This is a genomic window from Enterobacter sp. HSTU-ASh6 (genome assembly GCF_026319105.1).
In the GTDB taxonomy this organism is placed as follows: Bacteria; Pseudomonadota; Gammaproteobacteria; order Enterobacterales; family Enterobacteriaceae; genus Enterobacter; species Enterobacter sichuanensis.
The window spans coordinates 346,030-401,570 of record NZ_WSPD01000001.1 but is presented as its reverse complement, the minus strand read 5'-3'; the positions used below and the strand labels follow the sequence as shown (position 1 = coordinate 401,570).

The 55,541-nt window shown below is 55.1% G+C and carries 62 protein-coding genes and 1 pseudogene (2 of these 63 only partly in view); 44 read left to right on the top strand and 19 right to left on the bottom strand.

Features of this window, described 5'->3' with window-relative positions; all coding sequences use genetic code 11:
- Window positions 1-135: the final stretch of a hypothetical protein gene (locus GM298_RS01945; protein WP_025756405.1), read on the top strand. The gene continues 228 nt to the left of window position 1, outside the view; only the last 135 of its 363 coding nucleotides appear in the window; its start codon lies beyond the left edge, outside the window; its stop codon occupies window positions 133-135.
- Between the two features lie 167 nt (window positions 136-302).
- On the opposite strand, the gene GM298_RS01940 is transcribed toward GM298_RS01945, so the two are convergent.
- Entirely contained in the window at window positions 303-839 is a 537-nt protein-coding gene (locus tag GM298_RS01940) for a dihydrofolate reductase family protein (protein WP_266153466.1), read from the bottom strand.
- Between the two features lie 47 nt (window positions 840-886).
- Window positions 887-1,894 carry a transcriptional regulator FtrA gene (gene ftrA / locus GM298_RS01935; RefSeq protein WP_025756407.1) on the bottom strand — a complete coding sequence of 336 codons (1,008 nt, stop codon included), beginning with the start codon at window positions 1,892-1,894 and terminating at the stop codon, window positions 887-889.
- Between the two features lie 73 nt (window positions 1,895-1,967).
- Between ftrA and GM298_RS01930 the strand changes: the two genes are divergently transcribed.
- The 8 genes from GM298_RS01930 to zinT all read left to right on the top strand — a co-directional run bounded on the left by GM298_RS01930 (window position 1,968) and on the right by zinT (window position 9,984).
- Window positions 1,968-2,381 (top strand): rhodanese-like domain-containing protein, encoded by a 414-nt coding sequence (locus tag GM298_RS01930; protein ID WP_045284372.1) that lies wholly within the window; start codon window positions 1,968-1,970, stop codon window positions 2,379-2,381.
- Between the two features lie 156 nt (window positions 2,382-2,537).
- Window positions 2,538-3,641 (top strand): cobalamin-independent methionine synthase II family protein, encoded by a 1,104-nt coding sequence (locus GM298_RS01925; RefSeq protein ID WP_025756409.1) that lies wholly within the window; start codon window positions 2,538-2,540, stop codon window positions 3,639-3,641.
- Window positions 3,642-3,842: 201 nt separating this feature from the next.
- On the top strand, window positions 3,843-5,114 hold the full coding sequence (gene urtA, locus GM298_RS01920; protein ID WP_266153465.1) for an urea ABC transporter substrate-binding protein: 1,272 nt from the start codon (window positions 3,843-3,845) through the stop codon (window positions 5,112-5,114).
- A gap of 23 nt (window positions 5,115-5,137) precedes the next feature.
- Window positions 5,138-6,712 (top strand): urea ABC transporter permease subunit UrtB, encoded by a 1,575-nt coding sequence (urtB, locus tag GM298_RS01915; RefSeq protein ID WP_266153464.1) that lies wholly within the window; start codon window positions 5,138-5,140, stop codon window positions 6,710-6,712.
- Window positions 6,712-7,785, top strand: coding sequence for an urea ABC transporter permease subunit UrtC (gene urtC, locus GM298_RS01910; RefSeq protein WP_088244199.1), 1,074 nt, complete (start codon window positions 6,712-6,714; stop codon window positions 7,783-7,785). Before urtB ends, urtC begins: the two co-directional genes overlap by 1 nt.
- Window positions 7,785-8,582: an urea ABC transporter ATP-binding protein UrtD gene (gene urtD / locus GM298_RS01905; protein ID WP_047958576.1), complete on the top strand. Its 798-nt coding sequence runs from the start codon at window positions 7,785-7,787 to the stop codon at window positions 8,580-8,582. Before urtC ends, urtD begins: the two co-directional genes overlap by 1 nt.
- 9 nt (window positions 8,583-8,591) lie before the next feature.
- Window positions 8,592-9,290: an urea ABC transporter ATP-binding subunit UrtE gene (urtE, locus tag GM298_RS01900; RefSeq protein WP_266153463.1), complete on the top strand. Its 699-nt coding sequence runs from the start codon at window positions 8,592-8,594 to the stop codon at window positions 9,288-9,290.
- Between the two features lie 52 nt (window positions 9,291-9,342).
- The gene (gene zinT / locus GM298_RS01895; protein WP_025756414.1) at window positions 9,343-9,984 is read left to right on the top strand and encodes a metal-binding protein ZinT; all 642 of its coding nucleotides are present in this window, start codon (window positions 9,343-9,345) and stop codon (window positions 9,982-9,984) included.
- Between the two features lie 55 nt (window positions 9,985-10,039).
- Here zinT and ydeE read toward each other — a convergent pair whose 3' ends face one another.
- A complete protein-coding gene (gene ydeE / locus GM298_RS01890) occupies window positions 10,040-11,233 on the bottom strand; it encodes an efflux MFS transporter YdeE (protein WP_045284378.1) in 1,194 nt (397 codons plus the stop codon).
- A gap of 193 nt (window positions 11,234-11,426) precedes the next feature.
- Here ydeE and eamA point away from each other — a divergent pair, with 193 nt between their 5' ends.
- Complete coding sequence (eamA, locus tag GM298_RS01885; protein WP_045284379.1) at window positions 11,427-12,326, top strand: O-acetylserine/cysteine exporter; 900 nt, start codon at window positions 11,427-11,429, stop codon at window positions 12,324-12,326.
- A 38-nt stretch (window positions 12,327-12,364) separates the two neighbouring features.
- Here the strand turns inward: eamA and marB are convergent, their stop codons facing one another.
- Genes marB through marR form a run of 3 tightly spaced genes read right to left on the bottom strand, consistent with a single transcriptional unit; the run spans window position 12,365 to window position 13,454 of the window.
- Window positions 12,365-12,583, bottom strand: coding sequence for a multiple antibiotic resistance protein MarB (gene marB / locus GM298_RS01880; protein WP_025756417.1), 219 nt, complete (start codon window positions 12,581-12,583; stop codon window positions 12,365-12,367).
- 33 nt (window positions 12,584-12,616) lie between these two features.
- Window positions 12,617-12,997: an MDR efflux pump AcrAB transcriptional activator MarA gene (gene marA / locus GM298_RS01875; protein WP_008502237.1), complete on the bottom strand. Its 381-nt coding sequence runs from the start codon at window positions 12,995-12,997 to the stop codon at window positions 12,617-12,619.
- Window positions 12,998-13,019: 22 nt separating this feature from the next.
- Window positions 13,020-13,454 carry a multiple antibiotic resistance transcriptional regulator MarR gene (gene marR / locus GM298_RS01870; protein ID WP_025756418.1) on the bottom strand — a complete coding sequence of 145 codons (435 nt, stop codon included), beginning with the start codon at window positions 13,452-13,454 and terminating at the stop codon, window positions 13,020-13,022.
- A gap of 255 nt (window positions 13,455-13,709) precedes the next feature.
- Between marR and GM298_RS01865 the strand changes: the two genes are divergently transcribed.
- Window positions 13,710-14,375, top strand: coding sequence for a MarC family NAAT transporter (locus tag GM298_RS01865; RefSeq protein ID WP_025756419.1), 666 nt, complete (start codon window positions 13,710-13,712; stop codon window positions 14,373-14,375).
- A gap of 84 nt (window positions 14,376-14,459) precedes the next feature.
- Here GM298_RS01865 and GM298_RS01860 read toward each other — a convergent pair whose 3' ends face one another.
- The gene (locus tag GM298_RS01860; protein ID WP_059386556.1) at window positions 14,460-15,656 is read right to left on the bottom strand and encodes a sugar transporter; all 1,197 of its coding nucleotides are present in this window, start codon (window positions 15,654-15,656) and stop codon (window positions 14,460-14,462) included.
- A 177-nt stretch (window positions 15,657-15,833) separates the two neighbouring features.
- Between GM298_RS01860 and GM298_RS01855 the strand changes: the two genes are divergently transcribed.
- From GM298_RS01855 to GM298_RS01845, 3 genes are all read left to right on the top strand, one after another.
- On the top strand, window positions 15,834-16,622 hold the full coding sequence (locus tag GM298_RS01855; protein ID WP_266153462.1) for a PhzF family phenazine biosynthesis protein: 789 nt from the start codon (window positions 15,834-15,836) through the stop codon (window positions 16,620-16,622).
- Between the two features lie 27 nt (window positions 16,623-16,649).
- A complete protein-coding gene (locus GM298_RS01850) occupies window positions 16,650-17,441 on the top strand; it encodes a PhzF family phenazine biosynthesis protein (RefSeq protein WP_266153461.1) in 792 nt (263 codons plus the stop codon).
- 95 nt (window positions 17,442-17,536) lie between these two features.
- Window positions 17,537-18,019: a GNAT family N-acetyltransferase gene (locus GM298_RS01845; protein ID WP_025756423.1), complete on the top strand. Its 483-nt coding sequence runs from the start codon at window positions 17,537-17,539 to the stop codon at window positions 18,017-18,019.
- Here GM298_RS01845 and ptrR read toward each other — a convergent pair.
- Window positions 17,973-18,851, bottom strand: a complete 879-nt coding sequence (gene ptrR, locus GM298_RS01840) for a putrescine utilization regulator PtrR (RefSeq protein ID WP_025756424.1) — start codon at window positions 18,849-18,851, stop codon at window positions 17,973-17,975. The genes GM298_RS01845 and ptrR overlap by 47 nt on opposite strands.
- A gap of 98 nt (window positions 18,852-18,949) precedes the next feature.
- On the opposite strand from ptrR, the gene sad reads away from it, so the two are divergent.
- The 9 genes from sad (at window position 18,950) to GM298_RS01795 (ending at window position 29,298) form a co-directional block, all read left to right on the top strand.
- Complete coding sequence (gene sad / locus GM298_RS01835) at window positions 18,950-20,338, top strand: succinate-semialdehyde dehydrogenase (protein WP_126800702.1); 1,389 nt, start codon at window positions 18,950-18,952, stop codon at window positions 20,336-20,338.
- Between the two features lie 106 nt (window positions 20,339-20,444).
- Window positions 20,445-22,034: a methyl-accepting chemotaxis protein gene (locus GM298_RS01830; RefSeq protein ID WP_266153460.1), complete on the top strand. Its 1,590-nt coding sequence runs from the start codon at window positions 20,445-20,447 to the stop codon at window positions 22,032-22,034.
- Window positions 22,035-22,096: 62 nt separating this feature from the next.
- Window positions 22,097-23,023 carry a glutaminase B gene (gene glsB / locus GM298_RS01825; protein ID WP_045284388.1) on the top strand — a complete coding sequence of 309 codons (927 nt, stop codon included), beginning with the start codon at window positions 22,097-22,099 and terminating at the stop codon, window positions 23,021-23,023.
- Window positions 23,023-23,385, top strand: a complete 363-nt coding sequence (locus tag GM298_RS01820) for a DUF4186 domain-containing protein (RefSeq protein WP_045284389.1) — start codon at window positions 23,023-23,025, stop codon at window positions 23,383-23,385. The genes glsB and GM298_RS01820 overlap by 1 nt, the downstream gene beginning before the upstream one ends.
- 107 nt (window positions 23,386-23,492) lie before the next feature.
- The gene (locus GM298_RS01815) at window positions 23,493-24,938 is read left to right on the top strand and encodes a GGDEF domain-containing protein (RefSeq protein ID WP_266153453.1); all 1,446 of its coding nucleotides are present in this window, start codon (window positions 23,493-23,495) and stop codon (window positions 24,936-24,938) included.
- Window positions 24,939-25,038: 100 nt separating this feature from the next.
- Window positions 25,039-26,004 carry a sensor domain-containing diguanylate cyclase gene (locus GM298_RS01810; protein ID WP_025756429.1) on the top strand — a complete coding sequence of 322 codons (966 nt, stop codon included), beginning with the start codon at window positions 25,039-25,041 and terminating at the stop codon, window positions 26,002-26,004.
- Between the two features lie 81 nt (window positions 26,005-26,085).
- On the top strand, window positions 26,086-26,613 hold the full coding sequence (locus GM298_RS01805; protein WP_126800706.1) for a GNAT family N-acetyltransferase: 528 nt from the start codon (window positions 26,086-26,088) through the stop codon (window positions 26,611-26,613).
- Between the two features lie 117 nt (window positions 26,614-26,730).
- The gene (locus tag GM298_RS01800; RefSeq protein WP_266153452.1) at window positions 26,731-28,182 is read left to right on the top strand and encodes a tagaturonate reductase; all 1,452 of its coding nucleotides are present in this window, start codon (window positions 26,731-26,733) and stop codon (window positions 28,180-28,182) included.
- A 201-nt stretch (window positions 28,183-28,383) separates the two neighbouring features.
- Window positions 28,384-29,298: a bestrophin family protein gene (locus GM298_RS01795; RefSeq protein WP_025756432.1), complete on the top strand. Its 915-nt coding sequence runs from the start codon at window positions 28,384-28,386 to the stop codon at window positions 29,296-29,298.
- Here GM298_RS01795 and GM298_RS01790 read toward each other — a convergent pair.
- Window positions 29,286-29,834: a GNAT family N-acetyltransferase gene (locus tag GM298_RS01790; protein ID WP_025756433.1), complete on the bottom strand. Its 549-nt coding sequence runs from the start codon at window positions 29,832-29,834 to the stop codon at window positions 29,286-29,288. The two genes, GM298_RS01795 and GM298_RS01790, sit on opposite strands and share 13 nt — an antisense overlap.
- A gap of 117 nt (window positions 29,835-29,951) precedes the next feature.
- On the opposite strand from GM298_RS01790, the gene GM298_RS01785 reads away from it, so the two are divergent.
- From GM298_RS01785 to GM298_RS01755, 7 genes are all read left to right on the top strand, one after another.
- Window positions 29,952-30,479: a hypothetical protein gene (locus tag GM298_RS01785; protein WP_262784131.1), complete on the top strand. Its 528-nt coding sequence runs from the start codon at window positions 29,952-29,954 to the stop codon at window positions 30,477-30,479.
- 9 nt (window positions 30,480-30,488) lie between these two features.
- Window positions 30,489-30,959 carry a GNAT family N-acetyltransferase gene (locus GM298_RS01780; RefSeq protein ID WP_266153451.1) on the top strand — a complete coding sequence of 157 codons (471 nt, stop codon included), beginning with the start codon at window positions 30,489-30,491 and terminating at the stop codon, window positions 30,957-30,959.
- A 12-nt stretch (window positions 30,960-30,971) separates the two neighbouring features.
- Window positions 30,972-31,412 (top strand): GNAT family N-acetyltransferase, encoded by a 441-nt coding sequence (locus tag GM298_RS01775; RefSeq protein ID WP_095451311.1) that lies wholly within the window; start codon window positions 30,972-30,974, stop codon window positions 31,410-31,412.
- Between the two features lie 145 nt (window positions 31,413-31,557).
- Window positions 31,558-32,553, top strand: a complete 996-nt coding sequence (locus tag GM298_RS01770) for an alpha/beta fold hydrolase (protein ID WP_047958596.1) — start codon at window positions 31,558-31,560, stop codon at window positions 32,551-32,553.
- A gap of 44 nt (window positions 32,554-32,597) precedes the next feature.
- Window positions 32,598-33,338, top strand: a complete 741-nt coding sequence (locus GM298_RS01765; RefSeq protein ID WP_025756438.1) for a response regulator — start codon at window positions 32,598-32,600, stop codon at window positions 33,336-33,338.
- Window positions 33,335-34,633, top strand: a complete 1,299-nt coding sequence (locus GM298_RS01760; protein ID WP_266153447.1) for an ATP-binding protein — start codon at window positions 33,335-33,337, stop codon at window positions 34,631-34,633. Before GM298_RS01765 ends, GM298_RS01760 begins: the two co-directional genes overlap by 4 nt.
- Window positions 34,634-34,767: 134 nt before the next feature.
- On the top strand, window positions 34,768-35,958 hold the full coding sequence (locus GM298_RS01755) for a cytochrome c biogenesis protein/redoxin (RefSeq protein WP_266153445.1): 1,191 nt from the start codon (window positions 34,768-34,770) through the stop codon (window positions 35,956-35,958).
- 5 nt (window positions 35,959-35,963) lie between these two features.
- Here GM298_RS01755 and tam read toward each other — a convergent pair whose 3' ends face one another.
- Entirely contained in the window at window positions 35,964-36,722 is a 759-nt protein-coding gene (gene tam, locus GM298_RS01750) for a trans-aconitate 2-methyltransferase (RefSeq protein ID WP_025756441.1), read from the bottom strand.
- A gap of 83 nt (window positions 36,723-36,805) precedes the next feature.
- Complete coding sequence (locus tag GM298_RS01745) at window positions 36,806-37,390, bottom strand: NUDIX domain-containing protein (protein WP_266153442.1); 585 nt, start codon at window positions 37,388-37,390, stop codon at window positions 36,806-36,808.
- Window positions 37,391-37,476: 86 nt separating this feature from the next.
- Between GM298_RS01745 and GM298_RS01740 the strand changes: the two genes are divergently transcribed.
- Complete coding sequence (locus tag GM298_RS01740) at window positions 37,477-38,244, top strand: DeoR/GlpR family DNA-binding transcription regulator (protein ID WP_266153495.1); 768 nt, start codon at window positions 37,477-37,479, stop codon at window positions 38,242-38,244.
- A 12-nt stretch (window positions 38,245-38,256) separates the two neighbouring features.
- Here GM298_RS01740 and GM298_RS01735 read toward each other — a convergent pair whose 3' ends face one another.
- The 4 genes and pseudogenes from GM298_RS01735 to GM298_RS01720 form a co-directional block, all read right to left on the bottom strand.
- On the bottom strand, window positions 38,257-38,628 hold the full coding sequence (locus GM298_RS01735) for a VOC family protein (protein WP_266153441.1): 372 nt from the start codon (window positions 38,626-38,628) through the stop codon (window positions 38,257-38,259).
- A gap of 94 nt (window positions 38,629-38,722) precedes the next feature.
- Window positions 38,723-39,166 (bottom strand): PACE efflux transporter, encoded by a 444-nt coding sequence (locus tag GM298_RS01730; protein ID WP_025756445.1) that lies wholly within the window; start codon window positions 39,164-39,166, stop codon window positions 38,723-38,725.
- Window positions 39,167-39,247: 81 nt separating this feature from the next.
- Window positions 39,248-39,562 (bottom strand): annotated as a pseudogene (locus GM298_RS01725) (NAD-dependent epimerase); the annotation flags it as partial.
- Between the two features lie 37 nt (window positions 39,563-39,599).
- Window positions 39,600-40,289 (bottom strand): hypothetical protein, encoded by a 690-nt coding sequence (locus GM298_RS01720; protein WP_025756448.1) that lies wholly within the window; start codon window positions 40,287-40,289, stop codon window positions 39,600-39,602.
- A 927-nt stretch (window positions 40,290-41,216) separates the two neighbouring features.
- Between GM298_RS01720 and GM298_RS01715 the strand changes: the two genes are divergently transcribed.
- On the top strand, window positions 41,217-42,254 hold the full coding sequence (locus tag GM298_RS01715; RefSeq protein ID WP_266153438.1) for an aldo/keto reductase: 1,038 nt from the start codon (window positions 41,217-41,219) through the stop codon (window positions 42,252-42,254).
- Between the two features lie 51 nt (window positions 42,255-42,305).
- On the opposite strand, the gene GM298_RS01710 is transcribed toward GM298_RS01715, so the two are convergent.
- The 3 genes from GM298_RS01710 to GM298_RS01700 form a co-directional block, all read right to left on the bottom strand.
- Window positions 42,306-43,250: an SMP-30/gluconolactonase/LRE family protein gene (locus GM298_RS01710; protein ID WP_025756451.1), complete on the bottom strand. Its 945-nt coding sequence runs from the start codon at window positions 43,248-43,250 to the stop codon at window positions 42,306-42,308.
- Window positions 43,251-43,315: 65 nt separating this feature from the next.
- The gene (locus tag GM298_RS01705) at window positions 43,316-44,497 is read right to left on the bottom strand and encodes an aldo/keto reductase (protein WP_266153437.1); all 1,182 of its coding nucleotides are present in this window, start codon (window positions 44,495-44,497) and stop codon (window positions 43,316-43,318) included.
- A 46-nt stretch (window positions 44,498-44,543) separates the two neighbouring features.
- Window positions 44,544-45,530: an aldo/keto reductase gene (locus GM298_RS01700; protein ID WP_266153436.1), complete on the bottom strand. Its 987-nt coding sequence runs from the start codon at window positions 45,528-45,530 to the stop codon at window positions 44,544-44,546.
- A 212-nt stretch (window positions 45,531-45,742) separates the two neighbouring features.
- Here GM298_RS01700 and GM298_RS01695 point away from each other — a divergent pair, with 212 nt between their 5' ends.
- Window positions 45,743-46,651: a LysR family transcriptional regulator gene (locus GM298_RS01695; RefSeq protein ID WP_262746803.1), complete on the top strand. Its 909-nt coding sequence runs from the start codon at window positions 45,743-45,745 to the stop codon at window positions 46,649-46,651.
- Between the two features lie 36 nt (window positions 46,652-46,687).
- Here GM298_RS01695 and GM298_RS01690 read toward each other — a convergent pair whose 3' ends face one another.
- Window positions 46,688-47,587, bottom strand: coding sequence for a LysR family transcriptional regulator (locus GM298_RS01690; protein WP_266153435.1), 900 nt, complete (start codon window positions 47,585-47,587; stop codon window positions 46,688-46,690).
- Window positions 47,588-47,726: 139 nt separating this feature from the next.
- Between GM298_RS01690 and GM298_RS01685 the strand changes: the two genes are divergently transcribed.
- The 11 genes from GM298_RS01685 to GM298_RS01635 form a co-directional block, all read left to right on the top strand.
- Window positions 47,727-48,032, top strand: coding sequence for a hypothetical protein (locus GM298_RS01685; RefSeq protein WP_045910563.1), 306 nt, complete (start codon window positions 47,727-47,729; stop codon window positions 48,030-48,032).
- An 11-nt stretch (window positions 48,033-48,043) separates the two neighbouring features.
- Window positions 48,044-48,733: a type 1 glutamine amidotransferase domain-containing protein gene (locus GM298_RS01680; protein WP_136343276.1), complete on the top strand. Its 690-nt coding sequence runs from the start codon at window positions 48,044-48,046 to the stop codon at window positions 48,731-48,733.
- Window positions 48,734-48,817: 84 nt separating this feature from the next.
- A complete protein-coding gene (locus GM298_RS01675; RefSeq protein WP_266153434.1) occupies window positions 48,818-49,765 on the top strand; it encodes an aldo/keto reductase in 948 nt (315 codons plus the stop codon).
- Between the two features lie 102 nt (window positions 49,766-49,867).
- A complete protein-coding gene (locus tag GM298_RS01670; protein ID WP_266153433.1) occupies window positions 49,868-50,902 on the top strand; it encodes an amidohydrolase family protein in 1,035 nt (344 codons plus the stop codon).
- Window positions 50,903-51,052: 150 nt separating this feature from the next.
- Window positions 51,053-51,625 carry an NAD(P)H-dependent oxidoreductase gene (locus GM298_RS01665; RefSeq protein ID WP_262784120.1) on the top strand — a complete coding sequence of 191 codons (573 nt, stop codon included), beginning with the start codon at window positions 51,053-51,055 and terminating at the stop codon, window positions 51,623-51,625.
- Window positions 51,626-51,627: 2 nt separating this feature from the next.
- Entirely contained in the window at window positions 51,628-52,647 is a 1,020-nt protein-coding gene (locus GM298_RS01660; RefSeq protein ID WP_266153432.1) for an aldo/keto reductase, read from the top strand.
- Window positions 52,648-52,685: 38 nt separating this feature from the next.
- The gene (locus tag GM298_RS01655; protein ID WP_023292403.1) at window positions 52,686-53,063 is read left to right on the top strand and encodes a DUF1330 domain-containing protein; all 378 of its coding nucleotides are present in this window, start codon (window positions 52,686-52,688) and stop codon (window positions 53,061-53,063) included.
- 36 nt (window positions 53,064-53,099) lie between these two features.
- On the top strand, window positions 53,100-53,705 hold the full coding sequence (locus GM298_RS01650) for an NAD(P)H-dependent oxidoreductase (RefSeq protein WP_416347186.1): 606 nt from the start codon (window positions 53,100-53,102) through the stop codon (window positions 53,703-53,705).
- Window positions 53,706-53,745: 40 nt separating this feature from the next.
- Window positions 53,746-54,441, top strand: coding sequence for a putative quinol monooxygenase (locus GM298_RS01645; protein ID WP_262784165.1), 696 nt, complete (start codon window positions 53,746-53,748; stop codon window positions 54,439-54,441).
- Between the two features lie 14 nt (window positions 54,442-54,455).
- Window positions 54,456-55,259, top strand: a complete 804-nt coding sequence (locus tag GM298_RS01640) for a carboxymuconolactone decarboxylase family protein (protein ID WP_262784118.1) — start codon at window positions 54,456-54,458, stop codon at window positions 55,257-55,259.
- Window positions 55,260-55,524: 265 nt separating this feature from the next.
- Window positions 55,525-55,541 carry the 5' portion of a hypothetical protein gene (locus GM298_RS01635; protein ID WP_262784117.1) on the top strand. The gene runs 571 nt beyond the window's last position, so only the first 17 of its 588 coding nucleotides appear in the window; the start codon lies at window positions 55,525-55,527; its stop codon lies beyond the right edge, outside the window.

Below are 55,541 nucleotides of genomic sequence, written 5' to 3'. Positions count from 1 at the left end.
GCGGTCTATCCGTCCGAAAAAGCGCCATATGGCGTGTCGCGTTCGTTTTATCTTGAGGCCATCAATGATGATGCCAGACAAAGCGCTGAGCAGGGCCTGATGCGTTATTTGCAAATCAATACCCAGGCGGGTTAACAGGGCTGTTTAAGGTTCGTTGAGATATAAAGTGATAGGTTGTATGGGATCCGCTGCCCGGCCATGACGTGTCGGGACGTAGAGACCAAAATACAAATCTATCCATGCAAGCATTTACCGCCAGATAATGGCGGTTTTTTTTTTTGCCAGCAGTGGCGCTACCAGCGTTATGTTGTGACCCGATAGTGCGACTGTACCAGGCCTGAAGGGAAGCTGCGGCTGGATACCAGTGTCAAATCGATATCCCGTGGAAGGGCGCCAAACAGCGGTTTTCCCGAGCCAAGCAGGACAGGAACGGTAGTAATCACCATATCGGCCACCAGTCCTTCGCGCAGGAACGACTGTATGACCCGCCCACCATCGAGATAGACGCGATGGACATTTTGCGCCGCCAGATCGTCCAGTACCTCTTTTGGCGCACGGCGGGAGAACTGCACTTTGCCCTTCAGCGCCTCCGGCACGGGCGTGTCGGCCAGCTGTCGGGAGAGCACCAGCACCGGCCTGTCATACGGCCAGGTGTCAAAGGTCACCACCTTCTCATAGCTTCCGCGCCCCATGACGATCCACTCTTTGTCCGCAATAAACGCCGTATAGCCATGGTCTTCGCTCGGATCGTCGCGCTGCAACAGCCAGTCAATATCGTCATTCTCCCGGGCGATGTAACCATCAAGACTGACGGCGATAAAAACGTGGGTGGTGACCATCAGGTGCTCCCTTGTTAATCGTAAATGCCGATGTCCGGACTGGCTCTTTAGCGGACCGCATCCGGACGTGAAAATTGTTTGCGATACTGGGCCGGGGAAAGCGCGAACTGCTGACGAAAATGATGACGCAGCGTCGATGCCTGACCAAACCCGGTCTGTTCAGCAATGCTGTCGATGCTTAACCGACTGCTTTCCAGATAATCTTTCGCCCGCAACAGGCGCTCATGGAGTAACCAGCGGGCTGGCGTGGTTCCCGTCGCCGCCTCGAAGCGACGCAGAAAGGTGCGCTGGCTCATCCCAACCCGACGCGCCAGCGAGTCGACACTGTGCGCTTCATTAAGATGCTGGTGCAAAAAGTCAAACAGCTGACCAAGTCGCTGGCTTTCCCGCAACTGCGCCACCGGGCGGCTCAGCTGCTGCGGCTGTGAACCATCCCTGTGTGGCGGAATAACCAGCCGGCGCGCCACGCTGTTGGCGGTTTCCATGCCATAATCCCGTCGCACGACATGCAGACAGAGATCGATGCCCGCTGCACTGCCTGCGGAGGTCAGAATATCGCCTTCGTCCTGGTAGAGCACATCCTCAACCACCTCGATCTCAGGGTAACGGGCTTTAAGTGCGTCAATATAACGCCAGTGCGTTGTGGCTTTACGTCCGTTCAGCAGCCCTGACGCGGCCAGCACAAACACGCCGGAACAGATCGACAGCAGCTGACAGCCCCGCGCGCTGGCCTGGCGTAACGCGTGGCAGAGCGGCTCCGGAACCGGTGACTCCAGCCCCCGCCATCCCGGCACCACGATCAGATCGGCAGATTCAAGCAGGGAGAGATCGCCATCGGTAATGATACGGATCCCGCCCGTCGCCCGCAGTTCACCGCTATCCACGCTCGCCACCGCAAAGCGGTACCAGTTGTCGCCGAGCTCGGGGCGCGGCAGGCCGAAGATCTCCACCGCCACGCCGAATTCGAAGGTACACAGACCGTCATAGGCCAGCACCACCACCTTCGGGCGGGGATGCTGTCTTAAGTTTGTCATCTTTTTGCTGTTTTCTGGCATACGTGAGCGCATTCACCGGCTGAATTTGTGGATAGAGTAGTGTTAACACAAACGCCAAAGATGAGGAAGGATCATGAGCTATGTTACTGAATTTCCGGCTGCTGAGCCGCAGGAAGCCGTCACCCATTTTCTGCGCCGTCTGAGCGTCGAAACCGATTGTGCCGATGTGCATCATGCCATCGTCAACCAGGAGCAGGACTTCGTGCTGCTTCATGTGGTGGGCGGCCCGGAGCAGTTTGCCCGCCGTCACGTCCCCGGCGCAGTGCACATGCCGTGGAGTCAGATTACCGCCGGGCGCATGGCCCAGTGGCCTGAAGGCACGCTGTTTGTCGTCTACTGCGCCGGACCACACTGTAACGGTGCGGACAGAGCCGCGCTGAAGCTGGCGCGTCTTGGGCTGCCGGTCAAAATTATGCTCGGCGGGATCACCGGCTGGGAAGATGAAAAGTACGCCTTTGCCAGCAGCGAAACCGCTGCCGCGCTGTGAAGATGAATTTTTTTCATCACCCGTGAAATTTTCTCGTTTGCCGGGATAAAGCAGGTATGACATCTTTTTTGGACATTTAGACATCCAGAAGTCTAAAGCTTCAAAAGATGAATTATCACTGCGGGCAATTATCACCGGCAGACTGAGGAGATTTCCATGCAACGACACCACGCCCCGTTCCGCGCCGATGTAGTCGGCAGCTTTTTACGCCCGGATGCCATCAAACAGGCTCGCCAGAAATTTGCCAGCGGCGAAATTGACGCCGGGCAGCTTCGCGCCATTGAAAACGACGCTATCCGCCATGTCGTTGAGCAGCAGTGTGCGTGCGGGCTGAATGTGGTCACCGACGGTGAGTTTCGCCGCGCCTGGTGGCACTTTGATTTCTTCGACGGTCTGCAGGGCGTAGAGCGTTACGATGCGCAGCAGGGCATTCAGTTTAACGGTGTGCAAACCAAAGCCCACGGCGTGCGCGTTACCGGCAAGCTGGGCTTTGGCGAGCATCCGATGCTGGAGGACTTTCGTTATCTGAAAAGCATCAGCGGGAGCGCCGAGCCGAAAATGACCATTCCGAGCCCGAGCGTGCTGCATTTTCGCGGCGGTCGTAAAGACATAGACGCGACGGTGTATCCGGACCTGAACGTCTATTTCGACGATCTGGCGACCACCTGGCGCGACGCCATTCGGGCTTTCTATGACGCGGGCTGCCGTTATCTGCAACTGGATGACACCGTCTGGGCCTATCTCTGCTCGGATGACCAGCGTCGTCAGATCCGCGAGCGCGGTGATGACCCCGACGAGCTGGCGCGTATCTATGCCCGCGTGCTGAACAAGGCCCTGGAGGGCAAACCGGACGATTTGACCATCGGGCTGCACGTCTGCCGCGGTAACTTCCGCTCAACCTGGATTTCAGAAGGCGGCTATGAGCCGGTGGCGGAAGTGCTGTTCGGGACGGTTAACGTTGACGCGTTCTTCCTGGAATATGATAACGACCGCAGCGGGGATTTCGCGCCGCTGCGCTTTGTCCGCCCCGGCAAACAGCAGGTGGTGTTGGGGCTTATCACCACCAAAAATGGCGAGCTGGAGAACCCGGAAGGGGTGAAGGCGCGTCTGGAAGAAGCGGCGAAATACGTGGCGAAAGAGCAAATTTGCCTCAGCCCGCAGTGTGGCTTTGCTTCTACCGAAGAGGGTAACAGCCTGAGCGAAGCCCAGCAGTGGGACAAAATCCGCCTGGTGACGCAGATCGCCAGTGAAGTCTGGTAAACCCGCTTTTCAGCGCTGCATTATTAAAGTGCAGCGCTGTGCCATTCTGAGACGTTCTCTTTACATCCTGCGCTTCAGCCCCTGCATTCACGCTTTCTCCATTCTGGCATCCTTTTTGCTCCTGCTTCGCTGAGACATTTATTTCCGCGTCCACGCCGTAACGGACGTCTTCGCACAGCGTTCTTTTTCAGGAGTGAAAATATGCACCGTCGTACTTTATTAAAAGCCTTTGCATTGTCTGCGTCTGTCGTTGCTATGGGAATGAGTTTTGGCGTGCAGGCGGCCGATACCATCAAAGTGGGGATCATGCACTCCCTCTCCGGCACGATGGCCATCTCCGAAACCCCGCTGAAAGATGTCGCCCTGATGACCATCGATGAGATCAACGCGAAAGGCGGCGTGCTGGGTAAGAAGCTGGAGCCGGTGGTGGTGGATCCGGCCTCAAACTGGCCGCTGTTTGCCGAGAAAGCGCGCCAGCTGTTAAGTCAGGATAAGGTGGCGGTGGTGTTCGGCTGCTGGACGTCGGTCTCGCGAAAGTCCGTTCTGCCCGTCTTTGAAGAGCTGAACGGTTTGCTGTTCTATCCGGTGCAATATGAAGGCGAGGAGATGTCACCGAACGTCTTCTATACCGGCGCGGCGCCGAACCAGCAGGCTATCCCGGCGGTGGAATACCTGATGAGTGAAGACGGTGGCGCGGCGAAACGCTTCTTCCTGCTGGGCACGGACTACGTCTACCCGCGCACCACCAACAAGATCCTGCGCGCGTTCCTGCATTCCAAAGGGGTGGAGGATAAAGACATCGAAGAGGTTTACACCCCGTTTGGTCATAGCGACTACCAGACCATTGTCGCCAACATCAAGAAATTCTCTGCGGGCGGTAAAACTGCCGTGGTCTCAACCATCAACGGCGACTCCAACGTTCCGTTTTACAAAGAGCTGGCGAACCAGGGGCTGAAAGCGACCGACGTGCCGGTCGTGGCGTTCTCCGTGGGTGAAGAAGAGCTGCGCGGCATTGACACCAAACCGCTGGTGGGCAACCTGGCGGCGTGGAACTACTTTGAATCCGTTGATAATCCAACCAACCAGACCTTCGTGGCGGACTATAAAGCCTATGCCAAAGCGCACAAGCTGCCGAACGCCGATACCGTGGTGACCAACGACCCGATGGAAGCCACTTACGTGGGCATCCATATGTGGGCGCAGGCGGTGGAGAAAGCGGGCACCACCGATGTGGATAAAGTGCGTGCGGCGATGGCCGGTCAGTCCTTTAAGGCGCCGTCTGGCTTTACGCTCACGATGGATGCCACCAACCATCACCTGCACAAGCCGGTCATGATCGGCGAAATCGAAGGCAACGGTCAGTTTAACGTGGTGTGGCAGACGGAACAGCCGGTACGTGCCCAGCCGTGGAGCCCGTTCATCGCCGGGAATGACAAAAAGCCCGATCAGCCGATGAAAACCGCCAGCAACTAAGCCATTCCCGCAGGGAGAAAGCCATGAACTTCATACGCACGATCGTCGCGCTTGTATGGCTTACCGGACTGCTGCCAGGGATGGCGCAGGCATCGGATGCCGATCGTTTTGTTGCTGCCAGCCGCAGCCAGCAGGCGGAACTGCTGACGCAGTGGGCCGCCTCGCCGGAGGCGGCAAGGTTGCCGCTGCTGCAGGCGCTGCAACAGGAAAACCTCTTTGTTGATACGCAAAAGCACGCCTTTGCACAACGCAATGGCGACATCATCCCGCTGGGCGAAAGCCAGGCAGCAGCGGGGCCAACCAAAGCCGTTCGTCTGACGAACCGGCTGCGGGTGCTCGCTGCGACGGCCATCGCCACCCATCAGCTTGTGAGTGACAGTGTCACCGAAAGGCGTGCAGCGGCGCGCCAGCTCCAGCGCGATGCCCAGCCAGGCATGCTCGCCTTTCTGGAAAAACGGTTGACGGATGAAACGGACGCGGTGGCGCGTCAGGCGCTGTTGCTGGCGGTGGCGAATCTCCAGCTGACCAGCCCGCAGGCTGAGGTCCGCCGCACGGCAGTTGAACGGCTCGGGCAGTCCGCCGATCCGGACGTGGCGTCCAGGCTGACTCCGTTTACCCAGACACAGACCGAGCCTGACGCCGGGGTCCGCGCAGCCGCGCAGGAGAGCCTTCGCCAGATCCAGCACCGTCTGATGTGGGGCGATCTGCTGGGCCAGGCGTTTATGGGGCTGTCGCTGGGGTCGGTGCTGCTGCTGGCGGCGCTGGGGCTTGCCATCACCTACGGCCTGCTGGGCGTGATTAATATGGCCCACGGCGAGATGCTGATGCTGGGCGCGTATGCCACGTGGATGGTGCAGCAGACGATGGCCGGGCTTGCTCCTCAGTGGCTGGCGCTCTATCCCGTTATCGCGCTGCCGGTCGCCTTCTGCCTGACGGCGGGCATCGGGATGGTGCTGGAGCGCACCGTGATCCGTCATTTGTACGGTCGTCCGCTGGAAACGCTGCTGGCGACGTGGGGGATCAGCCTGATGCTTATCCAGCTGGTGCGCATGACGTTTGGCGCGCAGAACCTGGAGGTGGCTAACCCGGCATGGCTTTCCGGCGGGGTGCAGGTTTTTGCCAACCTGACCCTGCCGTGGAACCGCATTGTGGTGCTGGGCTTCGTGCTGCTGGTGCTGTTCTTCACCTGGCTCATTCTGAATAAAACCCGTCTGGGGCTGAACGTGAGGGCGGTGACGCAAAACCGCAGCATGGCCGCCTGCTGCGGCGTGCCGACCGGGCGGGTCGACATGCTGGCGTTCGGGCTGGGCTCAGGCATTGCCGGTCTGGGCGGCGTGGCGCTTTCCCAGCTTGGGAACGTCGGGCCGGAGCTCGGTCAGGGGTACATTATCGACTCGTTCCTCGTGGTCGTTCTCGGTGGCGTAGGCCAGCTGGCAGGCAGCGTGGCCGCGGCGTTTGGTCTGGGGATCTTTAATAAAATCCTTGAACCGCAGATGGGGGCGGTGCTGGGTAAAATTTTGATTCTGGTGGCGATCGTGCTGTTTATTCAGAAACGCCCTCAGGGACTGTTTGCGCTGAAAGGGAGGGTGATTGACTGATGAGCCAGCCGCTGACCTTAACGCTGGCGCGCAAAGCGCCACGCACAACGCAGATTGCCGGCAGCCTGCTGGTGATGTGCCTGCTGATACTGCCGTTTTTCGCCTTACTGCCTGCGACGCATCCGCTGGCGCTGTCAACCTGGATGCTGACGCTGATTGGCAAGATCCTCTGCTATGCCATTGTGGCGGTGGCGCTGGATCTGGTGTGGGGCTACGCCGGTATGTTGTCCCTGGGGCATGGCATCTTCTTCGCCCTGGGCGGCTACGCGATGGGCATGTACCTGATGCGCCAGGCGGCGGGGGACGGTTTGCCGGCGTTTATGTCGTTTCTCTCCTGGAGTGAACTGCCGTGGTTCTGGTGGGGTACCCAGCATTTTGCCTGGGCGCTGGTGCTGATTGTGATGGTCCCGGGGCTGCTGGCGCTGGTGTTTGGCTGGTTTGCCTTCCGCTCCAGGATCAAAGGGGTCTATTTCTCGATCATGACTCAGGCGCTGACCTATGCCGGGATGCTGCTGTTCTTTCGCAACGAAACCGGTTTTGGCGGTAATAACGGCTTTACCGGCTTCACCACGCTGCTGGGTTTTGCGGTAACGGAGACGACCACGCGTATTGCGCTGTTTCTGGCCACCGTGCTGTTGCTGCTCCTGGCGCTGGGCATCGGGTTTGCGCTGGCGAAGAGCAAGTTTGGCCGCATTCTGACTGCCGTTCGCGACGCCGAAAACCGCCTGACGTTTTGCGGATACGATCCGCGCGGGTTCAAGCTGCTGGTGTGGACGCTCTCCGCGGTGCTGTGCGGCCTGGCCGGCGCGCTGTATGTCCCGCAGGTGGGCATTATTAACCCCGGCGAAATGTCGCCGACGAACTCGATCGAAGCCGCGATCTGGGTCGCGCTGGGTGGGCGCGGCACGCTGGTGGGGCCGGTCATTGGCGCGGCGCTGGTCAACGGGGCGAAGAGCTTCTTCACCGTCGCGATGCCGGAATACTGGCAGCTGTTTCTGGGATTGATTTTTATCGCCGTCACGCTGTTTTTGCCGCGCGGCGTCTACGGCCTGTTTCGTAAGGGAGAGAAATAATGCAGCCAGCCGAAGGGTTATTCACCCGCCAGTTGCCCGGCGATCGTTACCGCGAACAGACCGACCCGGTACTGCAGCTTGAATCCATCAACGTCAGTTTTGATGGTTTTCAGGCGCTGACCGATCTCTCGCTTAATATCGGCGTGGGCGAACTGCGCTGCGTGATTGGCCCCAACGGGGCCGGTAAAACCACGCTGATGGACGTCATCACCGGCAAGACGCGACCCAAAAGCGGACGCGCCATTTACGATCAGTCGATCGACCTCACCACGCTGGAGCCTGCGGCGATTGCCCGCCAGGGAATAGGCCGAAAATTCCAGAAACCCACGGTCTTTGAAGCGCTGACGGTGTGGGAAAACCTGGAGATCGCCATGAAAACCGATAAATCCGTCTGGGCCAGCCTGCGGGCAACGCTCAACGGTGAGCAGCGCGATCGCATTGATGAGATGCTGGCTTTATTGCGGCTCAGCAACGAGCGGGACCGCCGGGCCGGACTGCTTTCCCACGGACAAAAACAGTTCCTGGAAATTGGTATGCTGCTGGTGCAGGACCCGCATCTGTTGCTGCTGGACGAGCCCGCCGCCGGGATGACCGATGCGGAAACGGAGTATACCGCGGAGTTGTTCAGGACGCTGGCGGGCAAGCACTCCCTGATGGTGGTGGAGCACGACATGGGCTTTGTGGAAACCATTGCTGACCACGTAACGGTGCTGCATCAGGGGCGCGTGCTGGCGGAAGGTTCGCTTCGTGAGGTGCAGGCCAACGAGCAGGTGATTGAGGTCTATCTGGGACGTTAAGGAGAGGGAATGTTACAGGTCAACGAACTGAATCAGTATTACGGCGGCAGCCATATCCTGCGCGGCGTGAGCTTTGAGGCGGTCACCGGGGAAGTTACCTGCCTGCTGGGGCGCAACGGTGTAGGGAAAACCACGCTACTGAAGTGCCTGATGGGGCTGATCCCGGCGAAAACCGGGGAGGTCATCTGGCAGGGGAAAACGATCACCCACAGCAAGCCGCACCAGCGGGTGCAGTCGGGCGTGGCGTACGTCCCCCAGGGCCGGGAGATTTTTCCGCGTCTGACCGTGGAGGAGAATCTGCTGCTGGGGCTGTCGCGCTTTCCCGCCCGCGAGGCGAAGCAGGTGCCGGAGGAGATCTGGCAGCTGTTCCCGGTACTCAAAGAGATGAAACACCGGCGCGGGGGCGATCTCTCCGGTGGTCAACAGCAGCAGCTGGCGATTGGTCGCGCGCTGGCGAGCCGTCCGCAGTTGCTGATCCTCGATGAACCCACCGAAGGCATACAGCCTTCGGTGATTAAGGAGATTGGCCAGGTGATCCGCAAGCTGGCAGACAGAGGGGATATGGCGATCCTGCTGGTTGAGCAGTTTTATGACTTTGCCGCCGACCTGGCGGACAGCTACCTGCTGATGTCACGCGGCACCATCATTCAGCGCGGACGGGGTGAAAACATGGAGCAGGATGGCGTTCGCGGGCTGGTTGCGATTTGAAATGTTATATTATAACATTCTCGCTCTGATAAAACGGAATGAGGGTGTTATGTTGGCTGCACATATTGGGAAATTTGCCATGACGCTGGGGGCGCTGCTGGTCAGCGGCCAGCTGTTTGCCCACTCGCACGGTCACGCGATGAGCGAAGCGGAACAGAAGGCGGCGAATGGCGTCTTTGAGGACAACGATGTTAAGGACAGAAAACTGTCCGACTGGGACGGCACCTGGCAGTCCGTCTATCCCTTCCTGCTGGACGGCTCGCTGGATCCGGTCTTCAGGAAGAAAGCGCAGCAGGATAAAAGCAAAACCTTTGATGAGGTGAAAGCCTACTACCGCACGGGGTATGCAACCGATGTGGATGCCATCGGCATCGAGAATAACGTGATGGAATTCCATAAAGGCAAAACGGTCAGCAGCTGTCGTTATGACTACAGCGGCTACAAAATTTTGACCTACGCGTCCGGCAAAAAGGGCGTTCGCTATCTTTTTGAGTGTCAGGACGCCAGCAGCAAGGCGCCGAAGTTTGTGCAGTTCAGCGACCACACCATCGCGCCGAAGGCCTCTTCACACTTTCATATTTTCATGGGCAACACTTCCCACGAGGCGCTGCTCAAGGAGATGGATAACTGGCCGACCTATTATCCGAACGAGATGTACAAACAGCAGGTGGTGGAGGAGATGTTGCACCACTAGGCCGTTGATGTTGCTTTTGCCGGGTGGCGGCTTTGCCTTACCCGGCCTATATTCGCTATGCCGCTTTGGGTGACTCGCACCATGCCTTGACGCTCATCCCGCGCAAAATCATCAGCCACGCCACAATAATCGCGGCCATCATTATCACAAACAACGACCAGTGCGGCAGGTTAGTCAGGATAATACCGGTGATCATCGGGTTGGCCGCCGCGCCGAGCCAGCCAAGCGCCTGGGCGGAGAAGTAGCTGGCTTTCATCCCAGGCGGGGCGATATTGTCGATCAGCATGTATTCACCCGGCGCATAGATAATTTCACCCAGCGTAAAGATGGCGGCAGCAATGCCCCAGTAAATCAGGTTTTCCCCGGAGAGCATAAAGCCAGCCAGACCCACGATAAAAAACAGCGTGGCGGCGGTCATCAACGGACGGATATTGCTGGCTGAGATCTTACGACCGAGTGCGTACTGCAGCGTCACCACCACGGCGGCGTTGACGGGCAGCACCACCGCGACCACCTTTTCGGCGAAATCACTGTCCGCATGTGCGGCCAGAACATACTGCGAAATGCAGCTCGCGAACGATCCGCCGACGTATGACGCGAGCAGGCCGGAGAGCGTGTACCAGAACAGCGCGCGATCTTTCAGCAGGACCGACGGTTGCCACGCCGTCTGCTCTTCGGCGGTGTCTAACGCCACGCTTTTTTGCACAAAGAAATGGATAAACCCCAGCGGCAGCGCGGCGCAGAAAGCGGCCAGCCAGAACGGCAGCTGCAGGCTGTACATGACCAGCAGGGTGCCAATGGGCGGCCCAATCGTCCAGCCAATATTCAGGAAACTGTAGTTCAGTGAAAAAACGCGGGCTTTTTCACTGGAGGTCAGCACGTCTGAGAACCAGGCTTTCAACACTGTCGAAAAGACCGAATAGGCGCAGTTGATCAGCGCAAAGAACAGCACCACCAGCGTGACGTTATTCACCAGCGGGATCGCCACAAAGCCGGCGATAAACGCCACGATGGCGATCAGCATGTAGCGTTTTTTATCAAACTTATCGGCCAGAATGCCGAACCCCAGGCTGAATACTACGCCAATGGTCAGCGCCACGGTCAGGGCGTAACCAATATTCTCGACGCTCATGCTATAGACGCGCGTGAGATAAATGGTCATAAACGGCAGCGTTGCCCCACGACCAATGGTTAATAACAATGACGATGCCAGCAGCGCTGCGGTTGAGCGCCGGAGAGATGGTTTCATATTCCTGCCCGACAAATGCTTATGCTTTTTATGTTGTGTCCTGAAAGGAGTATCACGACATAAGGGCCTTGTATAGCACCCAATTTATCCGTAAGTGCTTCGCCTGACTGCCAGAATTAATGATCTTCTCGTGGCACGCTTTTTTCTGTTACTTTGAACTGTTAACAAATTATTAATAATTCAGGGGCAGGGTATGACGCGTAAAGACGGACTGCTGGCGTTGCTGGTGGTCATCGTGTGGGGACTCAATTTTGTGGTCATCAAGCTGGGCTTGCACAACATGCCGCCGCTGATGCTGGCCGGTTTGCGTTTTATGCTGGTGGCGTTCCCGGCTCTGCTGTTTGTCGCCCGTCCCAGGATCCCCTTTAAACTGCTGCTGGGCTACGGCCTGACCATCAGTTTTGGCCAGTTTGCGTTTCTGTTCTGCGCCATTAAATTTGGTATGCCCGCCGGGCTTGCTTCGCTGGTGTTACAGGCGCAGGCGTTCTTTACCATCATTCTGGGGGCGTTTGTGTTTGGCGAGCGTCTGCAGGGTAAACAGCTGGCGGGTATTACGCTGGCGGTGTTTGGCGTGCTGGTGCTGATTGAGTCCAGCCTGAATGGTCAGCACGTGGCGCTGCTCGGCTTTATGCTGACGCTGGCCGCGGGCCTGAGCTGGGCCTGCGGGAATATTTTCAACAAACTGATCATGCAGCACGAGGCGCGTCCGCAGGTGATGTCTCTGGTCGTGTGGAGCGCACTGATCCCGGTGGTACCGTTTATGGTCGCGTCCCTGATATTCGACGGCCCGGCAGTGATGCTGACGAGCCTGGTTGAAATCGACCTCACCACCATTTTGTCGCTGGTCTATCTGGCGTTTGTCGCCACGATTATCGGGTACGGTATCTGGGGATCGCTGCTCGGGCGATACGAAACCTGGCGCGTGGCGCCGTTGTCGCTGCTGGTGCCGGTCGTTGGGCTGGCCAGTGCCGCTATTTTACTGGACGAAAAGCTGAGCGCACTGCAGCTGCTTGGCGCGGTGCTGATCATGGCCGGGCTGTACATCAACGTGTTTGGCCTGCGCGTGCGCCGGACGGCGCGGGTGCGGGGATAAGAAAGAAAAAAGCCCCGCATCGGCGGGGCAAAAACGAATCAGAGGCGGTGCTGATTATAGTAAGGCACGCCTAATTCGTCGGATTTGTCGCTACCAGCACCCATATGGTTGAAATCATAAGGCGACTGGTCATGTGCTGACGGCAAAATCATCGTATCAGGATTATTTTGCTGCGTTGCACGAGGGGTTTGCTCCGCGAAGGTCTGGCTGGAGAAGAGCACCAGCAAGGCGAGGGCGGCGGAGGCGGTAACGTTCATGATTTCCTCGGTTACGTCTGTTACAGGCGATGATTAACTACAGTGTTTTAACGGATACAGGTATCGGGATTCACCGGGCACGCTGGTGATGCGGTACTTATGAGGCGGCACGTCAAAATAGTTCTTGAACGTACGCGTCAGAGTTTGTTGCGATTCAAATCCATAACGCTCCGCCAGATAAAGGATCGGCTCATTGCTTTCTTTCAGCTTCTGGGCAATTTCCGTCAGCTTGCGGCTGCGAATGTATTGACCTAATGAATGGCCGGTCTCTTTTTTGAACATCCGTTGCAGGTGCCATTTGGAGTAACCTGAACGCTCTGACACTTTTTCAAGGGAGAGCGGCGATTCCAGGTTGTCCTCGATCCAGTCCAAAATGCTATGAATGGTGATAGCGTCAGTATTGCGTCTGGACATCGTCATACCTCTTTTTTTCTGATTACGGCAGAATTTTCTTGAGCAGAAGCTCAAGCGTTGCCACTTCATCTGCCGTTAGGTTTTTTGTTAGTTCCTGATGCAGTGTTTGTCCTACTAATTGATGACATTGCTCGCACATGGCCGCGCCATCGCTGGTCAGCTTTACCAGTACGCCGCGTTTGTCATTCGGGTTAGGGCTTCGTTCTACCCATCCTTTGCAGACGAGACGATCGAGCATGCGGGTGAGCGCACCCAGATCGACAGAGAGCACCTTTTTCAGCTCAACCGGTGTGATACACACTTCGCAGCGAATGGAACACAGCACTTTGAACTGTGTCGCGGTGATATCCAGCGGTGACAGATAGTCGTTGAGCAGGCGATCTTTCTTCTGATTTACCATATGAATAAGACGACCCAGCGGAACAACGTCGTTAAAGATATCACTGGTGCTTTTCACAATGGTTGCCCTGGCAAGTAGTTAGTCACGGCAGATATTATTGCTCAGGCAAGTATAAGTCAACTGAATGAATCAGCCGATGCCACGAATTGCTAAAACGTTTCATGAACTTTTTTTGTGGTCTTTCAAATCAGATAGATAACTGAGGATTATCATTTCAGGCAGGAAATAATCGTCACGCTGCAACGATGGCTGAATGTCATCTTTTCACCCTATAATTGCGGTGTTAACTATGGATAAGGACAACAACACACTATGCTGGATTTACTTAAAGCAATCAGCCTTGGGCTGGTGGTCTTGCTGCCGTTGGCAAACCCGTTAACGACGGTGGCGCTTTTCCTCGGACTGGCAGGGAACATGAACAGCGCCGAGCGCAATCATCAGTCGTTGATGGCCTCCGTGTATGTTTTCGCCATCATGATGGTGGCGTATTACGCCGGTCAGGTGGTGATGAACACCTTCGGGATTTCTATTCCCGGCCTGCGTATTGCCGGGGGGCTGATTGTCGCCTTTATCGGTTTCCGCATGCTGTTCCCGGCGCAAAAAGCCCATGAGTCACCGGAAGCGGCCAGCAAATCTGAAGAGCTGGAAACCGAACCGAGTGCGAATATCGCCTTCGTGCCGATTGCCATGCCGAGCACGGCGGGGCCGGGGACCATCGCGATGATTATCAGCTCCGCGTCGACGGTGCGTGACAGTTCAACCTTCCCGGACTGGGTGCTGACGGTAGCGCCACCGCTGATTTTTGCGATTATTGGGGCGATCGTGTGGATCTCTCTGCGCAGCTCCGGCGCGATTATGCGCTGGGTAGGCAAGGGCGGTATCGAGGCGATTTCCCGTCTGATGGGCTTCCTGCTGGTCTGTATGGGCGTGCAGTTTATTATTAACGGCGTGCTGGAGATTATTAAGACCTATCATTGATGTCTTGCCCGGCGGCGCTTCGCTTGCACGGGCCTACGGGTTTTGTAGGCCGGGTAAGGCGAAGCCGCCACCCGGCAAGAAGGTTCACCCGTGCTGCCCCTGTTCTTCCAGCGCCACCGGCCACTTACGGAAAATCAGCACCGACCAGACAAGCGCCACCAGGGCCGGAATGGCACCCAGATAGCCAATCGCCGACATCGACACGTGCAGGATGACCTGATTTCCCACCAGTGCACCCGCGCCAATCCCCAAATTGAAGATCCCCGAAAACAGCGACATGGCGACATCCGTCGCGTCCGGCGCCAGAGCCAGCACCTTCACCTGCATGCCCAGACCAATAATCATGATCGCCACGCCCCAGAACAGGCTGAGGATAGCCAACTGGATCTCACTGCCCGCGGCGGGCATCAGCAACAGCAGGCAGGCCAGCAGCAGGCCGATGGCGCTGCTCACCAGTGTGGAGGCATGTCGGTTACCCAGCTTACCGAACAGCACGCTGCCGATAATGCCCGCGCCGCCGAGGATCAACAGTAAAACAGTGGCAAAGTTGGCACTAAAGCCCGCCACCACCTGCACAAAGGGCTCGATGTAGCTGTAAGCCGTGTAGTGGGCGGTGACCACAATGACGGTAAGCAGATAAATACTCAGCAGTGCCGGACGACGCATCAGCAGCGGCAGGCTTTTCAGCGAGCCGGAATGTTCGCTGGGTAGCGCGGGCAGCAGTTTTATCAGGCATACCAGCGTTATCAGCGCACCCATGCCGATGGCGAAGAAGGTGGTACGCCAGCCGAAGTACTGCCCGACGATGCGGCCAATCGGCAGGCCGAGCACCATCGCCAGCGCGGTACCGGTGGCTATCAGGCTCAGCGCCTGAGCACGTTTACCCGCCGGCGCCAGGCGAATTGCCAGCGACGCGGTGATCGACCAGAACACCGCATGGGCAAAGGCGATGCCGATGCGACTGATGACCAGTACCGTAAAATTCCACGCCATAAACGACAGCACATGGCTGGCAATGAACAGCACGAACAGGCCGATCAGCAGCCTGCGCCGCTCGATCTGGCTGGTCAGCAGCATAAACGGCAAGGACATCAGCGCCACCACCCAGGCGTAGATGGTCAACATAATGCCCACCTGCGCGGTTTCCATCTGGAAACTTTCAGCGATGTCAGACAGCAGCCCAACAGGCACGAATTCGGTGGTGTTAAAAATAAACGCGGCAATGGCCAGCGTGACCACGCGTAGCCACGCAACCCTGCGGGAAACTGTGTTCGTTGTCATAGGGATGTCGGAGATTCGTTGCTGAAAAGAAGAGGAGACGATCTTAAAACGTCAAAAGGCGAAAACTCAACCATTATGTGATGCAGATCTCAATATTTACCTTATGAAAGCGGTAGCCGCAAGCGTGCTTTTCATTGAATATAAAAGAACAACACAATAAAAACAGGCGGTAAGACAATGCAGGAGATTGATTTTTATCTGGTCGATGCGTTCAGCGAGACCTCGTTTGGCGGCAACCCGGCCGCCGTTTGCCCGCTCAGGGAATGGTTGCCCGATGAAACCTTGCTGAAAATGGCGCAGCAGCACAATCAGTCTGAAACGGCCTTTTTTGTCTGCAGCAAAGGGGGCATTGAGCTGCGCTGGTTTACCACGCTTACCGAAGTCAATCTCTGCGGCCACGCTACGCTTGCGGCGGCGCACGTTCTGTTTACCGAGCTGGACTACCCTGATTCACGGATCCACTTCGATACCGCCTCCGGTCGCCTGACGGTCAGCCGGGAGGGCGACTGGCTGACGCTGGACTTCCCGGCATGCCCAACCCATGAAGAGACACCGCCGCCGGAGATGCTCTCGGCGCTGGGTATTACGCACTATGTTGAAGCCCGTAAAGGACGAGCCTGGCTTATCGTGCTGGACAATCGCCAGCAGGTCGAAGCGCTCATGCCAGACTTTTCGGCGATGACGCCAGGTGAGCATAAGGTGAGCGTGACGGCGCGCGGGGAAGGGGAATATGATTTTGTCAGCCGCTTTTTCTCCCCGGGCGTCTCCGTCCCGGAAGACCCGGTCACCGGCTCCGCCCACACCATGCTGATCCCTTACTGGAGCGAAAAGCTGGGTAAAACCAGGCTGTTTGCCCGTCAGGTATCAGCCCGGGGCGGTGATGTGCGCTGTGAGCTGAAAGGCTCCCGCGTGCTGATGAGTGGTCAGGCCACGCTTTATCTGAAAGGCACAGTTTTTCTGCGCTAAATAGCCATAACAAGAGAGGAAGAGACAATGCAGGAAATTGATTTTTATCTGGTGGATGCCTTCAGCGATAAAACCTTTGGCGGTAACGCCGCAGCGGTATGTCCTCTGGAAGAGTGGCTTCCGGACGAGACGCTGCTCAAAATGGCGCAGCAGCACAACCAGTCTGAGACCGCCTTTTTCGTGCGCACCGACGGCGGGTTTGAGCTGCGATGGTTCACCACGCTGGATGAAATTAACCTGTGCGGACACGCAACGCTTGCCGCCTCACACGTTATTTTCGAATACCTGGATTATCCGCATACCGAAATCACCTTCAGCACGCGCTTTGTCGGCGAGCTGACCGTCAAGCGCAGCGGCGACTGGCTGACGCTGAACTTCCCGGCGTGGTCGACTGAGGTTGTGGAGAACCCACCTGCGGCGCTGTTTAGCGCGCTGGGCATTACAGCGGCGAAAGAGGTGCGCGTCGGACGCGATTACATGGTGGTGCTGGAGAGCCAGCAGCAGGTAGAAGCGTTAACACCGGATATTGGCGCGCTGCTTCCGCTGGATAAAATGGTTTGCGTGACGGCACCGGGAGACCAGTATGACTTTGTCAGCCGCTTCTTCTGTCCGGGGGAAGGGGTGCCGGAAGATCCGGTGACCGGATCCGCCCACAGCATGCTGATCCCGTACTGGAGCGAAAAGCTGGGCAAAACCACACTCAACGCCCGCCAGGTGTCGTACCGTGGCGGAGATCTGCGCTGCGAAATGAAGGGCGACCGGGTGTTGATTGGCGGTCAGGCGACCCTGTATCTGAAAGGACGTATCTTTTTACGCTAACAGCGTGACGCGATAAGTAAATACTATGAAGCCCCCTGGCAGGCCTGCGCTATGTTGAAAGGCTATATTGCAAGAACAATAGCAAGGAGCCTGCCATGTATTCCATTACCTCTGAATCTGCGCATCACCCGGATATTCTCACACTGATTGCGGCGCTTGACCGCTATCAGAGCGAACTCTATCCCGCCGAAAGTAACCATCTGCTCGACCTGTCTGTGCTTGCGGAAGACTCGCTTATCCTGATGATCATCCGCGACCCGCAGCTGAAGGCCGTCGGCTGCGGGGCCATCGTGCTCAACGGTGACGGCACGGGAGAGATGAAGCGGGTCTATATCGATCCGGCTCATCGCGGCCAACATCTCGGCGAAACGCTGCTGGCCGCCCTGGAAGATGAGGCTCTGAGCCGTCATTGCCATACGGTACGGCTGGAGACGGGCATCAAACAGCACGCCGCGGTGCGTCTTTATGAACAGTGCGGATACGAAATGCGCCCGGCGTTTGCCCCGTACGTTGACGATCCGCTCAGCCTGTTTATGGAGAAGGCGCTGGTTGCAGACGTTCGTTTAGCAGCGCTATAAAGGCTTCCAGCTGGCGGGTCATCGCCCCGCGTCGCCACACCAGCCAGGTGGTGAGCCAGCGCCAGTTCTCCGCCAGCGGCCAGGCCTCAATCTGATGATGCCCTGGCATACTCTCCAGCATCGAGCGCGGCATCAGCGCGATGCCCGCACCGGCAATCACGCAGGCGAGCATCCCGTGATAGGACTCCATCTCGTGAATACGGCCAGGGGTGGCTCTGTCCGCATGAAACCAGCTCTCCAGATGCCGACGGTACGAGCAGTTTGCGCGAAAGGCGTAAACATCGCTGCCGCTGACCTGCGCGGCGCGTGAGACTTCCGCCTGTCCGGCCGGCGTGACCAGCATCATCTCTTCCCGGTAGACCGGCATGCCCTCCAGCTCCGGGTGCGACAGGGGCCCGTCAACAAAGGCGGCGCTTAAGGTTCCCTCCAGCACGCCATCAATCATGGTTCCGGATGGCCCGGTAGAGAGGGCAAACTGGATACGCGGGTAGCGCTGGTTAAACTGCGCCAGCGTCTCCGGAATGCGCACCGCGGCAGTACTCTCCAGCGCGCCGAGGGCAAATAGCCCCTGCGGCTCATCACCCGCCACGACCATCCGCGCTTCATCTACCAGCGCCAGGATCTGCTTGCTGTAGCGCAGGAAGTTGTGACCGGCGGGGGATAACCGTAAACGCTGGTTCTCACGAATAAACAGCTCAACGCCGAGGTCGGCCTCCAGCTGACGGATGCGGGTGGTGAGATTAGACGGCACGCGATGCACCTTCTGCGCCGCCTGGGTGATACTGCCCGTCAGCGCGACGGCGTTAAACATTTCAAGCTGGGTTAAGTCCATGGCATTCTCGTTTCGTGAATAAGGTGGTTAGTATTATTCATTTTTAAGAAATAGCAGAGTGAGCCACAATCAATCAACCGAAATACGTGGAGAACACCATGACTTATTCATCTGCAACACATGCCTTCTCTGTTAACCCGGCCAACGGGGAAACCCTCGCCGCGTATCCGTGGGCGACGCCGGAAGAGGTTGACCATGCCATTTCTCAGTCAGACGCGGCATATCGCCAGTGGCGTCGTGAAAGCGTTGCCCTCCGGGCGCAGAAGTTGCGCGATCTCGGTGCCGCGCTGCGAAACCGCGCGGAAGAGATGGCGCAGACGATTTCCCGTGAGATGGGCAAACCCATCCTGCAGGCGCGGGCGGAAGTCACAAAATCCGCTGCGCTGTGCGACTGGTATGCCGAACATGGCCCTGCGATGCTGCGCGCGGAACCCACGCTGGTGGAAAATGATAATGCGGTTATCGAATATCGTCCTCTGGGGCCGATCCTCGCGGTGATGCCGTGGAACTTCCCCCTCTGGCAGGTGCTGCGCGGTGCTGTGCCGATCCTGCTGGCAGGAAACAGTTATCTGCTCAAACACGCGCCAAACGTGCTCGGCTCGGCCAGACTGATTGCGCAGATAGCGGCCGAGGCCGGTATTCCGGAAGGCGTTTTTGGCTGGGTGAATGCCACCAATGAGGGCGTCAGTCAGGCGATTAACGACAGTCGTATTGCTGCGGTGACCGTCACTGGCAGCGTGCGTGCCGGTGCAGCGATTGGCGCCCAGGCCGGGGCTGCGCTGAAAAAATGCGTGCTTGAACTGGGCGGCTCTGACCCGTTCATCGTCCTCAACGATGCCGACCTCGATCTTGCCGTAAAGGCGGCGGTAGCGGGGCGCTACCAGAATACCGGACAGGTGTGCGCGGCGGCAAAACGCTTCATTGTGGAAGAGGGTATTGCGGATGCCTTTACCCAACGCTTTGTCGATGCGGTTGCTGCGCTGAAGCTGGGCGCTCCGGACCAGGAAGAGAACTACCTGGGCCCGATGGCTCGTTATGACCTGCGGGACGAACTGCATCAACAGGTGCAGGCTACGCTGGCCGAAGGGGCAACGTTGCTGCTGGGCGGAGAGAAAATCAGCGGTGAGGGTAATTACTACGCCCCGACCGTACTCGGCAATGTGACGCCTGAGATGACGGCTTTCCGTCAGGAGCTGTTTGGTCCGGTCGCGGCCATTACGGTTGCGAAAGACGCGGAGCATGCCCTGCTGCTTGCCAACGACAGCGACTTTGGTCTGTCTGCCACCGTCTTTACTGCCAGTGATGCGCAGGCTGAGAGATTCTCCCGCGAACTGGAGTGCGGCGGCGTGTTTATCAATGGCTTCAGCGCCAGCGATGCGCGCGTGGCTTTCGGTGGCGTGAAGAAAAGTGGCTTTGGCCGCGAGCTCTCCCACTTTGGGCTGCACGAGTTCTGCAACGTACAGACGGTGTGGAAGGATCGCGTGTAATTTTTCGGCCCTCATCACGAGGGCCGTTGTCATTTCACTGCAATGGTTCTGTCATTTTCATCTCGTAGACTCGCTCGCGTCTAACGTATTGTTAATGAAGAAAATTATGAACCTAACGCAAATTTTTCGCCGTATTGCGCAGCGTCTCATCCCCCGTCAGTTTGGTCTGCTGACGGGTATCTTTTGCATCATCGGCCTTTTCTCCGCGCTGCAGCTCTCCTCGTCATTTCTGCTTAACGCCTCCCTGAACGAAGCCCAGCGCAACGAGCAGCGCAATCTGCTGGCCTGGCAGCAGCAAAGCAAGCTGGATTTGGCCCGCGTCTCACTGCTCGCAGCAAGCGATCTGCTTAACCGCTCCGGAGTCTGGTTTATGCAGGATAAAGAGACCGGCTCCGACGGTAGCTGGCACAGCCTGATGGATGAGGCGCAAAAGGCACTGACGGTGTCTCAGCAGGCGTGGAAAGCCTGGCTGGCGCTGAATCCGCCGAAAGACGACGCCCTGGTGAACAGCTATCAGCTCTTCTACGGCGCGATCCAGGAGCAGGCTGACGGTCTGCTTAAAACCAACACCATCGATGCCTTTTTTGCGGTACCGGCTCAGGCTTTTCAGAGTGACTTTAATGACAACTATGCCCGGTATCAGCAGGCAAGCGAGAGGCAGGCCGTACAGGGCCGACAGACCTTAATGGCGCAGCTCTCCGGGCTGCAAACGTTGTTCCTGTTTGCACCGGTACTGTTACTGGCCATCGCCGTTGCCGTCTGGTTTGGCATGGCCAGATGGGTTATTACGCCGCTGCGCCGGCTTATTGCACATATCAACCAGCTGGCGGCGGGGGACCTCTGTGGCACGCCGCCGGATGTCAGGTGCTTTAACCGGGAAGTCGGGCAGCTGAGCGACAGCATTGCCACGATGCAGCACGGTCTGCAGCAGCTGGTGACGCAGGTCAGCCATGCCACGGCCACCATGGTGGAGAATATTGACGCCCTGGCGCAGGGTAACCAGAAGCTGTATCAGCAGTCGGCACGTCAGGCGAAAGAGCTTGAGGATGTTACGGCGCATATCGCGGCGCTGGAAACCCATGTAGAAGGCAATACCGGCTATGCCCGGCTTGCCAGCTCGCGGGCGGATGAGGCGCGTCAGGCGGCGGAGGGCGGTGACCAGATGATGTCGACGGTGAATGCGTCTATGCAGGCGATCGTCGACCGATCCTCCGAGATGCGCGGGATCGTGGCGATGATCGACAGCGTGGCGTTTCAGACGAACATCCTGGCACTGAACGCCGCCATCGAGGCTGCCCATGCCGGAAACCAGGGGCGCGGTTTTGCCGTCGTCGCACGGGAGGTTGGGCTGCTGGCCAGAAAGAGCAGCCACTCGACGCAGACCATCCAGGAACTGATCAACCGCTCTTTGCGGGGTATTGAAGACGGTTCCCGCGCCGTTAACCTGATGGAAGAGAATCTGCAGCAGGTCACCGGTCTGGTGGGGAATTTAAGCAGTTTGCTGAATGAGATCTCCACCGCCACGCTCAGCCAGGGCGAAAGTATTCATCAGATGACGCGTCAGCTTCAGGCGCTGAATCACGTCTCCCGTCAGACAGATATTCTGGTCTCTGACGCCTCGGAGGCCTCGGAACGTCTGCAAAAGCAATCCGACCTTTTATTGCAGGCCGTTTCGCGTTTTCGTCTTAGCGCCTGACGCAATACATAAGCCTCTGTTATACTCGCAGCCCGTTTTAGCCTGAGGGCAAGGAGCAAAGAGTGGCTGCGGTCATCCATAATGAGATGCTGGACGAGATTCTGGCGCAGGTTCGTCCGTTATTGGGAAAGGGGAAGGTTGCCGACTATATTCCGGCCCTTGCCTCGGTCAGCGGGAATAAGCTGGGCATTGCTATCTGTACCATTGACGGACAGCGATACCAGGCCGGAGATGCGACTGAACGTTTTTCCATTCAGTCCATTTCTAAGGTGCTGAGTCTGGTGGCGGCGATGCGCCAGTATGAGGAAGACGAGATCTGGCAGCGCGTGGGCAAAGACCCCTCCGGCCAGCCGTTTAACTCACTGCTTCAGCTCGAACTTGAACAGGGCAAACCGCGCAACCCCTTTATCAACGCCGGGGCGCTGGTGGTCTGCGATATGCTGCAAAGCCGCCTCAGCGCACCGCGCCAGCGCATGCTTGAGATTGTTCGTCAGCTTTCAGGCGTTGAAGACATTGCCTACGATACGGTGGTGGCGCGCTCGGAGTTTGAGCACTCTGCCCGTAACGCGGCCATCGCGTGGCTGATGAAATCCTTCGGTAATTTTCATAACGATGTGGCCACCGTACTGCAAAACTACTTCCATTACTGCGCCCTGAAGATGAGCTGTGTTGAACTGGCTCAGACGTTCCTGTTCCTGGCGCACCAGGGGCACGCACCGCATCTGGATCAGGAGGTGGTCTCGCCCCTTCAGGCGCGTCAGGTTAACGCCCTGATGGCAACCAGCGGGATGTATCAAAACGCCGGGGAATTTGCCTGGCGTGTCGGCCTTCCGGCGAAATCGGGCGTTGGCGGCGGAGTCGTCGCGATTGTACCGCATGAAATGGCGATTGCGGTCTGGAGCCCGGAGCTGGATGAAACGGGGAATTCCCTTGCGGGTGTGGCGGTGCTGGAGAAGCTGACCCAGCGGCTGGGACGTTCCGTTTACTGATGTCTGACCTGGATCCTCTCTTTTCCCGCCTGGCGCGATCGACATTTCGCTCGCGCTTTCGCTTAGGCGAGAAGGAACGCCGCTACTGCTGGGACAAAGGCCCCGAGACCATTGACCAGCATGCCGCTGATTTTGTCGAAAAGCGGCTTGCGTCTGCACACCCCGCAAACGACGGCAAACAGACGCCCATGCGCGGTCATCCGGTGTTTATCGCCCAGCATGCCACGGCCACCTGCTGTCGGGGCTGTCTGGCTAAGTGGCACAACATTCCGTCGGGTGTTCCGCTGACGGCGCAACAGCAGCAATACATCGTCAGCGTGATCCACCACTGGCTGGTGCGCCAGATGAACGCCCAGATTTGACGAGTTATGATCCCGTTGTAATTGTGTTATAGATGCATCCTAAGTGAGCCCCGATCATGCTGACGACCGCAATAATTGCCATGCGTTATCATAGGGAATGATATTTAATGCGTTCTGCTCTTACCGCTTTCAGGCTGTTCCAGGTTGACACGCCGCTGCGAAATGCATCGACGATCTTTCTTCTCACCACCTTGTTCTATTTTGTGGGGGCGGAATTACGGCTGGTTGAGGCTTTGTCGCTGTTCTGGCCGCTGAATGGCGTCATGGCGGGGATCTTCGCCCGTTATGTGTACCTCAATCGCCTGCATTACTATGCGGTATGCTATGTCGCCATGCTGCTGTATGACGCGGTGACCACCAACTGGGGCATGGCCTCGGTGGTGATCAGCCTGTCAAATATGATCTTTATTGTCGTGGTTGCCGTGCTGATTCAGCGCGACAAGCGGTTAATGAAGAAAACCCCCGATCCGCTTAACGCGTTACGCCTGTTTAACTACTGCCTGGTTGCCGCGCTGCTTTGTGCGTTGCTCGGCGCGGTGGGGTCGGTCGGGATCGACAGTCATACCTTCTGGCCGCTGTTTGCCGACTGGTTCAGCGAGCAGTTTTCAACCGGCGTGCTGGTGGTGCCGTGTATGCTGACGGTAGGCATGCCCGTGCGTGAGTTCAGGTTCCGTCTGGAGCAGATTCTGCCGGTTATAGCGCTGATGATCTCGGTGGCCGCCTCGGTGGTGATTGGCGGGGCGGGAAGTCTCGCCTTTCCGCTGCCTGCGCTTATCTGGTGTGCGGTCCGTTACCCGTTGCCCGTGACCTGCCTGCTAACCTTTATCACCGGCGCCACGGAAATCATTCTGGTCGCCAGTTCGGTGATCAATATTGCCGTGGCGACGCCATTTATCACCCCCATGATGTTCTCGGCCCGGCTGGGTATTGCCACGATGGCGATTTGTCCGGTGATGGTTTCCGTGAGCATGGCGGCCATTAATTCCCTGATCCGCCAGGTTTCACTGCGGGCGGATTATGACTTCTTAACCCATGTCTATTCGCGTTCCGGGCTGTATGAAGCGTTAAAACACGAAGAGACGCACCGCCATTCACGTTTTCTGACCGTGATGCTGCTGGATATTGATTACTTCAAAAGCATTAACGATAACTACGGCCACGAGTGTGGGGATCGCGTGCTGGCGTCGTTTGCCCGCCAGGTTCAGCAGGTGGTTGGCGAAGACGGGATGGTCGCGCGTATGGGGGGAGAAGAGTTCGCGGTGGTGGTTAACTCCGGCGACGCACAACACGGCTATGCGCTGGCGGAACGGATCCGCGCTACCGTGGCCAGTCACCCTTTTACATGGCGGCAGCAAACGCTCTCTCTGACGGTCAGTATTGGCCTCGGAAGCGGAAAGGCTGAGGCATGGCAATTGACCGAGGTCTTCAACACGTTGATGGCCGAAGCGGACGACTATCTCTATCGTTCAAAAAAAGCGGGTCGAAATCGTACCAGCGCCCGGGTGGCGGACGCGCAAATGGCCACCCCCGGGCATGAAACAGAGCTGCGTTAATCGTCATAAGGCATTGACGTGAATAGTAAGCGGCTTAAGAACACTGACAATGTCACTGTTTAAGCTACGCTTTGAGTAACGCTTTACGTCAGGAGACATTATGAAAGCACCTGCAACCCCTGAAAATGAAACAGACAGACTGAACTCCCTGCGTGAATCGGGTCTGCTGGAGATCGACAGTTCCCCGGCGTTTGACCGGCTCACTCGCCTGGCGAAGCGCTTTTTCCAGGTGCCGCTGGCGATGGTCAATCTCATTGATGAGCATTCGCTCATCGTGAAGTCGGCCGACGGGCAGGCACCCGACACCGTTCCGCGTAATATCTCGTTTTGTGGCCATACGATCCTGACTGAGGCCCCGCTTGTGGTGGGGGATATGCTCCAGGACGATCGTTTTGCGGATAATCCGCTGGTGGCCGGTGAACCACGCGTGCGTTTTTACGCGGGCTTCCCGCTGCGCTTGCGTGATGGCGCAAGTGTCGGCTCGTTGTGTCTGATTGATTACGCGCCTCGTGAGTTCTCCGCGGCCGATCTTGCCGTGCTGGGAGACCTGGGCGCACTGGCGGAAGATGAATTTGCCGCAATCAGCGCGGCGACCACGGATGAGTTAACCGGATTATTCAACCGTCGGGGCTTTAATCAGCTGGTAAGGTTTACCCTTTCCGTTGCAAGACGCCGGGCAGAGCCGTTGACGCTCGGCTGGCTGGATTTGGATCACTTTAAGGAGATTAACGATCGTTACGGCCACGAAGAAGGGGACAAGGCGCTGAAAACCATGGCGCAGCTGATGCGTGCCTCTTTCCGTGAGGCGGATCTGCTGGTGCGTTTTGGTGGGGACGAGTTTGCGGTGCTGTTCGCGGATACTGACGAGCAAGGCGCCTGGATTGCCATGCAGTATCTTGTTGAGCAGGTGGAAAACTATAACGCCCGCAAATTACACCCCTGGTCGCTGCAGTTCTCCTGGGGGCTGAGCGAGTTCGATCATAATGGCAATGACCTCCAGCAGTGGCTGAAGGACGCTGATGAAAAGATGTATGCCATGAAACAGCAGCGCCAGCGCTCGCGGTGACATCACAAAAACCTATGTTCGATCCGTTTGCGTTAAAAAGTTGTTAAATGCAAAGTGGGGTATTCAACGTAAGGAACAACAATGAATACCTCACTGCAAATCAAAACCCTCTCCCGGGAAGCGATCCTCCTCCACCTTGATGCGCTGGCAGAGATCCTCGAAAACTGCGTCAACGGCGGAGCATCCGTCAGTTTTATGCTCCCTTTTAGCCTTGATAAGGCCCGCGCTTTCTGGCGCGGCATAGCAGAAAGCGCAGGGCGCAACGAGCGTCTCGTGCTTGCCTGTATCGACCCGCAGGACGGGGTCATTGGTACCGTTCAGCTCATCACCGACCAGCCTGAAAACCAGCCGCATCGTGGCGATGTGGCGAAGCTGCTGGTACATGAAAAAGCACGCCGCAAAGGGGCCGCGATGGCGCTTATGGAAGCGCTGGAAGTGGAGGCCAGGGCCAGAGACATATCGGTGCTGGTGCTTGATACCTCCACCGGCAGTGGGGCCGAAACGTTCTATCAGCGTGCCGGCTGGCAAAAGGTTGGCGAGATCCCGCGTTATGCGCTGATGCCGGACGGCGCCATGACCGCCACCTCCGTGTTCTATAAGTTCTTATAATAATTTTGCACAACCGCACCGCGGATTGATCAAAACAGGGTTTCTGGTTGTTAAGTTTTGATAAGTTATCGTACCAATCTTATCGGGCTGTATGACTAATTATAAAAGGAACCCAAGGTGAACACTCTCAACCGTCGTGATTTTCCCGGTGCTCTCTATCCAGAACGTATTATTCAGTTTGGTGAGGGCAATTTCCTGCGCGCCTTCATTGACTGGCAACTCGACCTGCTTAACGAACATACCGACCTCAACGCCGGCGTGGTCATTGTTCGCCCGATTCAGAGCGATTTCCCGCCGTCATTGAATACGCAGGATGGGTTGTACACAACAATCATTCGTGGTCTGAATGAGCAGGGTGAGGCGGTGAGTGACGCCCGTCTTATCCGCTCCGTTAACCGGGAAATCAACGTCTATGACGACTATGACGCGTTCCTGAAACTGGCCCACAATCCCGATATGCGGTTTGTATTTTCAAACACCACCGAAGCCGGTATCAGCTACCACGCGGGCGACAACTTTGACGATGCTCCGGCGGTGAGTTATCCGGCGAAGCTGACGCGGCTGCTGTTTGAGCGCTTCAGCCACTTCCACGGTGCGCCGGACAAAGGCTGGGTCATCATTCCGTGTGAGCTGATTGACTACAACGGGGAGGCGTTGCGCGAACTCGTCTTGCGCTATGCGCGGGAGTGGGCACTGCCTTCCGGCTTTATTCAGTGGCTTAACGACGCCAACAGCTTCTGCTCAACGTTAGTTGACCGCATCGTGACCGGTTACCCGCGCGATGAAGCGGCCGAGCTGGAAGCGGAACTGGGTTATCACGATGGTTTCCTGGACACGGCTGAACATTTCTATCTGTTTGTGATCCAGGGCCCGGCATCCCTTGCCCGCGAGCTTCGTCTGGATAAGTACCCGTTGAACGTGCTGATTGTCGACGACATCAAGCCCTATAAAGCGCGCAAGGTTGCCATTCTGAACGGGGCGCACACGGCGCTGGTCCCGGTCGCCTTCCTGGCCGGGCTGGATACGGTAGGCGAGGCGATGAACGATGCTGAGGTGTGCGCGTTTGTCGAAAAAGCGATTTATCAGGAAATCATCCCGGTGCTTGATCTGCCGCGTGACGAGCTGGAGTCTTTCGCCAGTGCGGTAACCGGGCGTTTTCGTAATCCTTACATCAGGCACCAGCTGCTCTCTATCGCGCTTAACGGCATGACTAAATACCGCACCCGCATCCTGCCGCAACTGCTGGCAGGGCAGAAGGCAACGGGGCAATTACCGGCACGCCTGACCTTTGCCTTAGCGGCGCTGATCGCGTTTTACCGCGCGGAGCGTAACGGGGAGGGCTATCCGGTACAGGATGATGCCGCATGGCTGGCGCGTTTCCAGCAGCTTTGGGCGCAGCACCGCGATCGGCAGCTGAGTACCCGTGCGCTGGTGCAGTCGGTGCTGAGCGTACACGAACACTGGGAACAGGACCTGACACAGGTAAGCGGGCTTGTCGACCAGGTGACGCTGGATCTGGATGCCATTCTGCTGAAGGGTATGCGCGCCGCCGTTAAACCGCTTTGCTAATGCATTCACCCGGCTTCGGCCGGGTTTAAATACGACCTTTTTAGTTACAACATACTATTTACCATGTTTTTAAAAAATCACATGCAGCACCGTGCGGTTTTCGCTAATCAGGAGAGAAAATGCAATGTCCCGTTAACAAGCTTGCAACGGTGACGGGGATCACGTTTAATAGCCTCGCTCTTTTCTTTCCTGAAACTCACTATGATCGTTCGTCCTAAACAGCACTGGCTACAACTGATTTTTGTCTGGCACGGTTCGGTACTTCCCAAGATCTATACCCGATTGCTGCTCAACTTCCTGCTCTCTATCGCCGTTATCCTGATGCTGCCGTGGTATACCTCGCTGGGTATTAAATTTACCGTGGCGCCATTCAGCATTCTCGGCGTGGCGATCGCTATCTTTCTGGGTTTCAGAAACAACGCCTGTTATTCCCGCTACGTCGAAGCCCGGCTGCTCTGGGGTCAGCTGATGATAGCGGCACGCTCGCTGTTTCGCGAGGTAAAAAACACCTTGCCTGACGATAAGCACCTGGGCGAATTCGTTCGACTGCAGATTGCTTTTGCCAACTGTCTGCGCATGACCCTGCGCCGGGAACTGAACGCTGAGCAACTCTCACGCTATCTCGCTGCGGATGATTTACGTAACGTCATGGACGCCAACTCACCGGCAAACCGTATTTTGCTGATCATGGGGGAGTGGCTGGCCGTGCGGCGACGTAACGGGCAACTCTCAGACATTCTGTTTCACAGCCTGAATAACCGACTCAACGACATGTCCATCGTCCTTTCCGGCTGCGAGCGGATTGCGACAACGCCTGTGCCGTTTGCCTATACGCTGATTCTGCACCGCACGGTGTATCTGTTCTGCATTATGCTGCCGTTCGCGCTGGTTGTGGACCTGCACTACATGACGCCCTTCGTCTCGGCCCTGATTTCCTACACCTTTATCTCGCTGGATACCCTGGCGGAAGAGCTGGAAGATCCGTTTGGCACCGAAGATAACGACCTGCCGCTGGACGCCATCTGCAACATGATGGAGCGCGATCTGCTGCAGATGAACGATGAAGAGAATATTCCGGAAAGGCTGATGCCGGATAAGCACTATCAATTGACCTGACGGGCGTTCCACTCGTCACGGGTGATCTCCCACAGTTCAGAATCCAGCACGCCGCTGACGTACGCTTTCTGTTCCGTTTTGATAAGCCGCATGCCGCTACTGTCTGAAATACGACGGGAACGGCTGTTGGCGGCGGCCTTCGGCGCGCGTAAGACGGGTTTGTTCAGCGTGTTGAACCAGTAGTCCGTCGCCGCAATGCTGGCCTCGCGCATATATCCCTGTCCCTGAAATTCCGGTGCCAGCCAGAATCCGCGGTTGTTATCCTCAATATCGTACAGACAGATAATACCCATCAGCGCATCCGGCACCTCGCGACGTCTTATGCTCCAGAACCAGGCAATCCCTTTTGCCATATCCGGCAGCGCCACGTTGTTAACATAATTTTCCGCGCCGTCATCCGGGTAGGGCCAGGGCACGGAAGAGACCATATAGCGGACGATCTCCCAGCGTGGATAGAGCTTTTGTATCTGGACCGCATCTTCGGCAACCAGCGGCTTTAGCAGCAAGCGTTCTGTCATGAGGGTTGGTATCGTCATCCGCCTATCTCCATATTTAAGCGTTATGCTTTTGTTTGCGTTCTGGTATTTTCATCTCTATCACATTCTGTCGAGGCGTGCTGTGGTTATTCACTACCAAAAATGGGCGAAATATAGATGCGTTTTTTGGATCTTTTAATCGGACGGAGTTTTCAGGATCTTCTCCAGCAGGTTAAAGAGGAACGGTTTTTGTTGCGTCCCCTCAGCGAGCTTCCGCGGCAAAATCCTTATCCGGTCGCGGCATTGTTACCTCTGTTTTTGGTGGCGTTTACGTTAAATCTTCTGCCTTTTCTCAGCACGTTGCCCGGTTTGTCCCCTTTACAGCATGCGCTGAGTTTTTTCGTACCATCATTAATCATGACTGGCGCGCTCATTGTTATCAGCGTGCTTTTGGCCCGAGGGGCGATGTCAGGATTGTTGGGGTTTATGGCAGTGTTCATCCTTCTGCTGGTCATGACCTTCGTTCAGGCGCTGCTTTTCCTGTTCTCTCATGACGGTAGCCTTTGGCCACTGGTCATTGCATCCTTCGCGCTGATACTTTGTCGGAGGGTGATGAATAGCAGCGGCTTTGTGCTGTTTACCCTCTATTGTCGCACTCAGCATCTTGCCAGCGTTGCACGTGAAATCCGGTTAAAAAGCCGTTAAAGAGGTGATATGACGTTACGAAAAGCGAATCCGCAGGAAGCCGAAACACTCTGGAATATTCGCAATCAGGCGATTCGTCACGGCTGTAAAACCAGCTACGACGCGGATGTCATTGCGCGCTGGACGCCCGATCTGATGCCCGAACGCTACCGGCAGATGGTCATTGATTACCCATTTTACGTGGTGGAAGATGAAAAGGGCCACGTCGCGGCGACCGGTTATCTGGATCTGGATACCCACTGTCTGGAGGCGATATTCACCTTGCCCTCAGCAACCGGTAAAGGCATGGCGACCCGTATTATCGAGGCGCTCAAACAAGAAGCTCGCAGCCGGGGGATAACCCGCCTGACGCTCGATGCAACGCCTAACGCGTGGACGTTTTACCAGAAACTGGGCTTTGTCACGCTGAACGAAAAATATCATCACTCGCGCATGGCGGGCGCTGATTTACGCTGTTATGAAATGGCAATCAATGTGTAATGTGAGGAACGCATGGCTGTTACGGTAAGACCTTTACGCGCAGACGATTACGTCCAGTGGCGACCGCTGTGGGACGGCTATACCCATTTTTATGACTGCTACCTTGATGAGTCGGTCACGGCATCAACATGGGAAAGGGCGCTATCTGAAAGCTCACCCATGTTCTGCCGCGTGGTAGAGAAGGACAAAAAGGTCATCGGTTTTGCGATGTGCATTCTGCATGAAGGCACCTGGTCAACGGCCCCAGTCTGTTACCTTGAAGACCTGTTTGTGGATGCCTCCGAACGTGGGGCAGGAGCGGGTAAAGCACTCATTGATGCCCTGATTGAGGAAGGCAAGCGTGAAGGGTGGTCAAAACTGTATTGGGTTACCCGGGAGAACAACCCGGCGCGTAAACTCTATGACAAATACGCTGAGGCTGACGACTACGTTCGCTACCGCCTCTCGCTATAACGCTAAAACGCCTGGGTTTGTATCACACTGTATCCGCGTTGCTGATACTTACACAGGCTTGCAATAAACCCGCATTCGCACATATCCGCTATACATAGAGATGTTGTGATATCCCCGTGAATTGTACTCAACCGGAGATACCAACATGTTCAGCAAACTTGCTTACTCAACCCTCGCATTGACCGTTTCTCTTGGCACCGTGATGTCCTGTCAGGCCGAAGTCACCGGCACAAATTTTGCGGCCGCCTTTGATCATCCGCAGCAAATTAACGCCGGCGATCTAAACGTCGGTTATGTCGATATCGGCCCGAAAGAGGGTCAACCGGTCATTTTGTTACACGGCTGGCCCTATGATATTCACAGCTACGCCGAAGTCGCACCCGCGCTGGCGGCAAAAGGTTACCGCGTCATTGTGCCTTCGCTGCGTGGCTACGGCACCACGCGCTTCCTGTCAGCAAAAACGCCGCGCAACGGTCAGCCTTCGGCCATGGCGAAAGACATCGTCAACCTGATGGACGCCCTGAACATCAGACAAGCGGTATTTGCCGGATACGACTGGGGTGCCCGTACGGCAGATATCGTTGCCGCATTGTGGCCAGAGCGCGTGAAATCTCTGGTCTCGGTGAGCGGATATCTCATCAGCAGCCAGCAGATTGGTAAACAGCCGCTGCCGCCAAAAGCAGAGCAGCAGTGGTGGTATCAGTTCTATTTCGCCACCGCGCGCGGCGCACAAGGCTATGCCAAAAACACGCATGACTTCGCGCGCTTAATCTGGTCGCAGGCATCGCCCGACTGGAAATTTAGCGATGCAGTCTTTAACGCCAGCGCCAAATCCCTTGATAACCCGGATCACGTCGCGGTGACGCTCAGCAACTATCGCTGGCGGTTAGGGCTGGAAAAAGGGGAAAGGAAATACGACAGCTACGAGCGAAAACTGGCCGCCTTGCCGAACATTACCGTCCCGACCATCACCATTGAGGGCGGAAACAACGGCGCGCCGCACCCGGCACCACAGGCTTATGCAGCTAAATTTACCGGTAAATATGAGCACCGGACCTTCGGGGCAACCGTGGGGCACAACCCGCCTCAGGAAGATCCGCAGGATTTCGTCAAGGCGGTTATCGACGCGGATAAGCTGTGATATGTGCTATTTTCAATACGTTACCCCTTAGTCAGGAGAGTTCGGTGGAGCATATTGATCATATCCTTGTCGTCGATGACGACAGGGATATTCGTGAACTGATTGTCGATTATCTCGGGAAATCTGGCTACCGCGCGACGGGCGCGGCCAACGGCAAAGAGATGCGCGCCGTGCTGGATAAACAGCATATCGACCTGGTGGTGCTGGATGTCATGATGCCCGGCGATGACGGACTTACGCTATGCCGACAGTTGCGCAGCGGCAAACATAAAGATCTGCCCATTCTGATGCTGACGGCGCGCAACGAAGAGACGGACAGGATCCTGGGACTGGAAATGGGCGCGGATGACTACGTGGTGAAGCCGTTTGTCGCCCGGGAACTCCTGGCGCGCATCAAAGCCATTTTACGTCGTTTTCGCACAATGCCGCCCAATTTACAGGTAACGGAAGCAGGGCGGCTGGTGATGTTCGGTGAATGGCAGCTTGATACCGTCGCCCGCCACTTAATCGATCCTGAAGGGGTGATTGTGGCGCTCAGCGGGGCGGAGTATCGTCTGCTGCGGGTGTTCCTGGACCATCCTCAGCGCGTGCTGACCCGGGATCAGTTGCTTAACCTGACGCAGGGGCGCGACGCCGAGCTGTTTGAACGCTCAATCGACCTGCTGGTGAGTCGTGTTCGTCAGCGTCTGAATGAAGATGCCCGCACGCCCGCCTATATCAAAACCGTGCGCAGCGAAGGTTATGTCTTTACCATGCCGGTGATTATTAAAGAGGCTAATGAATGAGGCTCTGGCCACGCTCGCTACTGGCCCGTTTACTGATCGTTGTGCTGACCGGTCTGCTGCTGGCGAACGCCCTGAGCCTGACGCTGGTCATGATTGAACGCATGCACAGCGCCCGCACGGTGATGCTCGGCAATCTGGAAAACGATGTCGCAACGAGCGTCGCCATTTTAGACCGGTTGCCGGCCAGTGAACGCGCCGCCTGGCTTGGGCGGCTCGAACGGGGTAACTATCGGTATATCCTGGGCCGCGGGGAGCCCGGCGCCGCGCCGACGGATAAGCGTTCAAAGGATGCCATCCGCACCCTGACCGCCACGCTCGCGGCACAGTACCCGCTCAGCTTTACCGCGGTTCCTGGGGCCGTTTCCCATATTCAGGCTCATCTTACGTTACACGATGGTGCGCCGCTGACCATCGACCTGATCCCACGCATGCCGCCCGTCGCCAGCTGGCTGCCGGTGGTGCTCATCCTGCAATTGCTGCTTCTGGCGGCCTGCTCCTGGATAGCCGTGCGGCAGGTGGTGCGGCCTTTTTCGCACTTTACCCGTGCGGTGGATTCTCTGGATCCCGCGTCCAGCACGCCAATGATGGAGAAAGGGCCACTGGAGGTTCAGCGGGCAGCGCACGCCTTCAATGCGATGCAGGCGCGTATTCAGTCTTACCTGCGGGAGCGCGCACAGATTCTAGCGTCCATTTCGCACGATCTCCAGACACCCATAACCCGCATGAAATTGCGCGTCGAAATGGCCGGGGAGCCTGAACTTCGCGACAAGCTCCTGAACGATCTTGATAGCATGACGCGTCTGGTGCGGGAGGGTATTGCCTATGCCCGGTCATCAGAATCCCTGGAAGAGACCTCTCTGAAGCTGGAGCTCAACGCCTGGGTCAACAGCATCGCCTGCGATTATCAGGATATCGGTAAAAACGTGCAGTTTCCGGCAAACGAGACCCGCCTGCCGATCGTTACGCGCCCGCAGGCGCTACGACGGGTAATGACCAACCTGTTGGATAACGCTCTCAAATTCGGCGAGCGAGCCACGATTGCGATAGATGATTCGTCTGAGAGCGAGGTAGTTATTCACATTGCGGACGACGGACCGGGGATCCCCGACGCCGAGCTTGAGGCGGTTTTACAGCCATTTTATCGGGTTGAAACATCACGCAACCGCGATACCGGCGGAACGGGGCTTGGCCTGGCGATCGCCGCGCAGCTCACCGCTCAGCTTGACGGAAAGCTGAACCTGGCGAACCGTGCCGGGGGCGGGCTGCAGGTCTCCATTACGCTTCCACGCCATTAATTGTACGGCTTTGTATCTCCCGCTATCAGGATACAAAGCCAGACAAAACCCGTGCGTTTGCACACATCCGGAACACATCCGTACGATGAAATAGCCTCACTGCAGCGTCGCAGGACTTGTTTTGTGAGGTCACTATGTTTCTGGTAATCGCTTTTCTGGGCGGGATGATCAGCCTGCTCAGTCCATGTACGCTCCCGGTTATTCCACTCCTGTTTGCCGGTTTTCAGGGGCAGCGGCGCCATATTCTGGCGCTGCTCGCGGGGATGATCGTGATGTTCACTCTGGTCGCGATGGTCGTCACCGTCGCCAGCGAGTGGATAACGCAAGCCACCCTTATCGGGCGCTGGATCGCGCTCGTCATCCTGGTCGCCGCCGCGCTGGCCTTAATTTTCCCGTCCTTCGCCCAGCGCATGGCGGGCCCTGCCGTGAGCGCCGGAAACGTCCTCAACACCCGAAGCGGACAAACGCGCGGTATGGCATCAGCGTTTCTGGCCGGGCTGGCGGTCGGGCTGCTCTGGTCTCCCTGCGCGGGGCCCATTCTGGGTGCTATTTTCAGCATTAATATCGCGGGGCATTCGGCCATTGCCACCGGCGCACTGTTGACCGCCTATGGCAGCGGATGCGCGCTGATGCTGGGTTTGCTCGTGTTCGGCGGCCGCACGCTGATGGCACCGTTAAGCGCAAAGTCGGCACTGATGGCGAAGCTGCGCCAGGGAGCGGGTGTGGTGATGTTAGCGGCAGTCGTCCTGAATGCGACAGGGATGACGTCGCTGCTGAAAGGAGCAAACGGCGTCGCGGACCGGCTTGAGACCGCGCTGTTAAAGCTGGCGAAGCCTGCGACCACGCCGGTGAAGCTCCAGCCGGTAGTCATGACCGAACCCAGTAGCCAGTTACCTTCGCTAAGCGGTGGAACAGGGTGGATAAACGGTGACCCTGTCACGTCTGAATCATTGCGGGGGAAGGTTGTCCTGATCGATTTCTGGACGTGGGACTGTATCAACTGCCAGCATACGCTCCCCCATGTGCGGGACTGGGCCACCAAATACCAATCTCAGGGGTTGGTCGTGATTGGGGTCCATACTCCGGAATATCCGTGGGAAAAACCGCTTTCGTCGGTAAAAAATGCGGTCAATAAATGGCAACTACCGTATCGGGTGGTGACGGACAACAACTATCAAATTTGGAATGCTTTCGGTAATCAGTACTGGCCCGCACATTACTATTTTGATGCCAAAGGGCAGCTGCGCTATACCGCCTTTGGCGAAGGTGATTATGAGCAACAGGAAAAGGTTATTCAGCAGTTGCTCAAAGAAGCTCGTTCATAATCGGCTCAGGGCTGACGTTGAGCGACGATAAACAACCGGGGAAAAGCCAGCAGTATCTGCCCGTTTTCCTGGAGCGGATACTGCTCTTCCAGCAGTTCATGGTAGCGTTTCAGAAAACGTTTCTGCTCGCTCTCATTCAACTCCTGAAGCCATGGGCGTAAACCGGTGGCGCTGACCCAGTCGATAATCGCCTGGTGCGAATTCATTTTATGGAAATAGGTGGTCCGCCAGATATCTACGTCGCAACCGGCCTCCGACAGGATGTCGTAATAGGCATGTACGCCCGGCAGAGCCTCGCGGCCGCGGTCAGGGTAGTCTTGCTCCAGCGCCACTTCACGCATTGCCACATGCGTGGGTTCCAGCCAGTTGTCAGGCATCTGGATCGCCAGTACGCCGTTTAACCTGAGCAGGGAGACAAGGTGAGGCAGCAGCGTGTAATGGTCAGGAACCCATTGCAGCGACGCGTTGGCATAGATCAGGCTCAGGGGCTGAGCCGGTTTGTACTGGCGAATATCGGCCTCAACGAAGTGGCAGTCAGGTAGCGCGGCGCGTGCTTCCTCGAGCATGGCAGGGGAGTTATCAACGCCGGTGATGTGTGCGGAAGGCCAGCGATGCCTCAGCAACGCTGTGCTGTTTCCGGGCCCGCAGCCCAGATCGGCAATGGTGGCGGCCTCATCAAGAGGAATTCTGGCGAGCAGTTCCGCGGCAGGACGCGTTCTTTCTGCGCCGTACTGCAGGTAAAGAGCAGGGTTCCAGTCGGCCATCTTCGGTTCTCCGTTTTGCATGCTTCTGCAAGAATAGCACAGGCAAACGCCTGCACCGTGGCAGGCGCCAGGAGAGCAGGCGGTTACAGAATGCCTTTCAGCGCAACATGATAAAGCAGCATGATGGTTTTCCCGTCGACTATCTTGCCGGTTTCAATGCCGCGTAGTGCCTCTTCAAGGGGCATTTCCAGCACGTCGATATCTTCTCCCTCTGCCTTGATCCCGCCGCCTGTGCCGGTTCGGTCTTTCGGCTGGTACTCGGCAACATAAAAATAGAGTTTTTCCGTGACGGAGCCCGGGCTCATATAGGCTTCAAAGATTTTCTGCACGCGAGACACGCGAAAGCCGGTCTCTTCTTCCGCTTCGGTTTTTATGCGGCTTTCGGGATCCATGTTGTCCAGTAACCCCGCCGCAGCTTCAATCAAATTATCCTCATGGCCATTAATAAACACAGGAAAGCGGAACTGGCGGGTCAGGATCACCGTCTTTTTATCGCGGTTATAGAGCAGAATCGTCGCGCCGTTGCCACGGTCGTAGACTTCACGGTGCTGCCGCTGCCATTCGCCATCACGTCGCTGCAGGTCTAAGGTGTATTTTTTAAGGACGTACCAGTTATCTGACAGCGTTTCACTGTTGATGATGCGTACATCTGCACGTTTTGATTGCACGTTTGTTCCTCCTTACGTAGAGTAATCATCATAAACAGCATTATCGTGCAGTTTCAAGATAAAACATGCAACCTCGGGAAGTCATGATGCTCACCAGTCAGCGAAAACAATTGATCCTTGAAAAACTCAGCGCCGAGGGTCAGGTCCAGTCTAAAGCGCTCAGTGCGCTCTTCGATGTTTCAGAAGACACCATCCGACGCGATTTACGCGAGCTGGCGGCAGAAGGGCATTTACAGCGCGTGCACGGCGGCGCTCTGCCGTCATCCTCCGCTGTTGCTCCGTTTGCTGAACGCCAGTCTGTGAAAATGGATGCAAAACAACGTGTGGCCCGCAAAGGCGCGCAGCTGATTTCTTCAGGCCAGGTGGTGATCGTCGACGGTGGCACCACAACGTCGGCGCTGATTACCTTTTTACCGCCTGACCTGCGTATCACGGTGGTCACGCACAGCCCGGGTATTGCCCTGGGGCTCGTCGATCATCCGTCCATTGAGGTCATTCTGATCGGTGGCCGTTTATATAAACACTCTATTGTCGCGGTTGGCGCAGCGGCCATCGAAGGGATCGAAAATATTCACGCGGATCTGTTTTTCATGGGTGTGACCGGTATCCATCCTGACGCGGGTCTGACAACCGGTGATTTTGAAGAGGCATGCATTAAACGAGCATTTTCCGCCAGAGCCGCCGAGACGGTAGTCCTGGCGTCTCCGGAAAAGATAAACACTGCTTCATCGTTCGTCATCGGGGACGTGTCTTCGGTAAACACTATCGTCGTTGAAGACAATACCGATAAGAACTGGATCCGCGCGGTATCGGATAAAGGAGTATCCGTGGTGCTAGCCTCAGGGCATGAGTGAAGAAGCGTTGAGCTACACGATCTGCGGCGCATGGCACACCGCCTCGATGTTATGACCATCAGGCGCGATGACGAAAGCGGCATAGTAGTGTTCGCTGTACGGGCGTAATCCCGGCCCACCGTTATCCCGTCCGCCGGCGCGCAGGGCAGCATGATAAAACGCATCGACTTGCTGACGGGTATTAGCAACAAACGCCAGATGAAGCGGCGCCGGTTTTTCCGGGGTCTGGTAAAGGCAGAGCGAAACGTCACCTGAACTCATTTCGACACCGTAGTCTGGCGTGCCTTCATCAATGAGCTCCACCCCAAGCGGCTTTAGCGCCTCCAGGAAGAACGTTTTACTTTTTTCATAATCACTCACGCCGAATTTAACATGATCAAACATTGTCGACTCCTGAAAAGATGTAGAGAAATTAAGAGTATAGAAGGCGAGTGGAGTCGCATGCTTTCAGGAGCGTGTCATTGTGACGGATATCTCGCTACACGGCAGAGCGTTTCCGTCCTACCCATATCCAGCGCAGGTAATCATAAAGCCAGTTAAACAGCATCGTATATGGCAGGAAAAACAGCACAAGACCGATTTCAACAAAAAATGCCTCAGTCATTGTTAAATTCAGCATCACCATAGCGACAGGGATTAAGGTGACGATCAGTCCAGTTTCAAAACCAACCGCATGGATTGCACGAACGAGGAAGGTTCGTTGAAACTGGCGTTTTTTCTGCAGCGAGTCAAAGAGCTTATTAAACACAAAATTCCAGGCCGTTGCGGTAAGTGCAGATATCACGGACAACGAGCCGGACTGGAGAACCGACACGTTCATCAGCCAGGCAAGCGACAGGGCGATGATAACGTTGGCCGTCACTTCAAAAATGACGGCATGAAAGATTCGCTCTTTAAAACTCTTATCCAGTTCAATTTCCATTTGTTCAGGGCAGTATTTATCAAAAGCTTAAGTATATCAGACATCTTTCAATCCTCTCTAAACGAGGAAGTTGAAGTTATGTTAAATACACCCCAGACCCGCTAATGTGGAATGCACGGCATCGATAAGAGGGGTCTGCGGCTCATGGTCTAAAAAAGCAATCAGTTTTGAATTGTCCATCTCAACCGTCTGCTCCCAAAGGTAGCGCATCTCCTGCATCTCACGCAGTGTGGTGTTAAAGGGACTCATCGCGGAGACCAGCCACCAGGGAAACATTTTCACTTTCGCCTTAATCCCGGCACGCTCTGCGGCTAATGTTATGGCTGCGGCCATTGTTGTTCCATCAGGATCCCAATGTCCGCGCATGTGGAAACGGGAAAACGGTTCAAGCTCATGGAAAACCTCTGCCGTACAGGCCAGAGGTTTTACAGTGCTACATTAGATGTAAAAGCGACTTGCTACTGTAATTGTTTTCGATATGTGCCTTCAGCTGATCGCTGGTTTTTTGGCGAAGGCGATCATAGATCTTTTGCAGGTCATCCAGACTTTTTATGATTTCTTCTGCCGACTCTCCGCCTGACTTCAGTACGTCCTTATAAAGCGCGGCAAACGTCTGGAAATCAACTTTTGTGGCATCGACCACTGAAATCGTATAGTAGTAGGCGGAGACAGATTCCGTATGTGTTAACAACGATTGGGTTTTAACGTTTCGCTTCCAGGCAAGAAAATCGAAGCGGAGTAATGAAATACCATCGGTGTAACACAAATACTTCTCCTTGTAGACCTCTTCACCCTCTGAGCTACCAAGGAATGATGCAATGAGAAGTTTGAGCATATTGCCTATGCCGGTGGCAACACTCTGATCTCCAATAAACATGCCCGCGGCTTCATCAACAACCTTATTAATGTTGTCGGCTTCCTTTTTTAAATATGAACGTGTCTGCCCATCACGATTAATGATCGCGGTAATAGGCAGGGTCTTGCTCTGCTCAGCGTTTTTTAATTCATCCGTGATAGTAAGTTTATAAAGAGTGAGTTGTTTATTTGCGAGTTCTGATAAGAAACTCAAAGCCTCTTTGGTTTCTTCAGAAAGTTGACCTGATTTATCTATTTCTTTAGCCATGGTAATATTTCCTGAGTGTAATAGTACATAAGAACAGGTGACAAAATGTCAGACATCAGCGTAATAGATATAGGCATAAACCGAATCCGTACGTTTGAAATTCGTCCAGCCACGCCGCACTATTAAGGCTTCAACTTTGTCTGAAATGGCTTTGGGTACGACGAGATAAACAGACCCTGATGCATCAGCAGGTTTGCCATCAATCTTCATGACATCAGCAGCGACGCAATATAAATTTGCCCTGGCGTTAGTTTCATAATATATCATAGATCTTTACTTTTAGTTGAAAGATGAAGGTGGTGTGAGTTTCAGAGAACGAGACGGAAATTATCTAAGGCAAACACCTGAGGTAAATGCTTTTGTATTTATAAAGAAAGAAAAGTGAACGCGAGGTAACAGAACGGAGAGTTCATCCTGAGAAGTGTTTACGCTGACGTTTGCTGAAACCGATCCGACCGCAAATCCGGGATTTATGCGTACAGCGAGTTGTCCATTCGAGTGAGTGTTTGCGGCAGCTAAGACACTGGGCGCACGGAACCTGCATAAACGTTGAGCCAGGATACGGAGTGGTAAAGAACTTACCGGATGGTGAGCGATAGCCATTGATGGGTCTCGTACAAGCCACACGAATCTCTATATTTATGCAACTCTCCGTTAGTGCGCATAATGTATATTATGTTAAATATACTTTATAGGTATCATACGGCTCCAGAAATCAGCATGTTGTGAATTTTCAGGTCCCCCTTTTATTCCATTAGGTCTGTCGTACTGCGTTAAATGATTTCAGGAATGATGATATGAATAACGATTACGACCATTAGTGAAAAAAACTCACAACACCATTCGATGGCGCATGCTGGTTACCTTCATGTCAGTGCAATACCCTGTTGTATACAGAATTGCTGGCAATAAAAGAAGGAACACAGAATGAAGTATGTGAATCTGGGTCGTAGCGGTTTGAAAGTCTCCCGTCTTTGCCTCGGTTGTATGAGCTATGGTGAACCTGAACGCCTGCCTCAACCCTGGTCCCTGGATGAAAAGGCGTCACGTCCGCTCATCCGTCAGGCGCTTGAAGCGGGCATTAATTTTTTTGATACCGCGAATATCTACTCGGGCGGAAATTCTGAAGAGATCACAGGAAAAGCGCTAAGAGAAATGGCCAGACGCGACGAGATCGTTGTGGCGACAAAGACCTTCTTTCCGTGGCGCAACTCACCCAATACCGGGTTTCTTTCCCGCAAGGCCATTTTTCAGTCTATTGACGATAGTCTGACGCGCTTAGGTATGGATTATGTGGATCTCTTTCAGATTCACCGCTTTGACCACTCCACGCCTGTTGAAGAGACCATGGAGGCTCTGCATGACCTCGTTAAATCAGGAAAAGTACGTTACATCGGCGCATCATCTATGGAAGCCTGGCGCTTTGCAAAAATGCAGCATACTGCAGAGCGTAACGGCTGGACCCGATTTATTACGATGCAACCGCAATACAACCTGCTTTACCGGGAAGAAGAGCGCGAGATGCTGCCCCTGTGTGAAGACCAGGGCGTTGGTGTAATCCCCTGGAGTCCGCTGGCACGCGGCAGGCTCACGCGCGACTGGAGTGTCACGTCCCGACGAACGCAAAACGATGCCTTTGCATTAAAAATGTACGAGAACGCAGCCCTTCTGGATAAGCCCGTTATTGATGTTGTTGCCAGAATTGCCGAAAAGCACGATGTGCCAAGAGCTCATGTCGCAATTGCATGGTTGTTATCAAAAACGGTCATCACAGCCCCGATCATTGGCGCGACCAAACCAGAACATCTTTCCACGGCTATCAGCGCGCTGGACTTTTCACTTAGCGATGCTGAAATCACGGAACTCGAGGCCCTCTATCTGCCGCACCCCGTCGACGGGATCATTCCCCCGCTTCCGGATACGCCCCCTTCGCTCACGCCGCCTTCAGCAATACAGAACCGTTAACACCCTTCCCTGGCCCGGCGTTGCCGGGTCCCCCAGGACACTCATGCCCGGTCACTGATGTGAAAAGGGAAGCGGTGCCGGCGCGAATGCGCCCGATCGAAAAATCATCGCTCCACCAGGTTCGTTCCCGCTGTTGGTGACAATGAACAACTCGTGATGTCCGGGTCGGATCGCCAGGCTTGTCGATTTAAGGTTACGACCTTTGTCGCGGTCAGGCAGCACAATTTGCCCAATCGGCAGTCCGTTGCGGTTGAAGACCATGACGCGCCCCTGGCCTGAGATGGCCACATATACATTGCCTTCGCTGTCGACACGGGCCCCATCTGGAGCCGGCCCGGTGAACTGATAGGTAACAACCGAACCAAAGGGGGCAATCGTGGTGGCGTCTGACAATCTTACGCGATGAAGCCTGTTTTTAGCGTGTTCTGTGGCCCATATCTGAGAGCCGGCGGAGTCAATCGCTATGCCGTTCCCGACCGCGAGTCCAGGCAGGATGGTATGAATTGACCCGACGTTGGGACTAACGTAGAACACCCCACCCTGTGGATCGGCTGAATTTCCCCGGCTGTCAGTAAAATAAAATCCGCCCTGATTATCAAAGACCAGGTCGTTGACAAGAAATCCAGCATCAGGAGCAACAACCATCTGCTCACGGGTGCCGTCGGGTTCGATAGCCCGGACTGAACCTCGCTGCATATCGCCCACCGACGCAATAAAGATCCGTCCATCCTTGTGTACCGCCAGGCCGGAAGCACCGAATGTATTCCCCTTAAGTACAATGGAAAGCTGCCGCTCCGGGGTGAGCTTAAACACGCGTCCCGTCGCCACATCAACAAACAGCAGGTTATTGTTCCGATCGAACACAGCCCCTTCGAGCACAAGCGCCCCCTCTGAAACGCTGAAGTACGGCTGGGCCTCCACGGTCTGAAGAGAACGCTCGCAGGGCGGGATGGGGACGGCACTGTGGGTAAGCGCGTTATGATTTAGTCCATTCATGTGGTTTATCCCCGGCAATAGCACTGAGGGAGACTTTACCTGCAGTCTCCCTGTGACAGCAGGTATTAATTTTTATCAAACTGACTTTCGGTAAACGGATCGGCGCGACCGCCCTGCAATGGGATTTTGGCAAGCGCCGCATCGATTTCGCGTAGCTCGCTGTCCGTCAACCGGACTTGCGGTGCACCGCTGTTTTCTATTAGGTGCGGATATTGCGTCGTACCCGGGATAGGGACAATCCAGGGCCGCTGCGCCATCACCCAGGCCAGCGCGAACTGAACCGGAGTGGTGTTTTTGCGACGGGCCCACGACTGCGCGAATTCAAGCAGCACCATGTTTTTGGCCAGTGCATCGGGCTGGAAGCGTGGCAGGTTATGCCGCCGATCGGTGCTGTCGAACCGCTGGCTTGGATTGACTGCCCCGGCAAGGAAACTCCGGGCGGTCGGGCAGTAAGGTACAAAGCCGATACCCAGCTCTTCGAGCGTTGGAAATATCCGTGTCTCCGGTTCACGCCACCACATGGCATACTCACTCTGTACTGCAGTCACAGGGAGTACCGCATGTGCGCGGCGGATTGTCCTGGCACTCGCTTCCGACAATCCCCAGTGTTTCACTTTACCCTCCTGGATCAACGCCTTCACGGTTTCCGCCACATCCTCAATCGGCACATTCGGATCGGGGCGATGTTGATAAAGCAGATCGATGTGGTCCGTTTTCAGACGCTTTAGCGAACCCTCTACGGCGTGGCGGATATGGTCAGGATGGCTGTTGAGGGAGGTTGGCTTCCCCTCCTCCACGCCGAAACCGAACTTAGTGGCAATCACCACACGATCGCGAACGGGGGCCAGTGCTTCCCCGACAAATTCTTCACTGAGATGGGGACCATACACCTCGGCAGTATCAAAGAACGTAATGCCTTGTTCGAAGGCGGCCCGGATGAGCGAAACCATGGCTTTACGATCGCGCGGACCACCGCCGTAATACCCCACCATAGGCAGACACCCGAGTCCCATGCTGGATACCTCCAGCGAGCCGAGTTTACGCGTGGTTAAGGTCTCCTTCTGGACGGGAACAGCATCCGAAGGGGCGTTCGACGTGTCCTGACCAGCCGGGTTCGCCATCACTGCTCCGCTACTGCCAAGAGTACTAGCGGCCAATGCCAGACCGGCGCCGGCGATCAGAAAATTGCGACGATCCCGGGAAGCGGGTACAGAAGCAGAATGCTGGTCATGCATCATCTTGCTCATAAACTGGGACTCCCTAAAGCGAAGAAAGGATTTATTAATTTGGTGATTACCAGGCATAAGCCTGGGGCGCTTCTCCCCCGGGTCCGGGCCAGATTTCGTCGAGACAGCTCATGGTGTCGTCTGATAGCGTGATTGTCGTTGCGTGAAGCGCCTGATGGAGTTGTTCGACCGTACGAGGCCCGATAAGTGGAGCAGTAACGACAGGATTCTGCAGGAGCCACGCAAGCGCCACATCGGAAGGGGTTTCGCCGAGGTCCTCACATAATGCTTCGTAGGCTTCCAGCTGTGGACGATACTGTTCGATTAAACGGGCAAACGCGGGCCTCGCACGGCGCCCGCTTGCCATCTTTTTCAGTACGCCGCCAAGCAACCCTCCGGCAAGTGGGCTCCAGGGAATCAGTCCCAGGCCAAAATGACGGCATGCGGGAATGACCTCCAGCTCAACAGTTCGGGCAGTCAGATTGTAGAGACTTTGCTCAGCAACCAGGCCAAGGGAATGACGGGCCGTAGCAACTGACTGCGCAGTCGCAATGTCCCAGCCCGCGAAATTGCTGCTACCGATATAAAGTACTTTTCCCTGCTGAACAAGGAGTTCCATGGCCTGCCAGATCTCTTCCCATGGCGTATAGCGATCGATGTGATGCATCTGATAGACGTCAATATGGTCGGTCTTAAGCCGTCGCAAACTGTCCTCGCAGGCCTTGCGAATATGGTAAGCAGAAAGACGGCGATCATTCGGACCTGGCCCCATTGGCTGATAGACTTTCGTCGCCAGAACGATACTGTCTCGCCGGCCACCCTGCTGGAGCCAGCGACCAATAATCTCTTCGGACAGCCCCGAGCCTTGCTGGATATCGGGTGATTGTTCAGTGCCATACACGTCTGCTGTATCAATGAAATTTATACCCGCCTCAAGCGCTTCATCCAGAATGCGGGCGCTGGTTTTCTCGTCGGTGACGTCACCAAAATTCATGGTTCCGAGACAAAGGCGGCTGACTTTCAGGCCGGTGCGGCCAAGATGCGTATAGTTCATACACGGCTCCGTTAGGTGAATGTTCCGCCCTGACCGACGGCCAGAGCGCATAATTTTCAAGAATAACGAAGCACAACGTGTTCAGTGAGAGGCGATGAGTGAATGGACTTGTGAAAAAAATTCAGCAACGGATTAGCCCTGGTCGGTCTATGGTGTATATCATTTCCGTATCAACGCATTCGGGCCTTAACGCACAAGGAAAACGATTCTGTATGCAAATAAGCAGAGCTGATGTCGCCGATCTCATTTATTTCATGGCTATTGCACGTCATCGCAGTTTCAGCCGTGCGGCGATTGAATTAGGTGTCAGTGCATCAGCGCTTAGTCATGCCCTGAAGGGACTGGAAACCCGGCTCGGGGTTCGCCTCCTTAATCGCACGACCAAGAGCGTTACACCTACGGCTGCAGGTGAAGAACTGGTTCAGTCTGTCCTTCAACCTTTCGACACGATAGAAGGCGCGCTTGAATCGCTTAATAAATATCGTAATACCCCTGGCGGACGTATCCGCATCAATGCTGCCGTTGAAGCGGCCAATCTTTTGCTTGCGCCGGTTATGCCCGCATTTATGGATCGCTATCCCGATATTGAAATCGATATTGTGGCCAGCAACCGTATGGTTGACGTCACTGATGCGGGCTTCGATGCCGGTATCCGCTATGGTGGCACCGTCCCGGAAGACATGGTTGCCCGGCGTTTATCTGCCGATATTCGCTGGGTTATCGCAGCATCCCCCGACTATCTTGAACGCTACGGAACGCCTGAACATCCTGATGATTTATTACACCATCGCTGTATAAGCAATCGTCTCGGCGACGATCGGATTTATCGCTGGGAACTTGAGCGAGACGGCGAAACGTACCAAATCACTGTGCCAGGCTCTGTGACGGTCAATCAGGCTGAAACGGGCCTTGTGGCCGTATTAGGCGGAGCCGGCCTGATGTATTTTCCGGAGCCTCTTGTTGCACCCTATGTGAAGGATGGACGGCTCCGCCTGGTGCTTACGGAGTGGTGCCCGCTGGAGGAAGGTTTTCATATCTATTATTCAAGCCGCCGGCAACTACCGACCGGGCTTCGCCTTCTGATTGAGTTCATACAGGAGGCCCGGCCGCTAGGGTTGTGAAATAGCGCCTCCATACTGAACGAGGCGTTATCGTCTTTATCGTCCAGTAGCGGATATCAGAAAATCAATCAGGGCCTTCACTCTTTTCGTTTTACCCGCGTTTTTGGGGTAATAGATATACACTGGCGGGTAGGTTTTCCAGTAGCTCTCCATCACGGGTATAAAGCGCTCCCTGTCCGGCTGTAACTGCAAGATGGGTTCAAACAAACGTCCGATTCCCAGGCCGTTACGGATCCCGTCTGCCATAACGTCAATATCGTTGCTGATTAACTGCCCGGGCATCTCAACCGTCAACTGCTCTCCGCGATCGTTCAGAATCAACGGAAGGATGCGGTTGTTAGTAATAAAACGGTAGCCAATCAGCTTGTGTTGACTGAGGTCAGCCGGCACCTCGGGCATTCCATGCTCGCTGATATAAGCTGAGGATGCATATAACCCTTCACGAAAGGGTTTCATTAACGGCCGCGCCACCACCCCACCTTCGAGGATATCGCCAAAACGGATCCCAAGATCAAAACGCTCTTCGATAACATTCACGGTACCGTCGTAAACCGAAATTTCAAGCTGTATACCCGGATATTGCTGACAGAATTTCGCCATTGCAGGCTTAAGAATTAACAGATAGGCAAAACGCGAGAGCGTGATTCGCACGATACCAGAGGGCTCCTGATTCTGGTCGCGAATGCTTTCAAGCGAATTTTCCAGCGACTCCACCGCCGCAGCGGTCTGTTCCAGCAACAGCTGCCCAGTTTCCGTCAGCTCAATACGGCGGGTCGTACGCACAAAAAGCGGATGGCCAATATGATCTTCCAGCAGCTTAAGCGCATTGCTGACGGAGGGAGGCGTAATTTCCAGTTTTCTTGCGGCTGCCGAAATATTGCCCTCACGTGCAATGCTCTGAAAGATCCGTATCTGGTTATACAGGGCGTTATTCATAATATGTTCCTAAAGCAATCTCCGCCTGATTATTAAGTACAGTCTAAAGATGCTTAAGTCAATTCTCCTCTAATCTTCGTGAAATTCGCCTCTTATAATTTTATCTCTTTCTACAACGACCTGAGTTCAGGAGACTATGATGCGAATTTTATGTCTGGATATCCCCGCACCTGGAGCATCGCTGGAAAAATATGCTCCACACCTTAACGCTGAAGCGCTGCACGCCTGGGGATTGTATAAATCCGGCTTCATCCGCGACATCTACTTCCGTCAGGACAGACCTGGCGTCGCTATTTTTCTTGAATGTGACTCTGTCGATGAAGCGATGAACGTAATGGCCGAATTCCCGCTGGCAAAAGCTGGCTTATTAAGCTTTGAGTGCATTCCGCTTGGCTCCTTTATTAACTGGGAAAATCTCTTTGCCGCTGAATTTAAAAATAAATAGTGAGGCCCGATATGAAACCTGCAGATAAACCCGTGCTGTGTGTCGTTTCCAGTCATCCGATTAAAGGCGCATCCGGTGTACCAACCGGTTTTTTCCTGGCCGAGCTGACGCATCCGCTGAAAGTACTGGAAGATGCCGGACTAAAAACGATGATCGCCAGCATTCGCGGGGGACAGCCGCCGGTGGATGGATTTGACCTCAGCGATCCTGTCAACGCCTGGTACTGGAACGAAACCGATTTTCAGCAGCGCCTGGCAACAACTCCAGCGTTATCCGAGCTGAACGGTACCGATTACAGCGCCGTTTTCTTTGCGGGCGGCCATGGAACCATGTGGGATTTCCGTGATAGCCAGGATGCCCAGCGTATTATCCGCGAAGTATATGAAAGTGATGGGATTGTCTCAGCCGTCTGCCACGGACCTGCGGCACTGGTTGACGCAAAGCTCAGCAGCGGCGAATACCTGGTGAAAGGCAAAAACGTGGCGGCCTTTACCAACAAGGAAGAGGAAGAAGTTCACACCACAGATGTGGTTCCCTACCTGCTTGAGACTGCACTCCGCGAGCATGGCGCGCTTCATCATGAAGCCCCGAACTGGTCTGAAAACGTGGTTACCGACGGACGCCTTATCACGGGGCAGAATCCCGCTTCAGCGCACGGTGTCGGTGTGGCGCTGTTAAATGCCCTCCGCCAGCCAACTTAATTCATTCATCTGTCTTTCATCGTTACTCACCCTCTTTGGCCGGTTTACGTCAGCAACGTTCCGGCCTTTTTTCAGGAGCTGAATATGAAAACTCTTCCTCCAGTCGCGCTCGGCACATGGTCCTGGGGCACAGGCTTCGCCGGTGGCGACACCGTCTTCGGCAATCATCTTTCTGATACTCAGATGGCAGACGTGTTCACCACGGCCATGAGTAAGGGTCTCAACCTCTGGGATACCGCAGCAGTATATGGCATGGGGAGTTCCGAGGCAGCGCTGGGAACATTAGTCCGTCAGTTCCCCCGCGAGGATATGATTTTATCCACCAAATTCACGCCGCAGATTGCGAACGAGCAGTCTGCACAGCCTGTCAGCGATATGCTTGAGGCCAGCCTCGGACGCCTGGGCGTGGACGCGATTGATATCTACTGGATCCATAATCCCCTCGACGTCGAAAAATGGACGCCAGGACTGATCCCACTTTTACAAAGCGGTAAGGTAAAACGCGTAGGTGTTTCCAACCACAATCTGGCACAAATCAGACGCGCCAATGAAATCCTTAACGTTTCCGGTTATTCCCTCAGTGCAGTACAAAATCACTACAGCCTGCTCTATCGCGCTTCTGAAGAGGCCGGGATCCTTGATTATTGCCGACAAAATAACATCACGTTCTTTGCTTACATGGTCCTGGAGCAAGGCGCGCTCAGTGGTCGTTATGATTCAAATCATCCCATGCCTGCCGGGAGTGGCCGGGCCGAAAGTTATAACGCAGTACTGCCGCAGATAGAAAGACTAACCGCCGCCATGAAAAAAATGGGAGCCGAAAGGAATGCCAGCGTGGCACAGATAGCCATCGCATGGGCTATTGCGAAAGGTACCCTTCCCCTCGTTGGTGCGACTAAAGTCCATCACGTTCTGGACGCCGCCTGCGCTTCAGACATCCAGTTACGCGATGAGGAAATCATCCTGCTGGCACAACTCGCCGCAGAGACCAGAGTGGATACACGAGGCGCCTGGGAAAAACCGATGGTGTAAAGCCCGTCCGGAACAGACTGTCATGAATGACACACACGAACGGGCTGTTCCGGGTGATTCTAATCTGTATCACTTTTACTGCTTTGTATGAATGGTGAGAATATGAAAATCATTTGCCTCGAAGAACATTATCTCGACAGCGAGTTAGGGCGAGCGTGTATGCCTGTTGCGCTTGAGCAGGCACCTTTCCTTGGCGACTGGGGGAAAACCGTCGCTGATGGTCATAATCCTGACCGAAGCCGGCCGCAGATAGAAAAGAATGCGCTGATAAACGCGAAAGGCGCTGATTTGGGAAGCCGCCGCCTCAGGGATATGGATGAGGCTGGAATTACCCTGCAGATCCTCTCTGTGGGCGGGTTCCCCCAGCTGGCTCCCGGTGATAAAGCGGTAACATTAAATACGGCGGCAAACGACCGCCTTGCCGGGGCGGTAAGAAATCACCCGGGTCGCTTCGCGGCATTTGCCACACTTCCCTGGGCGCAGCCGAAAGATGCTGAAAATGAGCTTGTCCGCGCAGTTGAAAAACTAGGATTTAAAGGAGCACTGCTGAATGGCAGACCCTCTTCATGCTTTCTCGATCATCCTGACTATGACTCCCTGCTTTCCCGCTTTAATAAACTGAATGTGCCACTCTATCTTCATCCCGGATTACCGCTTAAAAGCGTACAGCAGGCCTACTTCACGGGCTTCAGCGCAGAGGTCAACGCCAGGCTTTCTATGTTTGGCTGGGGCTGGCATCACGAAGCGGGGATCCATTTGTTGCGGCTGATGTTATCGGGCGCATTTGATAAATATCCCCACCTGCAGGTAATCAGTGGCCACTGGGGGGAGATGTTACCCTTCTGGCTCCAGCGTCTTGATGACAGCCTACCACTGGCTGCAACGGGTCTGTCACGCACGCTAACGAGAACCTTCCAGGAACACGTTTACGTTACCCCGTCAGGTATGCTGACACTGCCGCACTTCAAGTTTATCTACGAGTTAATGGGGGCAGAAAGGATCCTGTTCTCCGTCGATTATCCCTATCAGACCCTGGACGGTGTAAAAACCTTTATAGACAGTCTGCCCGTCAACAAGGCTGAAAAAGAGGCCATCGCATTTCGCAATGCAGAACGTTTACTGGGCATCACGGCGTAGTTCACGGGTTCGTGATGACCGGTACAATGAGAACAGTTGACCATTATTAGTTTTTGTCTAAAAGTGAATGAGTCTTTACTGCTCTAAAAAAAATAATGGTGTCACTCTATACTGGGTTAAACATTCACCAAATATATTTAACTCATTGAAATGAAAAATATCCTTATTGTTTCAGGCCATCCTGAGCTTACCCATTCCGTCGCCAATGCCACGATCCTTGATGAAGTGGCGACCGCCCTTCCCGATGCTGAAATTCGTCGTCTGGACTGGCTCTATCCGGACGGCAAATTCAATATCGCTGCGGAGCAGGAAAGCCTGCTCAGGGCCGATGTGATTGTCTGGCAGTTTCCTTTTTCCTGGTATGGGCTGCCCGGGTTAATGAAACAATGGCTGGACGAGGTCTTTGTCCACGGCTTCGCGCATGGCTCAACGGCGAAACTGGGCGGTAAAAAGCTGCTCCTCTCCTTCACTACAGGGGCGCCACAGGCGCTCTATACCGCTGACGGTTTCTTTGGCCATGCCATTGAAGAGTATCTAATTCCGTTCGAGACCACAGCAAAACTGTGCAATCTTGAGCTGCTGGCGCCGGTTTATACCTGCGGTATCAGCTATGCCGACCGGGATGCCGACAAAATCGCGCAGCAAAAAACGTTTGCCCGGGAACACGCTTCAAGGCTTGTCGATCTGCTCAATTCCGTCGTGAATAATCCAGAGGGAGAATAAAGATGCAGTATACCCGGCTCGGTAAAAGTGACTTACTGGTCTCCCGCATCTGTATGGGATGTATGGGATTTGGCGACCCGTTAACGGGCCAGCATCGCTGGACGCTGGACGAAACAGCAAGCCGGGACATCATCCGCTACGGTCTCGAAAAGGGTATCAATTTTTACGATACCGCTATCGCCTATCAGAACGGCTCCAGCGAGCGATACGTTGGCCGGGCGCTGCGGGAGATGGCAAAACGCGAGGACGTGGTGCTGGCCACCAAGTTTCTGCCACGAACCGCCGCACAAATTGCCGCTGGGATCGGCGGAAAAGAGGCAATAGCCCGATCGCTCGACCAGAGCCTGCAGAATCTGGGGATGGACTACATCGACCTCTACATCTACCACATCTGGGATTACAACACGCAAGTTATTGAGGTGCTTGAAGCGCTTCATGCCGCCGTTACTGCGGGCAAAGTGCGCGCTATTGGTATTTCCAATTGCTATGCCTGGCAGCTTGCGAAAGCGAACGCCCTTGCCGAACGCGAAGGGCTGACGCCCTTTGTTTCCGTGCAAAGCCACTACAACCTGATTATGCGTGAAGATGAACGAGAGCTCTTCGGTCTGTGCGCTGAAGATGATATCGCCATGACCCCCTATAGCGCGCTGGCCAGCGGTCGTCTCTCCCGGAAAGAAGGCCACACGCGGCGAGCCACGGAGGATGATTATGCGCGCGGGAAATATGACAGCACGGCTGAACAGGATCGGCTCATTATTGAGCGTGTCGCCGAACTTGCTGAACGACATCAGGTGTCCATGACGGAAATCTCACTCGCCTGGCTGCTGACAAAAGTCACGTCACCTGTCGTAGGGGCCACAAAAAAAGATCACGTCGATGGCGCGGTAAACGCCGTAAATCTTCAACTGAGCCCGGAGGAAATCCGGTTTCTGGAAGAAACCTACCAGCCGCACGTTCTGACGGGGATCATGGCGCAAAACACGCCGCAAACGAAAGACGCCAGGCAGGTCTGGACGCGGTAGCCCTTATTCACTTTCATGAAAGCTTATGAGGAGGAAGGATGATTTTTAAAACAGTGGTAGCCACTCTTTTCACCCTCTCCGGGCTCGCGTCAGCCCTGGCAGCAACGCCTGCTTATTACATCGCAGAGTTTCAGGCGACCGATCTTGACGCTATCAAACCGTACAGCGCTCAGGTTGAATCCACCTTCAGACCTTTTGGTGGACGCTTTATCGTCAGAGGAGGTGAACCCGATGTTAAAGAAGGGTTTGGAGCACAGGGCAGACTGGTTGTAATCAAGTTTGAGAGTCTCAAAAATGCCCAGGACTGGTATAGCTCGGCCGCGTACCAGAAGATCATTCCTATCCGACACCGTGCCGGCAATTCGCGAACCTATATCGTAGAAGGATTGCCAGAACTGGCTCCTGTTACACCATAGCGTTTTACAATCCTGTTAAGACAAAGGAGGTTTATGATGGTGTTACTTCAGCGCAGAGCAGCAGCATTGTTTTTGTTTGCCTTTATCTTCCTCATGCCCGTTAGTCATGCTCATAGCCGTGAAAAGACCGACATTAAAACGCTCGTTATCGTCTCTCACCCTTATCCGGAACGCTCAGTTCTGACAAAAGGGTTGCAGGAAGCCGCTGAGAGTCTGGAAGGCGTTACGGTTCGCAACCTTGAGACTTTGTATGGCTATGACACACGTCGGATTAATGGCGACGCGGAGCGAAAAATGATGCGTGAACACAGTCGTGTCGTTTTTATCTTCCCTACACACTGGTTCAACATTACACCAATGATGAAGGCCTGGCTGAATGAAACCTGGGGGAGTGTCGGACCCGGTTTGTGGCAGGGAAAGGAGATGCTTGTAGTCAGTACGGCTGCGGGGGGACGCTCTACTTACGGGCCGGACGGCAGGATCGGGGTATCGTTCGCGGATGTGTTTTTACCGATGAAGGCAAGCGCCCTGCACGCAGGTATGACGTGGCTTCCTCCCCTTGTCTTTGAGAGCGCCAGCAGCGTTCGGTTACCTTCTTACCAACACCAACTTATAGAACGTCTTAAACAGCCATTTCAGTAAAAGGATCATCGTGAAAAAGACTCTTATGCTTTTAATTTGGATGCTAATAAGCAGCCCTGTCTTTGCAACAAAACTGGACGCGCCGGATAAGGTAGTGATGAATATCTTTGAGCTTGGCGTCAGGCACGATCGGGACAAAGATTTTGCAGACGTAGCCAGACAGACGATTTCCGCTTCGGTTGATCATGAAGCAGGTACGCTGGCGATGTACGCCCTGCTCCGCAGCGACAATCCACGTCAGGCATTCATGGTCGAACTCTATGAAAACGAGAGTGCTTACCGCAAACATCTGAATGCCGAACCATACAAAGCATTCGCTGCCCGGGCACCTGACATTATCGTTCGGAAAAATAAAATCACTCTGGAGCCCCAATTTCTGGGGGACAAACACATCATACCGAATGAGCGAACCATTAATAATCTGGTGATCGTCGAGGTAAAGCCTGAATTACAGACCGAATTTAAAAACATCGTCATGCCTGAAATGGCTGAGTCGCTCAAAGTAGAGAAAGGCGTGTTAGCCATGTATGCCGCTACAGACTCACAGACTCCGAACCTCTGGTATTTCTATGAGATTTACGCCAGTGAGGAAGCGTATCAACTGCACCGACAAACGCCACACTTCCGTGACTATCTCAGGCAAACGGCGCATATGAGCGTCAGTAAGGACGCTATCCCGGTAAAACCGGTATTTCTTCGTAACAAAGGCGGAATCAAACAGGATCCGCACCGTTGACCAGTGAGGATGACATGAAAAGCGTAATTGCAGCGGCGGCCATGTCGCTTGTTATTTCTGATTTTGCTAATGCTGAGGAAACAAGAGGTAAAGCTATGATGAAAATTGAACCTTCAGCGATTTCTGAAGCTGATATTCGTTCTGTCTCACCGGCTCTTGCGCGCTTTGGTCGAGAAGCTATTACTGAAGATCTGTGGACACGCGATGCCCTCTCGCCCAGGGATCGTAGTATGGTGACCGTCTCCATGCTAATTGCCAGAAACCAGCCTGGCGACCTTAAGCACTATATAGACATTGCCCTTGATAATGGCGTTACGCCAGCGGAATTGTCAGAAATCATTACCCATCTGGCGTTCTACTCAGGTTGGCCAAATGCAATGTCAGCCGTCAGCGTGACCAAAGCAGTATTTGAAACTCGTGGCGTCACGGCAGATGCACTTCCTGAAGCTTCTCCGGACCTGCTTCCTCTCAATCAGGAAGCAGAAAAGCAGCGTTCAGAGACAGTGGAAAAAAATGTTGGCCCAATATCTCCGGGCCTGGTTAAATTCACTGCAGATCCACTGTTCCTGGATCTCTGGCAAAGACCCGCGCTGAAACCCCGCGACAGAAGCCTGATTACGGTCAGCGCCTTAATCGCATCCGGACAGAGCGCGCAGATTGGCTATCACCTCAATAGAGCAATGGATAATGGACTTTCTGTTGAGGAAGCTGGTGAGATTGTTACCCAGGCCGCGTTCTACGCTGGCTGGCCAAACGCATTTACTGCTGCTCCGGTTGTCGGAGAGGTGCTAAACAATCGATCATCGAGTAAAAGGTAATATTACTGAACACTAAAACCTGACGCACATCACAAAATTAGAACGAACAGCTCACAACACCATTCGATGGCGCATGCTGATTCCCTTCATGTCAGTGCAATACCCTGTCGTATACAGAATTGCTGGCAATAAAAGAAGGAACACTGAATGAAGTATGTGAAAATAGCGCTTCCATGCGGGACGATGCATTATCGTCTTTATCGCCCCGTAGCGGATATCATAAAATCAATCAGGGCCTTCACTCTTTTAAAAGCCGTATAATCAAATGATTAAAATTTTATC

Bases quoted from the DNA above. Each gene is read 5' to 3' on its own strand.
- GM298_RS01940 (WP_266153466.1), bottom strand. From the start codon at position 839: ATGGTCACCACCCACGTTTTTATCGCCGTCAGTCTTGATGGTTACATC.
- ftrA (WP_025756407.1), bottom strand. From the start codon at position 1,894: ATGCCAGAAAACAGCAAAAAGATGACAAACTTAAGACAGCATCCCCGC.
- GM298_RS01930 (WP_045284372.1), top strand. From the start codon at position 1,968: ATGAGCTATGTTACTGAATTTCCGGCTGCTGAGCCGCAGGAAGCCGTC.
- GM298_RS01925 (WP_025756409.1), top strand. From the start codon at position 2,538: ATGCAACGACACCACGCCCCGTTCCGCGCCGATGTAGTCGGCAGCTTT.
- urtA (WP_266153465.1), top strand. From the start codon at position 3,843: ATGCACCGTCGTACTTTATTAAAAGCCTTTGCATTGTCTGCGTCTGTC.
- urtB (WP_266153464.1), top strand. From the start codon at position 5,138: ATGAACTTCATACGCACGATCGTCGCGCTTGTATGGCTTACCGGACTG.
- urtC (WP_088244199.1), top strand. From the start codon at position 6,712: ATGAGCCAGCCGCTGACCTTAACGCTGGCGCGCAAAGCGCCACGCACA.
- urtD (WP_047958576.1), top strand. From the start codon at position 7,785: ATGCAGCCAGCCGAAGGGTTATTCACCCGCCAGTTGCCCGGCGATCGT.
- urtE (WP_266153463.1), top strand. From the start codon at position 8,592: ATGTTACAGGTCAACGAACTGAATCAGTATTACGGCGGCAGCCATATC.
- ydeE (WP_045284378.1), bottom strand. From the start codon at position 11,233: ATGAAACCATCTCTCCGGCGCTCAACCGCAGCGCTGCTGGCATCGTCA.
- eamA (WP_045284379.1), top strand. From the start codon at position 11,427: ATGACGCGTAAAGACGGACTGCTGGCGTTGCTGGTGGTCATCGTGTGG.
- marB (WP_025756417.1), bottom strand. From the start codon at position 12,583: ATGAACGTTACCGCCTCCGCCGCCCTCGCCTTGCTGGTGCTCTTCTCC.
- marA (WP_008502237.1), bottom strand. From the start codon at position 12,997: ATGTCCAGACGCAATACTGACGCTATCACCATTCATAGCATTTTGGAC.
- GM298_RS01865 (WP_025756419.1), top strand. From the start codon at position 13,710: ATGCTGGATTTACTTAAAGCAATCAGCCTTGGGCTGGTGGTCTTGCTG.
- GM298_RS01860 (WP_059386556.1), bottom strand. From the start codon at position 15,656: ATGACAACGAACACAGTTTCCCGCAGGGTTGCGTGGCTACGCGTGGTC.
- GM298_RS01855 (WP_266153462.1), top strand. From the start codon at position 15,834: ATGCAGGAGATTGATTTTTATCTGGTCGATGCGTTCAGCGAGACCTCG.
- GM298_RS01850 (WP_266153461.1), top strand. From the start codon at position 16,650: ATGCAGGAAATTGATTTTTATCTGGTGGATGCCTTCAGCGATAAAACC.
- GM298_RS01845 (WP_025756423.1), top strand. From the start codon at position 17,537: ATGTATTCCATTACCTCTGAATCTGCGCATCACCCGGATATTCTCACA.
- ptrR (WP_025756424.1), bottom strand. From the start codon at position 18,851: ATGGACTTAACCCAGCTTGAAATGTTTAACGCCGTCGCGCTGACGGGC.
- sad (WP_126800702.1), top strand. From the start codon at position 18,950: ATGACTTATTCATCTGCAACACATGCCTTCTCTGTTAACCCGGCCAAC.
- GM298_RS01830 (WP_266153460.1), top strand. From the start codon at position 20,445: ATGAACCTAACGCAAATTTTTCGCCGTATTGCGCAGCGTCTCATCCCC.
- GM298_RS01820 (WP_045284389.1), top strand. From the start codon at position 23,023: ATGTCTGACCTGGATCCTCTCTTTTCCCGCCTGGCGCGATCGACATTT.
- GM298_RS01815 (WP_266153453.1), top strand. From the start codon at position 23,493: ATGCGTTCTGCTCTTACCGCTTTCAGGCTGTTCCAGGTTGACACGCCG.
- GM298_RS01810 (WP_025756429.1), top strand. From the start codon at position 25,039: ATGAAAGCACCTGCAACCCCTGAAAATGAAACAGACAGACTGAACTCC.
- GM298_RS01805 (WP_126800706.1), top strand. From the start codon at position 26,086: ATGAATACCTCACTGCAAATCAAAACCCTCTCCCGGGAAGCGATCCTC.
- GM298_RS01795 (WP_025756432.1), top strand. From the start codon at position 28,384: ATGATCGTTCGTCCTAAACAGCACTGGCTACAACTGATTTTTGTCTGG.
- GM298_RS01790 (WP_025756433.1), bottom strand. From the start codon at position 29,834: ATGACGATACCAACCCTCATGACAGAACGCTTGCTGCTAAAGCCGCTG.
- GM298_RS01785 (WP_262784131.1), top strand. From the start codon at position 29,952: ATGCGTTTTTTGGATCTTTTAATCGGACGGAGTTTTCAGGATCTTCTC.
- GM298_RS01780 (WP_266153451.1), top strand. From the start codon at position 30,489: ATGACGTTACGAAAAGCGAATCCGCAGGAAGCCGAAACACTCTGGAAT.
- GM298_RS01775 (WP_095451311.1), top strand. From the start codon at position 30,972: ATGGCTGTTACGGTAAGACCTTTACGCGCAGACGATTACGTCCAGTGG.
- GM298_RS01770 (WP_047958596.1), top strand. From the start codon at position 31,558: ATGTTCAGCAAACTTGCTTACTCAACCCTCGCATTGACCGTTTCTCTT.
- GM298_RS01760 (WP_266153447.1), top strand. From the start codon at position 33,335: ATGAGGCTCTGGCCACGCTCGCTACTGGCCCGTTTACTGATCGTTGTG.
- GM298_RS01755 (WP_266153445.1), top strand. From the start codon at position 34,768: ATGTTTCTGGTAATCGCTTTTCTGGGCGGGATGATCAGCCTGCTCAGT.
- tam (WP_025756441.1), bottom strand. From the start codon at position 36,722: ATGGCCGACTGGAACCCTGCTCTTTACCTGCAGTACGGCGCAGAAAGA.
- GM298_RS01740 (WP_266153495.1), top strand. From the start codon at position 37,477: ATGCTCACCAGTCAGCGAAAACAATTGATCCTTGAAAAACTCAGCGCC.
- GM298_RS01735 (WP_266153441.1), bottom strand. From the start codon at position 38,628: ATGTTTGATCATGTTAAATTCGGCGTGAGTGATTATGAAAAAAGTAAA.
- GM298_RS01730 (WP_025756445.1), bottom strand. From the start codon at position 39,166: ATGGAAATTGAACTGGATAAGAGTTTTAAAGAGCGAATCTTTCATGCC.
- GM298_RS01720 (WP_025756448.1), bottom strand. From the start codon at position 40,289: ATGGCTAAAGAAATAGATAAATCAGGTCAACTTTCTGAAGAAACCAAA.
- GM298_RS01715 (WP_266153438.1), top strand. From the start codon at position 41,217: ATGAAGTATGTGAATCTGGGTCGTAGCGGTTTGAAAGTCTCCCGTCTT.
- GM298_RS01710 (WP_025756451.1), bottom strand. From the start codon at position 43,250: ATGAATGGACTAAATCATAACGCGCTTACCCACAGTGCCGTCCCCATC.
- GM298_RS01705 (WP_266153437.1), bottom strand. From the start codon at position 44,497: ATGAGCAAGATGATGCATGACCAGCATTCTGCTTCTGTACCCGCTTCC.
- GM298_RS01700 (WP_266153436.1), bottom strand. From the start codon at position 45,530: ATGAACTATACGCATCTTGGCCGCACCGGCCTGAAAGTCAGCCGCCTT.
- GM298_RS01695 (WP_262746803.1), top strand. From the start codon at position 45,743: ATGCAAATAAGCAGAGCTGATGTCGCCGATCTCATTTATTTCATGGCT.
- GM298_RS01690 (WP_266153435.1), bottom strand. From the start codon at position 47,587: ATGAATAACGCCCTGTATAACCAGATACGGATCTTTCAGAGCATTGCA.
- GM298_RS01685 (WP_045910563.1), top strand. From the start codon at position 47,727: ATGCGAATTTTATGTCTGGATATCCCCGCACCTGGAGCATCGCTGGAA.
- GM298_RS01680 (WP_136343276.1), top strand. From the start codon at position 48,044: ATGAAACCTGCAGATAAACCCGTGCTGTGTGTCGTTTCCAGTCATCCG.
- GM298_RS01675 (WP_266153434.1), top strand. From the start codon at position 48,818: ATGAAAACTCTTCCTCCAGTCGCGCTCGGCACATGGTCCTGGGGCACA.
- GM298_RS01670 (WP_266153433.1), top strand. From the start codon at position 49,868: ATGAAAATCATTTGCCTCGAAGAACATTATCTCGACAGCGAGTTAGGG.
- GM298_RS01665 (WP_262784120.1), top strand. From the start codon at position 51,053: ATGAAAAATATCCTTATTGTTTCAGGCCATCCTGAGCTTACCCATTCC.
- GM298_RS01660 (WP_266153432.1), top strand. From the start codon at position 51,628: ATGCAGTATACCCGGCTCGGTAAAAGTGACTTACTGGTCTCCCGCATC.
- GM298_RS01655 (WP_023292403.1), top strand. From the start codon at position 52,686: ATGATTTTTAAAACAGTGGTAGCCACTCTTTTCACCCTCTCCGGGCTC.
- GM298_RS01650 (WP_416347186.1), top strand. From the start codon at position 53,100: ATGGTGTTACTTCAGCGCAGAGCAGCAGCATTGTTTTTGTTTGCCTTT.
- GM298_RS01645 (WP_262784165.1), top strand. From the start codon at position 53,746: ATGCTAATAAGCAGCCCTGTCTTTGCAACAAAACTGGACGCGCCGGAT.
- GM298_RS01640 (WP_262784118.1), top strand. From the start codon at position 54,456: ATGAAAAGCGTAATTGCAGCGGCGGCCATGTCGCTTGTTATTTCTGAT.